Raw genomic sequence first — 57,671 nt, forward strand, 5'->3', positions numbered from 1 at the left:
GCCACGGACAAGGAAGCCAAGGCCCAGGTCGTCATGATGGACGCCGTGCTGGAGCTGCTGCGCGAAGGCAAGCCTGCGCGCCTGCTGGACGTTTCCGCCGAAGACCGCCCCATGTTCGAGGCGCTCAACCTGCTGACGTCGAAGCCGGTGCTGTATGTCTGCAACGTCGAGGAATCGGCGTCGGCCACCGGCAATGCCTTTTCGGATCGCGTCTTCGAGATGGCGAAGGCCCAAGGCGCCGGCTGCGTGACGATCTCGGCCGCGATCGAATCCGAGATCGCCCAGCTCGACGCCGCCGAACAGGCGGAGTTCCTGGAGACGCTCGGCCTGGAAGAGCCCGGCCTCGACCGCCTGATCCGCGCCGGCTACGACCTTCTCGGCCTGATCACCTATTTCACGGTCGGCCCGAAGGAAGCCCGCGCCTGGACGATCACCAAGGGCACCAAGGCGCCCCAGGCTGCCGGCGTCATCCACTCCGATTTCGAGCGCGGCTTCATCCGCGCCCAGACCATCGCCTTCGATGATTACACCCGCCTTGGCGGTGAAGCCGGCGCCAAGGAAGCGGGTCGTGCGCGCGACGAAGGCAAGGAATATGTCGTTGCCGATGGCGACGTGCTGCTGTTCCGCTTCAACACCTGAGGCACAAGGCCCCGACACGCGAAAGCCCCGGCGAACATCCCTTCGCCGGGGCTTTTTTACGTCGCGTCTTGCGGGCCATGGGGGACCGCCGAGCCGATGGCTCAGGCGGCGTCGTCGGCCTTCTGCTTTTCGGGCGCGGGCCCGGCAGCGACAATCGTCGCTTCAGCCTCGTCGACCAGGGCCTTGGTGGCCTCTTGGACGAGCCGTTCCGTCGCTTCGGTGGCCGCATCCCTCGGCATATCCTGGGGAACTTCCTTGACCGCCTCCACCAGCGCTTCCTCGACCGCCTTCATGACGGCAGCGTCCGCGAGCTTGGCGGTCTTCCGGCTGTCTGCCTTCCTGGACTCGCCGCGCTTCGGATCCGGCGTCTTTATCTCGGGAGTCTTTACGTCGGGAGCCTTCACTTCCGGCGCTTCGACCTCTCCAGCCTTGGCCGCCGGCGCCTGCACGTCGGGAACTGGCTGAGCAGGCGGCTTCGCCTCGGACGCCTTCCCATCGGGCGCCTTGATGTCGACCACCTTCTGTTCGACGGCCTTGGGCTCGCTCGCCTTGCCATCCGCAGTCTTGGCATCTGCGGCCTTGGCATCCGCCGCCTTGGCATCCGCGGCCTTGGCGTCTGGCGCCCTTGCTTCGGGAGGCTTGGGCGCGACGGCCTTCGTCTCTACGACGGAGGGCTTGACCTCGACGGTCGCAGCCTTGACGGGCTCGGGCTTGGTTTCCTCGCGTCGTCCGGACATCACCGGCGGCGCTTCCCATTTCGGAGCCGCCGCTTCCTCCAGATGCAGCCTCGCACCGGCCAGGCCCGCATCCGTCACGGCGGGAGCCGCCGTCGTCGCCGCAGCACGCGCGGCAGCTGCCGCCACGCCGTCACGCCGGGCACGGATCTCGGCCAGCCTCGCCTCTAGCGAACTGGTCTCGCTCGACTTACCCTCGGGACGCGGCTCCGCAACGCGCGCCGTCTCCGGCGCCCGCGGCGCGGGCGCCCTCGTCTCGCTCCAGCGCCCCTCGGCACGGGTCGCCACGGGCGGCGCGACCGGCTCGGGCGGCGCCGGCAGCATCTCCTCGAACGCCATCACGAACGGATCCTCGACCACGGGAGCCGGGGCCGCGACGACAGGGGCGCGCTCGGACGGCGTCGCGAGACTGTCCCGGATATCCATCAGGTTCTCGTTGACGCGGAACAGCATGACCACGGCCTCGCAGGCCACTCGCGCCGCGACGATCGCCGCCAGCGTGCCGATGATGCTGAAGGCGATGGCGAGCAGTGCGCTGACGGGGGCGAGCTGGACCAGCGCCAGGCCGTTCAGGAGGCCCGAAATGCCGAACAGCACGGCGATGGCTGCGAGCAGCCAGAACAGGAGTTCGATGACCGACGTCGCAACGAACCGATCCCATTTGAAGAGGTCAAAGAAGGAGGTCATGTCGTCATCCCAAAGAAGCACTCCGCGCGCATCGCAGCGTTCCATCCGCCGGCGAGTCGCCGCAGAGTCTCATAATTCGCGGCGCGCCGCATCTTCCCAAGCCATGAAGCCCTCATCGGCCAGCATTGTGGCGACATATTCCGCGGCGAGCTCCGACAGTTCCGGCGCGTAGGTCCGGAAACGGCTGACGACCGGGGCATACATGGCGTCCGCAATCGTCCGATGTCCGAACAGATAGGGGCCACCCAGCCCGAAGGCAGTGCGGCAATCGCGGAAGATCGCATCGATTCGTGCAATGTCCTCGGCGACGCCGGGTTCGTCGAGGCCGGCACCCGGGAAATGCTCGAACAGATCCATCGCGAGCGCCATCCGCATCGGCCGGAAACCCGAATGCATCTCGGCCGAGATGGAACGCGCCGTTGCTCGGGCGACGCGATCGGAGGGCCAGAGCCCGCGATCGGGGTAGCATTCCGCCAGGTATTCGCAGATCGCCATCGAATCCCAGACCTTGACCGGGACCTGCGTCCGCCGGTCGATCAGCAGCGGCACGAGGCCGGTCGGGCCGAGGGCCGCCGCCTCCGCCTTGCCGGCCGCGGTGCGGTGCTGCAGCACCACCTCGTCAAAGGAAGCGCCGGTCTGTCGCAGGACCAGCCAGGGCCGCATCGACCAGCTCGACCACTGCCGCGAACCGATGACTACAGTGAAATCCGGCATGTCAGTGCCCTTCGAAGGAGACAAGCGTTCGCACTGGAACGTCGAGCGCCCTGAGCTTGTCCGCGCCGCCCAGCTCCGGCAGATCGATGATGAAGCAGGCAGCCTCGACGATGGCGCCGCGCTGGCGCAGCAGCTTGACCGCGCCCTCCGCCGTGCCGCCGGTCGCGATCAGGTCGTCGACGAGGATCACCCGGTCGCCCTTGCCGACCGCGTCGACATGCATCTCCATCTCGTCCGTGCCGTATTCGAGCGCATAGGACATGCTGACCGTGTCGAAGGGCAGCTTGCCCTTCTTGCGGATCGGCACGAAGCCGGCCGAAAGCTGGTGCGCCACGGCGCCGCCGATGATGAAGCCGCGCGCTTCGATGCCGGCGACCTGGTCGATCTTGGCGCCCGCCCAGGGCTGGACCAGTTCGTCGATCGTGCGGCGAAAGGCGCGCGCATTGCCGAGCAGCGTGGTGATGTCGCGGAACTGGACGCCCGGCTTCGGATAATCCGGGATCGTGCGGATCGAGGCGGCGATGTCGTTCAGGGCAGCGGTCATGATGGCTTTCAGATTTCTGCGGATGTTGGCTAAGGCTTGCCCCAGCTTTCGGCCCGCGTCCAGTTCCAAGACGGCAAACGCTGGGGCGTTTGGCCGATAGCGGTGGGTCAGCGCGCCAGCACGCGGCCGGCGACGGCGTCGAGCCTGGCCATCAGCTCGGGATCGCGCGCATGCGGCGCCGTCATGATGGCATGCTCGAGCGCGCGATCGGATCCGATCGGGCACGGTTCATGCTCGGCCGGGAAGTCCCGCGCCAGCCGCGCCACCAGCCGCTGCGCCTTGTCGCGGTTGTCGCCGAGAACCTTGATCACCGCCTCGACGGACACCGCCGCGTGGCCGGGATGCCAGCAATCATAGTCGGTCACCATCGCGATGGTGGCGTAGGCGATCTCCGCCTCGCGGGCGAGCTTGGCCTCGGGCATGTTGGTCATGCCGATGACCGATGCGCCCCAGCTTCGATAGAGCTGCGATTCGGCGACCGAGGAGAATTGCGGTCCCTCCATGCAGACATAGGTGCCGCCGACATGATGGTCGATCGCCTCGGCCTCGGCGGCGCGGCGGATCTGCTCGACGAGTTTCGGCGCGACCGGATGGGCCATCGAGACATGCGCGACGCAGCCATTGCCGAAAAAGCTGGAGGCGCGCGCCACCGTCCGGTCGATGAACTGGTCGACGACGACGAATTCGCCGGGAAAATGCTCCTGCTTCAGCGAGCCGACGGCGGAGACGGAGACAAGATCGGTGACCCCGGCGCGCTTCAGCGCATCGATATTGGCGCGATAATCGATGCCGGATGGCGACAGACGATGGCCGCGGCCATGGCGCGGCAGGAAGACGATCTCCGTCGCGCCGATCCGGCCGAAGCGGAGCTGGTCGGAGGGCTGGCCCCAGGGGCTCTCGACCGTGCGCCATTGCGCGCCTTCGAGGCCCGGCAGATCATAGAGCCCCGACCCACCGATGATGCCGAGAACCGCCTTGGTCATGGATCCGTACCTGCCTTGTCCGTGAAGCCGCGAAGATGGCAAAGCAGCCGGACAAGCTCAAGCGGGATCGGTATTGGGGCGGTTCGGGCTCAGAACGCCCCACTCTTGGCCGGTGTTCATGCGCCCCGGCCTTGGGCCGGGGCTGCGCCGAACCAAGCGCGAAGTCGCCCTACGGCCACTTCACCACGGGCGGCATCGACGACAGGATCGAATCGATGTTGCCGCCGGTGCGCAAGCCGAAGATCGTGCCGCGATCATAGAGCAGGTTGAACTCGACATAGCGGCCGCGCCGGATCAGCTGCTCCTCGCGGTCGGCCTCGGTCCAGGGCGTCTCGAAATTGGCGCGCACGGCCGCGTCGTAAGCGGCGAGGAAGCTGATGCCGACATCCCTAGTGAAGGCGAAATCGGCGTCCCAGTCGCCGGAATTGTGGCCGTCATAGAAGATGCCGCCAATACCGCGCGGCTCGTTGCGGTGCTTCAGGAAGAAGTACTCGTCGCACCACGCCTTGTAGCGCTCGTAGTCGGCGACCGGGTGGCGCTCGCAGGCGCCGCGCATGGCGGCATGGAAGGCGACGCTGTCGGGATCTTCCTGCGTCCGCCGGCGGTCGAGCACCGGCGTCAGGTCGGCGCCGCCGCCGAACCACTGCTTGGTCGTCGCCACCATGCGCGTGTTCATGTGCACGGCCGGGACGTTGGGATTGGTCATGTGCGCGATCAGCGAGATGCCGGCCGCCCAGAAGCGCGGATCCTCCGACGCGCCCGGCATTTCCTTGGCGAATTCCGGCGCGAAGCTGCCATGCACCGTCGAGACGTGCACGCCGACCTTTTCGAACAGGCGGCCATGCATCAGCGCCATGGTGCCGCCGCCGCCCGGCGCGCCCGTGTGGTCGGTGCGCTTCCAGGGCTTGCGCTCGAACCGGCCGACTTTGTCGCCATAGAGCGCGGGCGACGCCGCGTCCTCCAGCGCCTCGAAGCCGGCGATGATGCGACCCTGCAATTCGGCGAACCAGGTGCTCGCGCGGGCCTTCTTGTCCTCGATTGCGTCAGGCAGTGCCATGTGTGTCTTCCTCAACAGCGGGGCCGCCCGGCAGGCCACCGGTCTGCCTGAGCGCCTCGCCAGTTACCATGGCGACCGTCATGGCGAGATTGATCGAGCGCAATCCCGGCCGCATCGGGACGATCAGTCGCGCCTCCGCCCGTTCGTGCACGGATGGCGGCACGCCCGCGCTCTCGCGGCCGAAGAGCAGCATGTCGTCCGGGCGGAAGGCGAAATCGGTATAGGGGATCGCGGCCCTGGTCGAGAGCAGCACCAGCCGGCTACCCTGCTCCGCCCGGAAAATCTCGAAGGAATCGAAAGAAATGTGGCGGCGCAGCGCAGCACGCTCCACATAGTCCATGCCGGCCCGCTTCAATCCGCGATCCGACAGGTCGAAGCCGGCAGGCTCTATGATGTCGACATCCACGCCCATGCAGGCAGCGAATCGCAGGATCGCCCCTGTATTGTGGGGGATGTCGGGCTGATAGAGCGCAATGCGGGGCATCTGGCCTTCATGTCCATTGGATTGACGCGGCAAGCTCGCGGCAAGGGTGATACAGGATCCGGCATGCTCCGCTACTTTGAACATCTGATCGATCCGTTTGTCCCTGAGGAAAACGATCCGCCGACCGGCCTGCTCGCCTTCTACCGCCATTTCCTCCTGGCCGTCTGGCCCTATGTCGTCGCGCTGATGGCGGCGGGGCTCGCCGTTTCGCTGGCCGAGGTCGCGATCTACTCCTATGTCGGCCGCCTGGTCGATCTGATGGCCAATGGCCAGACGGCGACCTTCCTGGCCGATCATGGCTGGCAACTGGCCGGCATGGCCGTCGTGGTCCTGTTCCTGCGGCCGCTGGTCAACGCGATCCAGACCATCCTGTCGAACCAGACGCTGCCACCGGCCCTGACCGCGCGCGTGCGCTGGCTCAACCACCTGCATGTGATCGGCCAGTCCTATTCGTTCTTCCAGAACGATTTTTCCGGCCGCATCGTCACCAAGATCGTGCAGACCGGCTCGGCGCTGACGCAGTCGATCACCCAGGTGATCGATGCGCTCTGGGTGATCTCGGTCTTCGTCGTCTCGGCCCTGTTCATCTTCGCCGATGTCAGCCTGCTGATGGCGGTGCCGCTGGCGATCTGGGTCGCGGCGCTGGCGACGCTCGCCTATTTCTTCGTGCCGAAGGTGCGCAAGCGCGCTGCCGCCGCCTCCGAGGCGCGCTCGCTTCTGACCGGCAAGCTCGCCGACATCTACGGCAACATCCAGACGGTGAAGCTGTTCGCCCGCGACGGCCGCGAGGAAGACACGGCCCGCAACGCCATCGCCGAGCAGACCGGCCGGATGCTCGACCAGAACCGGTTGCTCACCACGCTGTCGATCCTGATGCAGTTCACCAATGCCCTGCTTATCGGCGCGACCGGCGCGGCGGCGGTCGTGCTCTGGATGCGCGGATCGATCAGCGCGGGCGAGACGGCGGTGGCGCTCGGCCTCGTCATGCGGCTCACTGTCATGTCCGGACGGGTGATGATGACGCTCACCGGCCTGTTCGACAATGTCGGCACGGTCGAGGATGGCATGCGCACGATCGCCCGCCCGCATGGGCTGATCGATCAGCCCGATGCGCCGCAGCTGATCGTCAGCAAGGGCGAAATCGCCTTCGAAGACGTCGTGTTCAACTATGGCGGCAAGACGCCGGTCCTGCGCGGCGTCAACCTGGTGGTCAAGCCCGGCGAACGCATCGGCCTGGTCGGCCGTTCCGGCGCCGGCAAGACGACGATGGTGAGCCTGCTGCTGCGCCTCTATGACCTCGAGAGCGGCGCGATCCGCATCGACGGGCAGGATATCTCCACCGTCACGCAGGGCTCCCTGCGCGCCGCGATCGGCGTCGTCACGCAGGATACGGCGCTGCTCAACCGCTCGGTGCGCGACAACATCCGCTACGGCCGACCCGACGCCGACGACGCGGCGGTGCGCCTGGCGGCGCATCAAGCCTCGGCGGATGGCTTCATCGAGGGGCTGGCCGACCCGCGCGGCCGCACCGGCTATGACGCGCATGTCGGCGAACGCGGCGTCAAGCTTTCCGGCGGCCAGCGCCAGCGCATCGCCATCGCCCGCGTGCTGCTCAAGGACGCGCCGATCCTCGTGCTCGACGAGGCGACCTCGGCGCTCGATTCCGAAATCGAGTCGGTGATCCAGGAGCAGCTCGAGGGGCTGATGGCGGACAAGACGGTGATCGCCATCGCGCACCGCCTGTCGACCATCGCGGCGATGGACCGCCTCGTCGTCATGGACGAAGGCCGCATCGTCGAGACCGGCACGCATCAGGAGCTGCTGGCGGCGCAAGGCCTCTATGCCTCGCTCTGGGCCCGCCAGTCCGGCGGCTTCATCGGCGGCCTCACCCCGCACGAGATCGCGGCGGAGTAGCCGATGGGTGACAAGCCAAGCGCCTGTCACCCATCCGCAACAAGACGCCCGAAAACCCGCTCGCACCGCGAAAATGCGGGATCTGAAGTGAAATCCGCGCTAGCATCCTCTGATTGCATGAGTTGCCGCCGCATTTCGCGCGCCGCAGCGCAGATCCGGGAGGGTTGGATGGAAAATATCCTGTTGAACATCCGGCCCGCGATCTGCCCCCGTCAGGCGATGCACGCCACGCTCTGACGCTTTCCTGGCCCCACCGGCCACTCTTCCGGACTTCCCGCTCCTATCCGGTCCCGGTACGCCCAGGCTCCTCGCTTCCGCCGGAAGATGCGCCCTCTCCCGCCGGAGACGCGCGTCCGCAATCCAATTTCGAGCCGCGCGCCCGAGGCGCGGTCCAGCTTCCAAATCCTGGACATTTCCATGTTCCGCTTCTTCGAATCCCGGATCGATCCGTTCCGCAGCCATGACGACAGCATGCCGCCGGCGACGCTGGTCGGCTTCTACTGGCGCTATTGCCGCCAGATCTGGCCGTACCTGCTGATCTTGATGGCGATCGGTCTGGTGGTATCGCTGATCGAGATCGCGATGCTTCGCTATATCGGCTCGATCGTCGACCTGCTGAAATCGACCACGCCGAGCGAAATCCTGGCCGATTACGGTCCGACCTTTCTCTGGATGGGCTTCGTCATCGTCATCGCGCGGCCGCTGGCAGCGCTGGCGCACGATCTCGTCAACCAGCAGACCATCGCGCCCAACTTCACCAATCTGATCCGCTGGCAGACGCACCACTATGTCATGCGCCAGTCGATCACCTTCTTCGCCAACGACTTCGCCGGCCGCATCGCCTCGAAGATCGTGCAGACCGGCCCGGCGCTGCGCGAATCGGTGACGCAGGTGATCGACGCGCTGTGGTTCGTGACGATCTTCTCCGGCTCGGCGTTGGTGATCTTCTGGAGCGCCGACTGGCGGCTCGCGATGCCGCTGCTGCTCTGGATCATCGCCTATGTGCTGACGCTGGCCTGGTTCGTGCCGCGCATCCGCGACCGCGCGACCATCATGTCCGAGATGCGCTCGCAGCTCACCGGCCGGATCGTCGACAGCTACACCAACGTCCAGACGGTGAAGCTCTTCGCCCATCCCGAGCGCGAGGACGAATATGCCAAGGAGGCGCTGGTCGAGCACACCGCCGCCTTCAAGAACGAGACGCGGCTGATCACGGCGATGAACGCCACGGTTTCCAGCCTGAACGGCCTGCTGGTCATGGCGACCGGCACGCTGGCGGTCTGGCTTTGGTCGTTCGAGGCCATCACGCTGGGCGCCATCGCGGTGGCGGCAGGCCTCGCCATCCGCATCACCAACATGTCCGGCTGGATCATGTGGGTGGCGGTCGGCATCTTCGAGCAGATGGGCACCGTACAGGAGGGGCTGGAGACGATCGCCCGCCCCTACGACCTGCTCGACAAGCCCGATGCCAGGCCCCTCGTCGCCGACAGGGGTGAGATCCGGTTCGAGAATGTCCGCTTCCACTATGGCAAGGCCGGCGGGATCATCGAGGACCTGAGCTTCACCATCCGGCCGGGCGAGAAGGTCGGCCTGGTCGGACGGTCGGGCGCCGGCAAGTCGACCTTGGTCAACCTGCTGCTGCGCTTCTACGACGTGGAGGCCGGCCGCGTGCTGATCGACGGGCAGAACGTCTCGGACGTGACGCAGGACAGTCTCCGGCAGCAGATCGGCCTGGTAACCCAGGACACCTCGTTGCTGCATCGGTCGGTGCGCGACAACATCCTCTATGGCCGCCCCGATGCATCGGAAGAGGCGGTGCGGGAAGCGACCCGGCAGGCGCATGCCGACGGCTTCATCGAGGGGCTGAGCGATCCCAGGGGACGCCGGGGGCTCGACGCGCATGTCGGCGAGCGCGGGGTGAAGCTGTCGGGCGGCCAGCGCCAGCGCATCGCCATTGCCCGCGTGCTCCTGAAGGACGCGCCGATCCTGATCCTCGACGAGGCGACGTCCGCGCTCGATTCGGAGGTCGAGGCGGCGATCCAGGAGAGCTTCCTCCGGCTGATGGAGAACAAGACCGTGATCGCCATCGCACACCGCCTCTCCACCATCGCGGCGATGGACCGGCTGATCGTGCTCGACCAGGGCCGCATCGTCGAAACCGGCAGCCACGAGCAGCTCCTGCGCCAGAACGGCCTCTATGCCGGCCTCTGGCATCGGCAGTCGGGCGGGTTCCTGGACCTGCACGCCAACTGAGTCCCACCATTGGGCGGAGCGGGCGGCGAAGCGGCCGTCCGCCTCTTTCCACCCTATTCGGCGCGATCCCTGCGCATATCCCGTCGCCTTCCCGCGACAATGTGCGCATCGGGTGAGCGCTCTCTGGACATTCCTCGCCGTCGGTGGCTAAACAGCTTCTAATCTGACAGATGGGGACCATGCCGGTTTTCCCATCCATTTCGGCCGGGCGTTCCGGACATCGCACTGATGTGGGCCGCATACGGACGATGACGACGGCAGCGCCCGCTTCCGAGGACTATGAGGGGATCATCTTGGCTGAAAATGCTACGGCAGAACCGACCCGCCGCGACTTTCTGTATATTGCGACCGGCGCAGTAGGCGCTGTCGGTGTCGCGGCCGCCGTCTGGCCTTTCATCAATCAGATGAATCCCGACGCGTCGGCATTGGCGCTCGCTTCCACGGAAGTCGACATCGGCGCCCTGCAACCCGGCGACTCGCTGACCGTGAAGTGGCGCGGCAAGCCCGTGGTCGTGCGCAACCGCACGCAGAAGGAAATCGACGACGCCAAGGCGGCCTCGCTTTCCGACCTCAAGGATCCGGTCGCGCGCAACGCCAACCTGCAGCTCGACGCTCCGGCCACCGATGCCAACCGCGCCGCGGCCGGCAAGGAAAACTGGTTCGTCATGGTCAATGTCTGCACCCATCTGGGCTGCATTCCGCTCGGCCAGTCTGGCGAATACAATGGCTGGTTCTGCCCTTGCCATGGCTCGGTCTACGACACGGCCGGCCGCATCCGCAGCGGCCCGGCTCCGGAGAATATGGCCGTTCCGGTCTATTCCTTCCTGAGCGACACCAAGATCAAGATCGGCTGACCGGGGGAAATCGAGATCATGTCCGGACCATCTAGCTATCAGCCGCAGAACGCTTTCTTGAAGTGGTTCGAGGCGCGCCTGCCAATCGGCGGGCTCATCCATTCGTCGTTCATCGTGTTCCCCAATCCGCGGAACCTGAACTACTGGTGGACCTTCGGCGGCATCCTCGCCTTCATGCTGGTGGCGCAGATCGTCACCGGCGTCGTGCTGGTGATGCACTACACCCCCCACACCTCGCTGGCCTTCTCCTCCGTCGAAGGCATCATGCGCGACGTGAACTATGGCTGGCTGCTGCGCTACCTGCACGCCAACGGCGCGTCGATGTTCTTCATCGCCGTCTACGTCCACATCTTCCGCGGCCTCTACTACGGCTCCTACAAGGCGCCGCGCGAGGTGCTGTGGATCCTCGGCATGATCATCTTCCTGCTGATGATGGCCACCGGCTTCATGGGCTATGTGCTTCCCTGGGGACAGATGTCCTTCTGGGGCGCCACCGTGATCACCAACCTCTTCTCGGCGATCCCGATCGTCGGCGAGACCATCGTGACCTGGCTCTGGGGCGGCTTCTCCGTCGACAACCCGACGCTGAACCGGTTCTTCTCGCTGCACTATTTGCTGCCGTTCATGATCGCCGGCGTCGTCGTCCTGCACATCTGGGCGCTGCACATTCCCGGCTCGAACAACCCGACCGGCGTGTCGGTCAAGTCCAGCCAGGACACCCTGCCCTTCCATCCCTACTTCACCGTCAAGGATGCCCTCGGCCTGGTCGTCTTCCTGATCGTCTATATGTGGTTCGTGTTCTACCTGCCGAACTTCATGGGCCATCCGGACAACTACACCCCGGCCAACCCGCTGGTGACGCCTGCGCATATCGTTCCGGAATGGTACTTCCTGCCGTTCTACGCGATCCTGCGTTCGATCCCGGACAAGCTGGGCGGCGTCATCGCGATGTTCGGCGCCATCGCCGTGCTGTTCGTGGTTCCCTGGCTCGACACCTCGAAGGTCCGTTCGGCCAACTTCCGCCCGCTCTATCGCCAGTTCTTCTGGATCCTGGTGATCGTGTCGATCGGCCTGGGCTATCTCGGCTCGCGTCCAGCGGAAGGTGGATATGTCATCGCTTCGCGTATCCTGACGGTCTACTACTTCTTTCACTTCCTGGTGATCCTGCCGCTGCTCGGCCTGTTCGAGAAGCCGAAGCCTCTGCCCGCGTCGATCACCGAGTCGGTTCTCGGCAAGGGTGCGGCCAATGTCACCGCCGGTGCGCCCGCCGCGCCGCAGAGCAAGTAAGCCGCGAGAGGATCACGGATCGATCATGATGAAGACCCTTTCCGAGAAGATCGCGCGGTTTGGCCTGGCCCTGTCCCTCAGCGTCGCTTCGGCGACGCTGGTGGCCGGCCCGGTGAGCGCCGCCGAGGAAGCCGTCCACGAGACGCCGCACTACCCGTTGGTGCATCCGACCCAGGAACCCTGGAGCTTCGCCGGCGTGTTCGGCAAGTTCGATACGGCACAGTTGCAGCGCGGCTACCAGGTCTACAAGGAAGTCTGCTCCGCCTGTCACTCGATGAACCTGATGAGCTTCCGCAACCTGGGCCAGCCCGGCGGACCGCACTTCAGCGAGGCGCAGGTCAAGGCGCTTGCCGCGACCTTCCAGGTGCAGGACGGCCCGAACGACGCCGGCGACATGTTCGAGCGCCCGGCCCGTCCTTCGGACCGCTTCCCGTCGCCCTTCCCCAATCCGGAAGCGGCCGCGGCCTCGAACAACGGCAAGGCTCCGCCGGACCTGTCGCTGATGGGCAAGGCGCGCGCCGTCGAGCGTGGCTTCCCCTGGTTCGTGCTGGATATCTTCACCCAGTACCAGGAAGGCGGCCCGGACTATATCCACGGCCTGCTGACCGGCTACCGCGAGCCGCCGGAAGGCGTCACCGTCGGCCCCGGCCTGCACTACAATGTCGGCTTCGGCAGCGGCCCGGCGATTGCCATGGCCCCGCCGCTCTCGGACGGCCAGATCACCTATGCCGACGGCACGCCCGAGACCGTCGACCAGTACTCGCGCGACGTCGCGGCCTTCCTGATGTGGACGGCAGAGCCGCATCTCGACGCACGCAAGCGCATCGGCTTCCAGGTGATCATCTTCCTGATTATCTTTGCCGGCCTGCTCTACTTCGCCAAGAAGAAGATCTGGGCCAAGGTCGCCCACTAGGCGCGACCGGCAGACCTGCATTGAAAAGGGCCCCATCGGGGCCCTTTTTTTATTGCTGCTGCTGTTGCTGCTGCCGGAAGCTCGTCAGGAATGCCTTGAGGTTCTGGCGCAGCGTTTCCGCATCGGCGCGGAAATCGTCGTCGATCCACTCACGCTCCAGTTTCCTGAGCAGCAGGCCCACCAGCGGCCCGCGGTCCACGCCAAGCTCCACCACGTCACGGCCGGAGAGCGGGAACGTCGGAATCGGCCAGGACTGAGCGCCCGCGCGGCGCGCCACGAAATCATCGGGGGCGAGTTGGCCCTTGGCGGCGGCAAAGGTCAGCCCGTCGAGAAAGGCACCCTCCCCGATCGCATAGAGCGTCGCGTGATCGGCGTCGGGCGACGAGTTCACAAGGTCGGACGCGGCCGAAAGGGCCGCGCGCATCCGGTTGCGCTCGGCGTTGGAAAGCCGGAAGCGCAGCCCGATCCGGTCGACATCCTCCTGCACGCGGCCGAACAGCACGGCGAAACGCATGGCGGGGGATGGTTCTTCCCGTTCGAAATCGGGCAGATGCGCCAGGGCGATGAGGTCGCCGACACTGGCCGAAATCAGCGGCAGGATGCCGCTTTCCTGCATCAGGACCAGCGTCGGTACAGCGCCTTTCGCCACGACCAGGCGGCGCATCTCCTGGCCGACCCGCTCGGCCGAAAGCCCGGACAGGTCGTGGCGGGCGCGAATGGCTGCCGCCAGCCCTTCCGCGTCCGGCGCGCCGACGCCATAGGCGGCGTGGAAACGGAAAAAGCGCAGCGCCCGCAGCCGGTCCTCGGCGATGCGACGGTCGGCCGAGCCGATGAAGCGGATCTTTCGCGCGTCGAGGTCGGCCAGACCACCGACCGGATCATGCAGCGTCCCGTCGAGATCGACCGACAGGGCATTGATCGTGAAATCCCGCCGCTCGGCATCGGCCTGCCAGTCGCGGCCGAAGCGCACGACGGCGCGGCGGCCATCCGTCTCGATATCCTCGCGCAGCGTCGTCACCTCGACGACATGGCGATCGCCGATCACCGTCACCGTGCCATGCTCGATGCCGGTCGGCGCGACCTTGAGGCCCGCGGCCTCGGCGCGCGCGATGACCGTCTCCGGCACGGCCGTCGTGGCGACATCCACATCGGCGACGGGCAGGCGCATCAGCGTGTTGCGCACGGCGCCGCCGATGACGCGCGCTTCCTCGCCATCGGTCGACAGCAGTTCCAGCACCTGGCGCACCAGCGGCTGGGCAAGAAACGCCGCGTCCCTGCAATCCCTCTGGGTCAATCGAAGCCACCCGGAACCAGCTTGCCATCGCGGAACGCCGCCGGATGATAGGTCGTGCCGACATCGCCCCCGGAGAAATGCACAAGGCCGATCACGGCGGCCAGGACGAGCACGACGCCGGTTGCCGACAGTCGCGACAGGACCTTGTAGGACCAGTCCTCACGGGACAGCGACGAGCCGGGCGCGAACTGGCGCCAGGCCGCATAGGCTAGGAACGGCGCCAGGAAGCAGAACAGTGTAATGGCGAGAAATCGCAGCATCTATTGAAAGAGTCTCTCATAGAGACCGCGGATGATCCCGGCGGTCACTCCCCAGATATGGTGTTCGTCATACGGCATTTGATAGAGAGAATGCCGGACGCCATCAAATTCGCGACTGATCGTCTGGTGATTTTCTGGCGTCATCAGGAAAGAGAGCGGTACTTCGAAGGTCGCGTCAACCTCGGCCGGGTTCAGCACCAGATGATGTTCGGGAGCCACCCGCGCCACGATCGCGGTGATCCGGTAGCCCGTACCGGCGATATAGGGGTCCAGCCCGCCGATCGGCTCGACCAGGGCCGGGTCCAGCCCGATCTCCTCCTGCGCCTCGCGCAGCGCGGCAGCCGTCGCGTCCTGATCGGTCGGATCGATCTTGCCGCCCGGAAACGCGATCTGGCCGGGATGCTTGCGCAGTTGCATCGTCCGCCGCGTCATCAGCACGGTGGCGGTACTGCGCTCGACGATCGGAATCAGCACCGCCGCCTCCCGCCAGACGAATCCCTTCGGCGGCACGAATTCCGGGTTGATGACGATCTCGTTCGGATCCGCGACCAGCGGATGCTCGAGCGGCAGGAGCCGTTGTCGCGCCCGCTCGAAGAAGTGATCCGGCCGGAACGGATCGTCGTCGCCGAACTGCGTCAAGACGTCACCGCCGCTTCGGCGGGGCCCATGCCAAAGAAGTGCCCGCTGGAAACCACGCCGATCTCTTCGCCGCGCTGCTCGAAATACGAAGCGAGTTCATGCACCAGCGACCGCGCCAGCCGGGCTTCGAGCCCGCCTCGGACCAGGATGTAAGGAACCAGCCCGCCGCTCGCCGCATCTGCCGCGCCCCGCAGCGGATGCTCAGCATCGATGGTGACGACATCGCCGACATTGGTGCGGAGAACCAGCGTCTGTGCGGCCCCCTCGCCCTCGACAGCCAGTTCCACCGCAATGAACGGCGCATCCTCGACGGTAATAGTCAGCTTTTCGACCGGTGTGACGAGGACATAGCTGCCATCCGGCTCGCGGCGCAACACGGTGGCGAACAGCTTGACCAGCGCCTCGCGCAGGATAGGCCTTCCCTCGTGATGCCAGGCGCCATTCCGGTCGATCCGGATGTCGATCACGCCGCAATGCGCGGGATGCCAGAGATGGACCGGCGCCGGTCCGCGCAGCTTGCCCGCCCGTTCGATGAGCCCCGGGAGGGCCGAACCCGGTGCCGAAATGTCCTCGGCCTTGGTTTCGCCCTGCTTTGTCACTGACATGCTAAGTATCATCCTTCCGTGCATGGCGGCGGAGCCAGAGGCTGACGCTGCCATGCCGGTCGTGCGAAGATTGTACGCGGATCGAGTCACTCGGTCTCGTCGCGACCGTAACCGAAACTATATGGGCCGATATGAGCGCGTTCAATCAGACCTCCATCGCCGACGTCAATCCCGGTCGCACGATCGCCGAAGCCGACGCGGCCGTTGCCTCGATCAAGGCGGCCCGCGCCGCCATAGGCAAAGTGATCTACGGCCAGGAGACGGTGATCGAGCGCGTGCTGGTGACGCTGCTGGCCGGCGGCCATGGCCTGCTGGTCGGCGTGCCCGGCCTCGCCAAGACCAAGCTGGTCGAAACGCTCGGCATCGTGCTGGGCCTTGAGGAGCGCCGCGTTCAGTTCACCCCCGACCTGATGCCGTCCGACATTCTGGGGTCGGAGGTGATGGACATGGACGAGAACGGCCGCCGCTCCTTCCGCTTCCTGAAGGGACCGATTTTCGGCCAGTTACTGATGGCGGACGAGATCAACCGCGCCAGCCCGCGCACGCAATCCGCGTTGCTGCAGGCGATGCAGGAGTATCACGTCACCGTCGCCGGTCAGCGCTACGACCTGCCGAGCCCCTTCCACGTACTCGCGACGCAGAACCCGCTGGAGCAGGAAGGCACCTATCCCCTGCCCGAGGCGCAGCTGGACCGCTTCCTGCTGCAGATCGACGTGCTCTATCCCGATCGCGACGCCGAGCGGAAGATGCTGTTCGAGACCACCGGCGCCAGCGATGCCGTCGCCGAAAAGGTGACGGACGCGCAGTCGCTGAAGGCCATCCAGCAACTGGTGCGCCGCCTGCCGATCGGCGAGAGCGTCGTCGAGGCCATTCTCAATCTCGTTCGCTCGGCCCGGCCCGGCGAGATCGCCGACAGCAAGCTTTCCGGCGTCATCGCCTGGGGACCCGGCCCCCGCGCCAGCCAGGCCCTGATGCTTGCCGTCCGCGCCCGCGCCCTGATCGACGGCCGCTATGCGCCATCGGTCGACGACGTGATCGCGCTGGCCGAACCGGTGCTGCAGCACCGCATGAGCCTGAGCTTCGCGGCCCGGGCCGATGGGCTCACGGTGCGCGATGTCATCGGGACCCTCAAGTCACGAATTGGGTGACGTCTTGAGCGAAGCACGCGCTTCCGTGCAGGCAACCAGCCGTGTCGGCACAAATCTGGCGGAGGCCAAGGGCCTGGCCCTGAGGCTGCCGGACCTGCTGGTCGAGGCACGCCGGGTTGCGACCACAGTTCTCGCGGGCTGGCATGGGCGCCGCCGCGCCGGTCCTGGCGAAACCTTCTGGCAATTTCGTCCCTTCGTGGCAGGCGAGGCACCCGGCCGCATCGACTGGCGCCGCTCGGCCCGCGACGATCACTTCTATATCCGCGAGCGCGAATGGGAGGCGGCGCATACCATATGGCTCGCCGCCGACCTGTCGCGCTCGATGGATTTCCGGTCGCGGCTGGCGCTTGCCTCCAAGCGCGACCGCGCCGTCGTGCTGCTGCTGGCGCTGGGTGACCTGCTCGCCGCGGCCGGGGAGCGCATCGGCCTGCTTGGCCTGAGCGATCCCATCCTGTCGCGCAACGCGGCCGAGCGGCTGGCGGAGACGCTCGCCCATTTCGACACCGACCAGCCGGCCCTTCCCGCCGCCCTGCGGCTGAGCCGCTTTGCCGATCTCGTCGTCATCGGCGATTTTCTCGATCCACTCGACGAGATCGAGGCACGCCTGGCCGAATATGCCCGCCATGGCGCCACCGTTCATCTGGTCGAGATCCGCGATCCGGTCGAGGAGACCTTCCCCTATGCCGGCCGCACCGAGTTCCGCGATCCCGAAAGCGGCGCGCTCTACACGATCGGCCGCGCCGAGCAGATCGCCGAGGACTATCGCAAGCGCCTCGTCGCCCGCCGCGAGACGCTGGCCGCGACCTGCCGGCGCCTGGGCTGGACCTATCTGACCCACCGCACCGACCACCCGGCGACCGAGCCGCTGCTGGCGCTGCACGCCCGGCTCTCCGCCCGCACCACGCAGGGAGATCGGGCATGATCGCCGGGCTCCCCCTCGCCTTCGGCGCACCGCTGGTGCTGGCGGCGCTTGTACTGCTGCCGGCGATCTGGTGGCTGCTGAAGCTGACCCCGCCCAAGCCCCGGCTGGAGAGCTTTCCGCCGACGCGAATCCTTGCCGAGATCGCCCGGCGCGACGAACAGCCGGCGCGCAGTCCCTGGTGGCTGACGGCGCTGCGGCTGCTGCTGGCCGGGCTCGTCATCCTCGCGCTCGCCGCGCCGATCTGGCGGCCGACCGGCGAAAGTGCGCCCGGCTCGGGACCGCTGCTGGTGGTCATCGACAATGACTGGGCCTCCGCTCGCGATTGGGAGACGCGGATCGATACCGCCCGCCGCATCGTGCAACTGGCCGAGAGCGCCGGCCGGCCGGTCGGCCTGATCGCCACGGCGGAACCTGCCAACCAGGAATTCGCACCCACCGATGGCGCGGCGATTCGCACGCGCCTCGATGCGTTGGCGCCGCGCCCCTATCCGACCAACCGGGCGGCTATCGCCGCTGCATTGCGATCGACGGCCAACGCGACCGGGTTCGGCGGTGTCGCCTGGCTTTCCAACGGCCTTGGTGGCCAGGACGCGGAGGATTTCGGCCGCTTTCTGGAAAGCTCGATCCAGGCGCCGGTGACGGTCTATGGCAGTGATGGCAAGGCTCTGCTCGGGCTCGCGGCGCCCGTCGCCACCGCCGACGCCTTGACCCTTTCCGCGATCCGCGGCGATGGCGCGGCCGCTTCCGGCGGCACGCTGGTCGCCCGCGACATGCGCGGTCGCTCGGTCGGCGAAGCGCCCTTCGCGTTCAAGCCCGGCGAACTGCGCACCGACGCCGTTTTCAACCTGCCGACCGAATTGCGCAATGAGATCGTCCGCGTCGAGATCGCCGGCCAGCATACGGCCGGCGCCGTGCAGCTTCTGGACGACCGCTTCAAGCGTCGCCGCATCGGCCTGATTTCCGGCGCGTCAAGCGACAATGCCCAGCCGCTGCTCTCGCCGCTCTACTACATCACCCGCGCCGTGCAGCCTTTCGCCGATGTCATCGAGCCGCGCGATGCCAATGCGGCACTCGCCGTGCCGCAGATGATCGAGGCCGGCGCTGCCGTGATCGCCATGGCGGATATCGGGACGCTGACGCCCGACGTCGAGGACAAGCTCGCCAGTTGGGTCGAGGCCGGCGGCACGCTGCTGCGCTTCGCCGGGCCGCGCCTCGCGGCGGCGAGCGCCGATACCGACACGCTGATCCCCGTGCGCCTGCGCGAGGGCGGGCGCGTGCTCGGCGGCAGCCTCTCCTGGTCGTCGCCGCAGCCGCTCGCCTCCTTCGCCGCCACCAGCCCCTTCGCGGGCCTCGCGATCGCGAGGGATATCGAGGTTCGCCGGCAGGTTCTGGCCGAGCCGGACGCCAACCTGCCCGCCCGCACCTGGGCAGCGCTTGCCGACGGCACGCCGCTGGTCACCGCCGCGCCGCTCGGCAAGGGATGGCTGGTGCTGTTCCATGTCACCGCCGACGCCAGCTGGTCAAACCTGCCGCTTTCCGGCACGTTCGTGGAGATGCTGCGCCGGATTTCGGCCTTCGCCTCGGTGCCGCTGATGCAGGATAGCGCCGCCAAGACGGTCGAGGGCGCAGCCGGCGCGACGCTGCCGCCTTACAGGCTGCTGGACGGCTTCGGCCATTTCATATCCAGCGATCCGATGGCGCGGCCGCTGCCGGCCTCCGGCGCGCCGGTCGCCACCAGCGCCGAACATCCGCCCGGCCTCTATGGCAGCGAGGACGGCTTCCGCGCCATCAACGTGCTGGCGCCCGACGCTACCTTGCCGCCCTTCGACGCCAGCGCCATGAGCCGGGCCGAGCTCCGGCCCTACCCGACGACGGCGCCGATCGACCTTTCGCCCTGGCTGCTGCTCGCCGCGCTGGTCTGTCTGATTGCCGACGCGCTCGCCGTGCTCTGGATGAACGGGGGCCTACGGATGCGCCGTCACGCGACCGCGTCTGTTATCCTCATGTTAACCCTGATGCACGGTTTTGCGCCCCCGCCGGCCCATGCCGATGCGGCGAGCGACCAGTTCGCCATGGACGCCGTCAACACGTCGCGGCTCGCTTATGTCCGGACCGGCAACAGCGAGATCGACGACATGAGCGAAGCCGGCCTGGCAGGCCTGGCGCGCGCCCTCAGTGCCCGCACGGCGATGGAGCCGGACAATCCGCTCGGCGTCGATGTCGAGAAGGACGAGCTGAGCTTCTTCCCGCTGCTCTATTGGCCGATCGATCCGTCGTCGCCCATGCCCTCCTCGCAGACCCTGGCCAAGATCGACGCCTATATGAAACAGGGCGGCTCGATCCTGTTCGACACGCGCGACGAACTGGAACGGGCGCCCGGCTCCACCGGCTTCGGCGGCACCCCGGCGGCCGAGCGGCTGCGCGCCATGCTGTCCGGCCTCGACATCCCGCCGCTCGAGCCGGTGCCCGGCAACCACGTGCTCACCAAGGCCTTCTACCTGCTCGAGGACTTTCCCGGCCGCTATAGCGGCGGACCGCTCTGGGTCGAGGCGTCGCCGCCGGAGGACGACGCCACCGCCGCCCAGCGTCCGGCCCGGCCGGGTGACGGCGTCTCGTCGATCCTGATCACCGAGAACGACATGGCCGCCGCCTGGGCGACCGACCCGGACGGCCGCTACCTCGTGCCGACCGTGCCGCCGGACCCGCGCCAGCGCGAACTCGCCTATCGCACCGGCATCAACATCGTCATGTACACCCTGACCGGCAACTACAAGGCCGACCAGGTCCATGTGCCGGCGCTTCTGGAGAGGCTAGGCCAGTGAATTGGTCCCTGACCTTCGCGCCGCTGATCCCGCTGCCCTGGCTGGTCGCGGTGGCCGTGCTCGGCCTTCTCGCGGTGGCGCCGCTGCTGCTGCGCCGCCTTCGCGGCGGCTGGCTGCGCCTGCTGGCGCTGGTGGCGCTGATCGCCGCCCTTTCCGGGCCGGTGCTGCTCGCCGAGGACCGGCAGCCTCTGCCGACCGTGGTGGCGCTCGTCGTCGACAAGAGCGCCAGCCAGGATCTCGATGGCCGCGCCGGCATGACGGCCGACGCCCGCGCCGCGCTGGAAAAGCGCTTCGGCGAATTGGGCAGCATCGATCTGCGGGTCGTCGAGGCCGGCGGCAAGACCGGCGGGGCGCCGGTCGACGGCACGGAGCTGTTTACCGCCGTGCAGGCCGCGCTGGCCGATGTCGCGCCGGAACGGCTGGGCGCCGTCGTCATGCTGACCGACGGCGAAGTGCATGACGTGCCGACGCCGCCAGGCTCGCCCTTCGCCGGCGCGCCGCTGCATGCGCTGATCTCCGGCCATGACGACGAGCGCGACCGCCAGATGGTGATCCGCTCGGCGCCGCGCTTTTCGATCGTCGGCGAGAACCAGACGATCGAATACAGCGTGATCGACCAGGGCGCGCCAACCAACGAGCCGGTCCGCGTCACCATCAGCCTGGACGGCGAGCCGCTCGCCACGGAAACCGTGACGCCGGGCGCGCTGAACCGCTTTCCGATCCGCATCGCTCATGCCGGGCAGAACATCTACGAATTCGAGGCCGCCCCGCTCGAGGGCGAACTGACGCCCGTCAACAACCGCGCCGCCGCCGTCATCGATGGCATCCGCGAGAATCTGCGCGTGCTGCTGGTCTCCGGCGAACCGCATGCCGGCGAACGGATCTGGCGCAACCTGCTGAAATCCGACGCCTCGGTCGATCTCGTCCACTTCACCATTCTTCGCCCGCCGGAAAAGCAGGACGGCACGCCGATCAACGAGCTTTCGCTGATCGCCTTCCCGACGCGCGAGCTGTTTTCGGTCAAGATCGACCAGTTCGACCTGATCATCTTCGACCGCTACGCCCAGCGCGGCGTGCTGCCGACCATCTATTTCGACAACATCGCCCGCTATGTCCGCGAGGGCGGCGCGCTGCTGGTCGCCTCCGGGCCGGATTACGCCTCGGATGACAGCCTCTGGAGCACGCCCCTGGCCGACGTGCTGCCGGCAGCCCCCACCGGCCGCGTCATCGAAAAGCCCTTCAGCCCGCGCGTGACAGATCTCGGCCAACGCCATCCCGTGACGCGCGGCCTCGAAGGCGCCAATGCCGAGCCGCCGCGCTGGAGCCGCTGGTTCCGCCAAGTCGAGGTCGACAGGCCGAATGGCGAGACCATCATGAAGGGTGCCGACGACGATCCGCTGCTGGTGCTCGACCGCGAGGGCAAGGGCCGCGTGGCGCTGATGCTCTCCGACCAGGTCTGGCTGTGGGCGCGCGGCTTCGAGGGCGGCGGCCCGCATGTCGACCTGCTGCGCCGGCTGGCGCACTGGCTGATGAAGGAACCCGACCTCGAGGAAGAGGCGCTGCGCGCCACGGCACGCGGCGCGACGCTCCTCGTCGACCGCCAGACCATGCAGGAAACGATCGGCCCGGTCACCGTCATCGCGCCTTCCGGCACGCGCCGGACGCTGACCCTCGCCCCGCAGGCGCCTGGGCGCTTCCACGCCGAGATGGCAGCCGACGAGATCGGCCTCTGGCGCGTCGAGGACGGCGAATATCGCGCCTTCGCGCATGTCGGCCCCGCTAATCCGCGCGAATTCACCGACGTGCTGTCGACCTTCGAAAAGCTTCAGCCCGTGGTCGACGCGACCGGTGGACACATCGCCCGCATGGTCACGGACGGCAAGGCGGACCTGCCGCGCATCGTGCCGATGCGCCCCGGCCGCTCCATGTCGGGCCGCGACTGGATGGGCGTGCGGATGACGGAGGCGTCGGTGTTGAAGGGCGTCGACCGCTGGCCGCTCTTCTCCGGCTTCCTCGGCCTCGCCGCCCTGCTCGGCGTCATGGCCGCGACCTGGTATCGCGAGGGGCGGTAGGGCGGGAAGCGACGCGGCTTCTTTCACTCCTCCCAGGATGCCGCCCCCGCCCCCGACATCCTGATGGGCCCGAAGTGCCGTCTCGAAGGACGCACGGCGGACATGCAGGTGGCCACAGAAGGAGTTGCACGGCGATCGTGCGTCCTTCGAGACGGTTTTCTGCGAAAGCCCTCAGGATGATGAGGATGGGCGCTTGGCAAAATGCTGACTCCCGCCCACCCGATATGGACAAGGGGCGACGTCCACGCTCGCCGTCATCCTGGGCTTGACCCAGGATCCATTCAGCCGTGGCATAGGGAGGTTCGCACGGCCGCCCTCACGGCTGTATGGATCCCCGCCTTCGCGGGGATGATGCCGGAGCTGGAGACAACCTGAGCAGCTCTAAGCCGCGCGTTCCGCGGCGCCGCCGAGGCCTTCGAGGGCGGTGTCGGTGAGCGGGCAGACGAGGACGCGGGCCGGGTCGGCCGGGGCCGGAAGGGTGATCTGGTAGGGCTTCAGCCGGACGAATCCGAACGGGCCGTAATAGGGCTCGTCGCCGACCAGCAGGATCACGGCATGGCCGGCCTCCCTGGCGGCCGCGATCGCGGTGCGCATCAGCGACTTGCCGGCGCCCCTGCCCTTCCACTCCGGCACGACGACGAGTGGCCCGAGCAGGATGGCGGGCTTGCCGCCAATGCGGATCGGGGTCAGCCGCACCGAGCCGATCAGCCGCTCCCCGGACCTGGCGACGAAGGAAAGCTCGGGATCATGCGGAACGCCCTCGCGCAGCAGCGAAGCGGCGCGCACGAACCTGCCGGGCCCAAACGAGATCTCGTGCAGCGCTTCGATGGCCGCATCGTCGGCAGGCTGCTCGGCCAGGACGGTAAAGGAGTCGATCTTCATGAATGGCGTCTCGTCGGAAGGGCATGGCGCAGTCCAACGGAGGCCACCGATCAGGTGCGGCGGGCCCCGGGGACAAGCGATCGAACGGCGTCACGTGACAGGAGGTCACGGCCGTCGGTTCGTCGTCGCAGCAGGATAAGGCTCGGAGTCATGCTTGGTTCCGGGTCGCACGCCAAGGCGCAATACCATGCGGGCACGGCCTCGGCAATCACCAATGCGGCACGACCGGCGCGCCCCCGGCGATCTCGGCCAGCCGGCGGCGGGTCGCCGGAGTCGTCGCTTCCGGCAGGGCCTGCGGGGAGAAAAAGCCCGCCTCGGCGATTTCGCGATTGGGATAGTCCGGCGGGCTGGGTCGGCGGATGCTGCGCGAGACGAAAACCAGCACATGGTCGCGCCGCCGCTTCGGATTGACGTAGATGGCGAAGAGCGTCGGCACGCCGTCCACCTCGAGGCCGCCCTCCTCGCGCAGTTCGCGCAGCAGCGCGTCCTGCACGGTCTCGCCGCGCTCGACGCCGCCGCCGGGCAGGTACCAGCCCGGCATGTAGCTGTGGCGGACGAGGAAGATGCGTCCCTCCTCATCGAAACAGGCGCCCCGCACCCCGAGCGTCATGCCGCGCAGGACCGGCGCGACGAAGGTTCCAAGGCGAGCGAGAACGGAATACATGCGGATTTCGATCCAGACTGGCGAACGACGGACGATGCCGGTCCAGCATGGCAGGCCATGGGCGGCGTGTCTGCCTTGTTGCCGCTTCGCCGGGCTCCGCCCGTCTGCGTCGTTCCGAGCACTGCGAAGCAAAGATCCGCGATCCGCGCGGCCGGGTTCGCGTAGACGCGACAGGAGCACCGCGCCGGGGCCCGGCCGGGGAGAGCGGGTTCGGGAAATTGCCCAGCCAGGTGACGGCGGCCGGGCGCGTGCGGCGGATCGCAACTGGACGCTGGGGCCGCGCTTCGCTAAGCCCAGAGGATGTTCCTTCTCGCTCACCTCTCCGATCCGCATCTCGGCCCCCTGCCCCGTCCGCGCACGATGGAGCTCGCCTCGAAGCGGGTGATCGGTTACTTCAACTGGCAGCGCAACCGCGTCCGTTCGCTGGGTGGCCATGTGCTGGCTGGCCTGGTCGAAGACATGCTGGCGCAGAACCCCGATCACATCGCCGTCACCGGCGACCTGGTCAACATCGCGCTGCCGACCGAGATCATCGCGGCGGGCGAATGGCTGCAGGCGGTCGGAGCGCCGCACGACGTCTCGTTCGTGCCGGGCAATCACGATGCCTATGTGCCGGGAGCGCTCGCCAAGGCGCTCGCGCTATGGGCGCCCTTTGCGACCGGCGACGAGGGACTGGCGCTCGGCCGCGTGATCTTTCCCTATCTGCGCAGGCGTGGCCCTGCCGCGATCATCGGCGTCTCAAGCGCCCGCGCTTCGGCGCCCTTCATGGCAACGGGCCATGTCGAGGCCCACGCGCTGCCGATGCTGCGCGACATGCTGATCCGTGCCAAGGGAGAAGGCCTCTACCGCGTCGTGCTGATCCATCATCCGCCGTTCAAGAAGGCGACGAACTGGCACAAGCGGCTGGTCGGCGCCGGACGGATCCGCGCCATCATCAAGGAAGTCGGCGCCGAGCTGATCCTGCACGGGCATACCCATATCGACAGCTTCGAGAGCATCGAAGGTCCGCAGGGACCCGTGCCGGTGATCGGCGTGCCGTCGGCGGCCAACGCGCCGGGCGGCCACAAGCCCGCCGGCCGCTATAACCTGTTCGGCATCGATGGCGAGCCCGGCAACTGGCGCTGCTCGCTGGTCGAGCGCGGCTATGGCGCCCCCGGCTCCGGGATCGAAATCATCCGCGAACGCAGCGTCCTCTAGCCTCCGGCCCGCATGCCTTCCTGCCGACGTTCACTCGCCGCCGAGGGTCGAACCCGGCATTCTAGAAGAACAGGCGGGCGATGAACACTGAGCATCCGCCGGTTGCAGCCGACGGACTGGAACGGTAATCCTTTCCATCGAAGGATGACGAGCCGCCGCGCTCGGAATTGGGGGCTGGCGTCTGATGAAATCACTGTCCTGCGCTCGCTTGGCACCGCTTGCCGCGATCGCATTGGCTGGCTGCTCGGATAACCGAGCACCGGCCATTCCGCTTTTCGGCGCCTATTTCCCGGCCTGGCTCGCCTGCGCCACCATCGGCATTCTCGGCGCGGTGGCGATCCGCGTCGCCTTCGTGCTGATCGGACTGGACGACCGGCTGCCGCTGCGGCTCCTGGTCTATGTCTGTCTCGCGGCCGGAATTTCCTTCGCCGCTTCCCTCGCCTTTTTCGGACGCTGACGATGAGCAAGCCCGGTTTCCTCGGCAAGGCGCTCGGCGGCGTCGTGGCCCTCGTCATCATCGCCGGCGCCGGCGCGCTTGGCTGGAAATACCTGCGCCAGGGCGAGCTGAACCCGACCTCGGACGACGCCGTCGTCCAGGCCAATCTGGTCAACATCTCCTCGACCGTTCCCGGCCGGATCATCGAGATCGCGGTCAAGAACGACGGCCGGGTGAAGCGCGGCGACCTTCTGTTCGCGATCGATCCGGTCCCCTATCGCCTTGCCGTCGAACAGACCAAGGCCGACCTGATGATCGCCGAGGCCGCGCTGGCCGCGCAGCAGCGCACCATCCGCGCCGAGACCTCCAATGCCGCGGTGGCGAGCGAGCAGATCTCCCGCGCGCGCGTCAATCTCGACCTCGCGACCCAGACGCTGCAGCGCCTGACCGCGCTTCGCCCCAAGGGCTACGTCACCGCCCAGCAGGTGGATGATGCGGCGACCGCCAAGCGCGACGCCACGATCAGCCTGAACCAGGCCCTGGCGCAGCGCGAGGCGGCGGATGCGCTGGTCAGCACGCTGGACGGCGCCGAGGCGCTGGTTTCCGCCCGCCGCGCGGCGCTGGCGCTGGCCGAGCGGAACCTCGCCGATACGCAGGTGCGCGCGCCGCATGACGGTCTCGTCGCCGGCCTCGCCGTGTCGACGGGCCAGTTCGTCATTACCGGCCAGTCGGTCTTCACCCTGATCGACACCGAGCAATGGTTCGTCACCGCCGCCTTCCGCGAGACGGAGCTGCGGCAATTGCAGGAGGGCGCCTGCGCCACGGCCTATGTGATGGCCAACCGTTCGGTGCCGCTGCGCGGCCGCGTGGTCGGCATCGGCTGGGGCGTCAGCTCGGAGGAAGTGCTGCTGTTTCCGCGCAGCCTGCCCTATGTGCCGAAGACGCTGAACTGGGTGCGCATCTCGCAGCGCTTCCCGGTCCGCATCCTGCTCGACAATCCGCCGCAGGAACTGATGCGCGTCGGCGCTTCGGCGATCGCCACCATCCATAGCGAAGACCGCTGCTGAGGCCATGTCGCTCCGGATGCACCAGCTTGTCGCCGACCTGAAGCCCTTCGAGGGCCGGTTCGGCATGACCTGGCGCGTCGCGCTGCTCTGCGCGCTCGTGGCCGCCGTCGCCATGATCTACAAGATTCCGGAGCCGGCGATCGGCTGCTACCTGATCGTCTATCTGATGAAGCAGGACGCCTCGACCAACATCGTGCTGGCGATCGGCGCCACCATCCTGGTCACGGTGTTCGTCGCGCTCGTCTTCCTGCTGACGCGCTGGACGATCGAGGTGCCGTTCCTGCGCCTGGCCGTGATGGCGCTCGCTTCCTTCGCCTTCGTCTATCTCGGCTCGGTCAGCAAGCTCGGGCCGCTCGGCTCCGACATGGCGCTGGTGATCACCTTCGCGCTGACGCTGGTGAGCGCCGCGCCGCTCGGCGAGGTCGTGACGCGCGGCCTGCTCTATGCCTGGCAGATGGTGACGATGCCGATGGCGCTGATGCTCTGCTTCAACCTGGTGCTGGGCTGGAAGCCCTCCACCCTGTTGCGGACCACGGTGCGCGAGCGGATCGAGGCGGCGGCCGACCATCTTCGCCGCAACGACGCCGAAAGCCTTGCGCGGGTGCAGGAATTGCTGCGCGAAGGCAATGCCGAGCACGACCAGCGCGCCCTGCTGACGCGCATCCTGCATTACGTGCCGGCGCGGGTCACCAACATGCTGGCGCAGGCGATCGAGCAGAGCTACGCGCTGCTGCTGGCGGTCTCGGCATTGCCGGATACGGTGACGGACGAGGAACGCGGCCAGCTCGCCGCGCAGTGCGAGCGCGTCGCCGCGGCTCTCAAGGCCGAAGCCGCGATCCCCCCGCCCGACGCGCCGCCGCCATCCGGCGACCCGGCGCTGCAGGAGGCCTGGGCGATGCTGCGCGACATGGCGGATCCCGAACCCGCCTGGCCGGTCATGGCGCAGGAACCGTTCTTCGCCGCCGACGCGCTCAGCAATCCGGCGCACCAGCGTTTCGCGCTGAAGACGACGCTGGCCGCGATGATCGCCTACATCGTCTATGCCGGCATCGCCTGGCAGGGCATCCATACCGCCATGATCACCTGTTTCGTCGCCTCGCTCGGCACCACCGGCGAGACGGTGCACAAGCTGACCCTGCGCATCGTCGGCTGCCTGATCGGCGCCGCCATGGGCATGGGCGCCATCCTGTTCGTCATCCCCAGCCTGACCAGCGTCGGCGGGCTGATGGGGCTGGTCTTCGTGGCGATGCTGCCGGCCGCCTGGGTATCGTCGGGCAGCGAGCGGATCTCCTATGGCGGCGTGCAGATCGGCCTCGCCTTCCTGCTCACCGTGCTGCAGGGCTTCGAGCCGAGCCTCGACATGGATTCGGCGCGCGACCGCATCGTCGGCATCCTGCTCGGCAATGTGCTCGTCTACCTGATCTTCACGCGGATCTGGCCGGTCGGCGTGGTCACGGGCGTGCGCAGCGGGCTCTCCAACGCGCTCGCCGCCCTGTCGCGCCTGGCCGCCCTGCCGCGCGACAACCGCCGCGCCCTCGTCGATCAGGCGGCGGCGGCCACCGTCGACCTGCGGCAGGCCTCCGAGCAGCTCGCCATGGCGCATTACGAGCCCGCGTCGCTGCGCCCGAGCCCGGCCGAAATGCGCCGCTTCCAGACCATGATCGCCGAGGCGGAGCACCTGCCGGCGAGCCTGCTGCTGGCGCCCGGGCCCGACCCGGACGAGGCGGCGCGGCTGGCGCGGTTGGCGAAGGCAGTCGCCACGGCGACGCCGCCGGACGGATTGGACGGCCAACAAACGCTGGACGCGCCCGCCGCCCCGCGTGCTACGGCTGCGGAACGCATTTCCCGAATCGAGACGGCACTGGTGACCGAGGCATGATGGCGATCCCCTCCCGACCGCATCGACCCGCCCGCGCAAGCTTCGGCCTTATCCTGGCCACCGGCCTGCTCGCCTTGCTGACGGGCTGCGCGCAATATGCCGAGCAACTGGCGCCCGCCTCGCCGGACGAGCCCTATCAGCAGGGCCGCAAGACGACGGTCAGCCTGCTGCCGCAGCCGCCTTCCGCGCCCTCGACCTCGCGCGATTTCGGCGTGCGCGGCAATCCCGAGCTGACCGCCCTGCCCGCCGCGCCGGAAGTGCGGCCCGGCAAGGTGTACCAGCTGCCCGACCTGATCGACCTCGCCGCACGCCACAACCCGGCCACGCGGGTGGCGTGGGAACAGGCGCGACAGGCGGCGCTGGCCGTCGGCATCGCCGAATCGACCTTCCTGCCGACCATCTCGGCCAATGTCATCGGCGGCAGCCAGCAGATCACCACGCCGATTGACGTCCTCGGCGAGCGCAAGGATATCGAGACCAATGTCAGCGGCGCGACCGCGGCCGTGGCGCTGCAATGGCTGGTGTTCGACTTCGGCCAGCGCAAGGCCGCCGCCACCGTCGCCAAGCACGTGCTGGAAGCGGCGAACGTCACCTTCAACGGCGCCCACCAGCTGCTGATCTTTAACGTCACCCGCACCTATTACCAGTATGGCGCGGCCCAGACGCGCACCGAGGTCGCCGGCCAGTCCCTCCGCAACAGCCGCGCCATTCTCGACGCCGCCGTGGCGCGCGAAAAGAAGGGCCTCGGCACCACCGTCGAGGTCGCGCAGGCCCGCCAGCAGGTGGCGCAGTCCGAATTGCGCCAGGTCGTCGCGTCGGGCCAGCAGCGCGACGCCTACCAGGCGCTGCTCGCCGCGATGAGCGTGTCGCCCACCCTCGACATCAAGATCGCCAATTCCGGCCGCCGCCGCCTGCCGGCCCCGTCCGACGTCTCGACCGACGAGATGATCCGCGAGGCGCTGGCGCGCCGGCCGGACGTGCTGGCGAGCTATGCCAACATGAAGGCCGGCGAGGCGGGCATCAGCGTCGCCAATGCCGACTTCCTGCCGAAGGTGTTCCTTTCCGGCGTCGCCGGCCAGGGCACCAGCGGCTTCAACACCGCCGGCCTGCCGACCATCGGCCAGCAGGGCTCGGGCGCCGGCGTCCTCGTCGGCGCCACCATGCCGATCTATGATGGCGGCCTGCGCGCCGCCAATCTGAAGGCGGCGGAATCGCGCGCCGCCGTGGCGCGCGCCACCTTCGCCAAGACGCAGGAAGAGGCCGTCCGCGAGATGGTGGTGGCATCCAACACGCTGCGCTCGGCGCTCGCCTCCTATCGCGCGGCCAGCAAGCTGACCGATGCGGCCACCATCACCTACGACGCGGCGCTCGACGCCTATCGCAACGGCCTGGGCACGGTGACGGCCGCGACCGTCGCCGACAGCGGCCTGCTCGACGCCCGCCAGGCGCGGGCCGACGCGCACGCCGCCTCGCTGGTCGCCGCCGCCAATCTGGCCTTCGTGCTGGGCGCCATGACGTCGCCGCGCGCAGCCGAGACCTTGTCGTACCGGTAGACGCAGCGCAAGAAGCCGGCCCCTCACCCTGCCCTCTCCCGCGAGCGGGCGAGGGTTTCGGCCGGCAATCGTCATCGACGGTGAGCGCGTCGAGGACAGCGCGCGGTCGAGCCCCCGCTCCCGCGCGGCAGAGGGCTGGGGTGAGGGACGACCTGAACCCTTACCGCGCCAGCAGGACGATCAGGATTCCGCCGATCGTCAGCAGCGTGTTCGACACGGCGCAGCTGACCGTGAAGCCGAGCGCCGGGGTCTGGCTCTTGGCGCGCGCCGTCAGCATGCCGAGCGATGCGGTCGAGGCGCGCGCGCCGGCGACGCAGCCCAGCAGGATCGCGTCGTCGAAACGGAAGACATACCGGCCGATATAGAGGGCGAGGATGAGCGGCACGCTCGTCACCACCATGCCCCACAGGAACAAGCTGAAGCCCAGTTCCTGCACGCCGGCGACGAAACTCGGTCCGGAAGACAGGCCGACGACGGCGATGAACATGTTGAGGCCCAGCGCATTCATCAGCCAGTTGGCGGCCGGCGGAACCCGGCCGAAGGTTGGATGCACCGAGCGCAGCCAGCCAAGCGCGATGCCCGCCAGCAGCACGCCGCCGGAGGACGACAGCGTGACCGGCACGGAGCCCAGCCGCAGCACGATCGAGCCGAGGATCGCGCCGATGACGATCGCCGCCGCGACCAGGGCGACGTCGGTTTCCTCCGTGGCGCGGTCGGCGCGCCCGAAAGCCGCCAGCAGCCGCGAGATATCCTGCGGCCGGCCGACCACGTTGACGACATCGCCCCGATGCAGCGTGGTTGCCGGCAGCACCGGAATATCGACGCCAGTGGCGCCGCGACGGATGCGGCGCAGGAAAATGCCGCGCGTGCTGGGCAGCTCGGCCAGCTCGGCCAGCGTCCTGCCGTCCACCTTGCGGTTGGTGATCAGCATTTCCGTGCCCTCGACGGGCACATTGAGAAGTTCGGCGTCCTCGACCTCGACAAGCGCGGGACCGGCGATCTGCATCAGCACCGCGCGACTGCCGGCGACCGCGACCACGTCGCCGACCTGCAGCGTCATGTCCGCCGTAGCATCGACGATCTGGGCATCGCGCCGGATCCGTTCGATGAACAGTTGCGCCGGACCATGCCCCGCCTCGATCTCGACCGCGCTCTTGCCGGCCCAGTCGGAGCCCTCGCCGATCCGATAGGCGCGCGCGATATGCTGGTGCCAGGCCCGCAGGCCGTGGCCGGACAGCCCATGTCCGCCCATCTTCCGCTCATAGGCCCGGCAGGCAGCCACCAGGTCGATGCCGAGCAGCCTGGGTCCCACGACGCTGATGATCATGGTCGCGCCGATGGTGCCGAATATGTAGGTCATGGCGAAGGCCGTCGGCACCGCATTGACGAGCCTGGTGGTCTCGCCGGCGGCAAGGCCGAGCTGTTCGATCGCGTCGACCGACAATGCCAGCGCCGACGAGATGGTTGATGCGCCGGCAAACAATCCGGCGGTCGAGCCAATGTCGTAGCCGGCGATCCGGCCCGCGACCCACGCCGTGCCCAGGCAGAGCGCGCAGACGAGGATCGAGAACAGCGCCTGCGGCAGGCCGTTCTTGGCAATGCCTTGCACGAATTGCGGGCCCACGCCATAGCCGATGGCGAACAGGAACAGCAGGAAGAAGATGGCCCGCACGTCACTGGAGACGGTGATACCGAGTTGCCCGACGACGAGCGCGGTCAGCAGCGTTCCCGTCACCGCGCCCAGACCGACGCCCTTGAAGGACAGCTTTCCGATATAGGCGCCGATGGAGAGACACAGGAACACGGCGATCTCGGGGTTCGCTCGCAGCGTGTCGACCAACCATTTCCACATGTCATTCAATCTCGGCTCTTGGCCGCGGGCAAGGAAAAGCCGGCCTGCGGGCTGGATGGGGCGGTGGTCGTCCCGGACGACCGATTCTCGCGCAAGACACCGCCGAAGCGGCGCGACGGCGACAGGCGATCAACTTGCCGCCGCCTCGTCGCAAGGCTAGCAGCTCATCGCCGGACCATGACAATGGAATGAGGGGGGCATGAACTCGCGCCGGCCTCTCGTCGCAGGCCGGATGGATGCCATCCCGGAGAGAGGAAAGCGGGCGACGGATCAAATCCGGGCTTGCAACTCGTACTTGCCGCGCGCCGGACATATTGCAGCAACGGCGCTCGATATCATTTCAAGCAAGCGAAAAATGCGAGCCCGGTAATCTTCTATTCAGAAGTTTTACCTCCCGAACTATTTATACTTCAGATTTTGAACCAACATGTAAAATATCATGGCAACTTCCGGTTGGCAACCGATCGATCAGTCTGTTGAGATATCCCAAGCGCGATCGCTATAGTCGCAAATCGGCAGATCTACGACATGGTCTTGTGGCGTGACCTGCCCTCGGATAGCTTCGATGTAGACGATGCAGCGGAAAGCTTTGGCAAGAGGATCGCCTGCATACGTTGGAATTTCGGGGAGGAGCTCAGCGAATTGCCCTTCGGGCGAGACGGAAAGCCCGGGAAGGAGAGCGATTGGGAGTGTTTCGCTCCAATGGCAGACCTCTTGGACAATCTCCACGAAATCGTTCGGCCGCCATCGACTTTCACAAAGCTGGACCGATATGCCAAAGCATAGATCGATGTCAGCCAGTGTAGATCAGCTTCAACAAGTTCGGAGACGACGATGCATTTGACACCGCGGGAGTTTGACAAACTTATCATCCACACGATGGCGGATGTCGCGCTCAAGCGTAAGGCCAAGGGCCTGAAGCTCAACCATCCCGAGACGGTCGCCGTGCTCTGCCAGTACGTGCTGGAAGGCGCGCGCGAAGGCAAGTCGGTGGAAGAAGTCATGGATGGTGCCCGCCATGTCCTCACGGTCAATGACGTGATGGACGAAGTCCCCGCCATGCTCGGCATGATCCAGGTGGAGGCCGTGTTCACCGACGGCAGCCGCCTCGTCAGCTTGCACAGCCCAATCGTCTGACCGGCTCCGGGCCGACTAAACGTTTCAGGAGGTTGCCTTGGCCAATAAATCGACACCCGCGCCCGCCAGCGCATCGAAGCCCGCGGCTGCGGCTGCGACCAAACCGGCTCCCACGGCACCGGGGGGCTACGTCGTCGCTCCCGGCTTCATCGAGCTCAATCCGGGTCGCCCGAGGACCACGGTGACGGTGCGCAATACCGGCGACCGCCCGGTGCAGATCGGCTCGCATTTCCATTTCTTCGAGGTAAACCGCTATCTCGAATTCGACCGCGCCGCCGCCTTCGGCCAGCGCCTCGACATCCCCGCGAACACCGCCGTCCGCTTCGAGCCGGGTGACGAGAAGGACGTGACGCTGGTCCCCTATGGCGGCAAGCAGTTCGTCTACGGATTCAACAACCTGGTTGACGGCTGGACCGGCGACGGCCCGACGCCCGATTACCGGCCCAACAAGAAGCATTCGATCGCGAAGGCCGAGGAACTCGGCTTCAAGTCCCGGGCGCAGCAGACCAAGCCCGCGAAGTGATCCCTCGTCCTTCCCATCCAGTTTCCAAAGGTACGGCGTCATGACCAAGATGTCCCGTCAGCAATACGCTGATCTCTACGGTCCCACCGTCGGTGACAAGATCCGGCTCGGCAACACGGACCTCTATGTTGAAATCGAACAGGATCTGCGCGCCGTCTACGGCGACGAGCTTCAATATGGCGGCGGCAAGACGCTGCGCGACGGCATGGGTTCGGAGAACCAGCTGACGCAGGAAGCCGGCTGCCTCGATCTCGTCATCACCAACGTCACGGTGCTCGAGCCGACGCTCGGCGTGGTGAAGGCGGATGTCGGCATTCGCAATGGCCGCATCGTCGGCCTCGGCAAGGCCGGCAACCCCTCGACCATGGACGGCGTCACGCCGGGCCTGGTCACCGGCGCCTCGACCGACGCGATTTCCGGCGAACACCTGATCCTGACCGCCGGCGGCATGGACACCCACGTCCATTACATCTCGCCGCAGCAGGTCTATGCCGCGCTTTCGAACGGCATCACCACGATCTGGGGCGGTGGCATCGGCCCCGTCGACGGCAGCAACGGCGTCACGACCACCAATGGTCCGTGGAACCTGGAGATGATGCTGCGCTCGATCGAGGGGCTGCCGATCAATGTCGGCCTGCTCGGCAAGGGCAACTCGACGGGCAAGGGCCCGATGATCGAGCAGCTGCATGGCGGCGCCGCCGGCTTCAAGGTGCATGAGGACTACGGCGCGACGCCGTCGGCGATCCGTGCCTGCCTTTCGGTCGCCGACGAGTATGACGTCTCGGTCGCCGTCCATACCGACACGCTGAACGAATCCGGCTATGTCGAGGACACGATCGCCGCCTTCGACGGCCGCACGATCCACACTTTCCACAGCGAGGGCGCCGGCGGCGGCCATGCGCCGGACCTGCTCAAGGTCGTCGGCCAGGGCAACGTGCTGCCGAGCTCGACCAACCCGACCCTGCCATGCGGCAAGAACTCGGTCGCCGAGCTCTTCGACATGATCATGGTCTGCCACAACCTCAATCCGAAGATCCCTTCCGACGTCGCCTTCGCCGAGAGCCGCGTGCGCTCGGAGACGATCGTCGCGGAGAGCGTGCTGCACGACCTCGGCGCCATCTCGATGATCGGCTCGGATTCGCAGGCCATGGGCCGCATCGGCGAGAACTTCCTGCGCGCCCTGCAGACCGCAGACGCCATGAAGAAGGCTCGCGGCCAGCTGGAGGAGGATGCGTCCGACAACGACAATTTCCGCGTCCTGCGCTACCTCGCCAAGGTCACGATCAATCCCTGCCTGACCGCGGGCCTTGCGCACGAGATCGGCTCGATCGCGCCGGGCAAGTTCGCCGACCTTGTGCTGTGGGAGCCGGCCTTCTTCGGCGCCAAGCCGAAGATGGTGCTGAAGGGCGGCTTCGTCGCCTGGGCCAATATGGGCGACCCGAACGCATCGCTGCCGACGCCGCAGCCGATGTATTATCGCCCGATGTTCGGCGCCTTCGGCAGCGCGATGCCGAAGAGCTCGATCACCTTCGTCTCGCAGGCCGCCTATGACGACAAGATCGGCGAGAAGCTCGGCCTGCAGCGCATGATCAGCCCGGTTGCCGGCACGCGCACGCTCGGCAAGCAGCACATGGTCCGCAACGACTATCTGCCGAACATCGACGTCAATCCGGAGACCTTCGCGGTCACCATCGACGGCAAGCATGTGACGGTCGAGCCGCCGACGAGCATTTCGCTCAACCAGCTCTATTTCTTCAGTTGATCGCCTGCATTCCCATGCAGCAGAGGCACGCATGATACTTATCGAAAGCACGCTTGGTAACGTTCGGGATCCGGAATGGGCCAAGTCCCTCGACGGGGCGACCATCGACTGGCTCGAACTGGACCAGTGGGAGGCCCAGAAGAGCCGGCTGCGCAAGGCGACGCTCGGCGATGTCGAGCTGGCCCTCTCGCTCGATCGCAACTCGCACCTGCACGATGGCGACGTCCTGATCTGGGACGAAGCCAAGCGGGCGGCCATCGTCGCCCGCATCACCCTGCGCGAGGTGATGATCATCGACCTGCAGGAAGTCGTCGGCGAGCAGGTCGAGAAGATGGTGCAGACCCTGTTCGAACTCGGCCATGCGCTGGGCAACCAGCATTGGCCGGCCGTCGTCAAGGGAACCAAGGTCTACGTGCCGCTCACCGTCGACAAGAAGGTGATGAACTCGGTGATGAAGACGCACGCCCTGCCAGGCGTGCGTCACGAGTTCATGCCCGGCTCCGAGGTGATCCCCTATCTGGCGCCGCATGAATCGCGCCGCCTGTTCGGGGGCGCCAGCGACACGCCGCATTCGCATCACAACGCCTCGAAGGACGCCCATGGTCATGGACATTCGCATGGCCACGGTCATTCCCATGACCACGATCATGACCACTGAGGGAGGCGGGTCCGACAGGTCCCTGTCGGAACTGCTCTATCTGCTGCAATTCGCCGACTCCGCCCTGCCGGTCGGTGGTTTCTCGTTCTCGAACGGGCTGGAAACCGCCATTCAGCAGGGTATCGTCGACGGCCCGGCGACGCTGCGCACCTACACGGAAACATCGATGTGGCAGGCTGCCACCAGCGATGGCGTGGCGGTGCTCTGCGCCCACCGGGCGGTCGAGGCCGGCGATGTCGACGAGCTGATGCGGATCGACCGGCTGACCTACCAGCGCAAGCTGAACGAGGAAACGCGCCTGATGACGGTTCGCATGGGCAAGAAGCTCTGCGAGTTGTCGGCGGGCATGATCGAGGAACCGCTCCCGCGCGACTGGTTCCAGAAGATCAGGAGCGGGGAGACGCCCGGTACCCATCCGGTCAGCCTCGCCATCACCCTCGGCACGCTGAAGGCCAACCGGCGCGACGCGTTCGGCGTCCATCAGTATGGCGTGGCCAACGGCGTGCTCAGCGCCGCGCTGCGCCTGATGCGGATTTCGTTCGTCGATACGCAGAAGATCCTTCTGGACGTCACGGCCCGGGTGGATACCGCCTATGAGAGGGTCGCGGATGCGACCATCGACGAAATGGCGAGCTTCTCGCCGATCATCGACATTCTCGCGGCGGTCCACGTCAAGGGCCACGTCCGCATGTTCATGAACTAACAAGGTAGCTGGATAGCACTATGAAAAAGATCCCCCGCATCGGCATTGGTGGACCCGTCGGCTCCGGCAAGACCGCCATCATCGAGGCGATCACGCCTGTGCTCGTGAAGCTCGGCTATCGCATCCTGGTGATCACAAACGACGTCGTCACCACCGAAGACGCCAAGCATGTGCAGCGCACGCTGCGCGGCATCCTGCTGGAAGAGCGCATCATCGGCGTCGAGACCGGCGGCTGCCCGCATACCGCCGTGCGCGAAGACCCGAGCATGAACCTCGCCGCCGTCGAGGAGATGGAAGCGAAGTTCCCCGATTCCGACCTCGTGCTGATCGAGAGCGGCGGCGACAACCTGACGCTCACCTTCAGCCCGGCCCTGGTCGACTTCTTCATCTACGTGATCGACGTCGCCGCCGGCGACAAGATCCCGCGCAAGAACGGCCCCGGCGTCAGCCATTCCGACATCCTGGTCATCAACAAGACCGATCTGGCCCCCTATGTCGGCGCCAGCCTGAAGGTCATGGACGATGACTCCCGCATGATGCGCGGCAAGAAGCCTTTCGTCTTCACCAACTGCAAGACGAATGAAGGCATCGAGGAGCTGACCGACCTGATCCGCCAGAACCTGCTGTTCGAAACCACCGAAAAAGCAGGCGCGTGATGTTCAGCGGCGCCCGGGAACTGGGGGCTTATCAGGATGAGCCCCCTCAGCTGCCGAGCGGCTCCTTCGGCAAGAACGCGATGTTGCGGCTCGGTTTCGAACCGGGTCCGCATCGCAGTCTCTTGCGCACCCTGCACCGCCGTGCGCCCCTGATCGTCCAGCAGGCGCTCTACTGGGACGAGGAGATGCCGGGCCTGCCCTGCGTCTCCATCATCTCCAATGCCGGCGGTATCCTGCAGGGGGACCGCAACGTCGTCGAGATCGACATGGCGGCCGGCTCGCAGGCGCATGTCACGACCCAGTCGGCGACCCGCATCCACGAGATGGACGCCAACTATGCCAGCCAGACCCAGGAACTGACCCTGGCGGCTGGCTCCTACCTGGAATACATCGCGCGCCCGATCATTCCGGCGAGGAACTCGCGCTTCATCCAGGCAACCAAGGTTTCGATCGATCCGACGGCGACGCTGATCTACTCGGAGATCCTGATGCCGGGCCGCAAGCATTACGGCGACGGCGAGATCTTCCAGTACAAGCTGTTCTCGTCGACGGTCGAAGCGGCGCGGCCCGACGGCACGGCGCTGTTCGCGGAGAAGTTCGTGATCGAGCCCGACGTCAGCGAACTCTCGCGCATGGGCGTGATGGGCGGCTTCCATGTCTTCGGCAACGTCATCGTGCTGACGCCGAAGGAGAACGCCGACGCCCTGTTCGACCGGGTCACGCCGGCCTTCGACGCGGACAACGAGATCGCCTATGGCGCCAGCCGCCTGCCGAACGATGCCGGCATCATCTTCAAGGTGCTGGCGATGGAATCGGCGCCGGTGATGGCCAAGATCCGCGAGTTCTGGTCCGAAGCGCGCGAGATCGCCGCCGGCCACAGGGTGCCCGAGAACTTTCTCTGGGCCTGAGGCCCGACCGGAAGGTCGCGGCACCACCGCAATCGACCCGCCGGCGCCTGGCCGGCGGCGGCAACCAATTTGGGACGGTCACGTCGCCGAGGGGCGACCAACGACAAGGGGGACACGATGTCGGATGCGCTCTCTGCCTGGACAGGCTTCACGCAAAGGAATGCGCTCGCGCGCTTCCTGGACATCAACCTGCGCGGTGCCGGCCAGGTCATCTTCCAGAACAATCCCCTCACCGGCCTGTTCTTCCTCGTCGCCATCCTCTGGGGCGCGATCGCCAGCGGCCAGATCGACATCGCCATTGGCGCGGTCGTGGCCCTGGTCGTGGCGACCGTCACCGCCATGCTGCTGAATGTGGACCAGACGTCGCTCGAACAGGGAATGTTCGGCTTCAACGGCGTGCTGGTGGGCGTCGCGGTGCCGACCCTGCTCGCCGATGGAGCGGCGATGTGGTTCATCCTTCTCGTTGGCGCGGCGGTCTCGACCGTCGTGATGCTCGCCGTGTCCAAGGTGATGAAGACTTGGGAAGCGCCGGCGCTCACCTTCCCGTTCGTGCTGACCTCCTGGTTCCTGGTGCTCGGCGCGTATTCCTTCGGGCATCTGCCGATCGCCTCGATGGGCCCGGCGGCCCTGCCGCATGCGCAGGACATGGCTGGCGCGGATTCGGCGCTGAATGTCACGGAGTTGCTGCTGGCTTGGCTCAAGGGCCCGGCGCAGGTCTTCCTGATCAACAATCCGGTCAGCGGCGTGCTCGTGCTGCTCGGCCTGCTTGTCTCGTCCGCCTGGGCGGCAGGCCTCGCGGCGATTGGCGCGGCGGTGGCGCTGGCCGTTTCGCTGGCGCTCGGCGCCAGCCTCGCCGCCGTGACGGCCGGCCTCTACGGCTTCAGCCCCGTCCTGACGGCGGTCGGCCTCGGCTGCGTCTTCTATGCGCCCTCCCCGCGCGTTCTCGGCTTCGCGCTGCTCGGCACCGTCTTCACCGTGCTGGTCCAGGGCGCCATGAATGCCGGTGTCGCGCCGCTCGGCATCCCGACCTTCACCGCCCCGTTCGTCTTCGTCACCTGGCTGTTCCTGCTGCCCAAGGCCGACCTGAAGCCGCATCCGCATGGCCTCATGCAGGGCGGGCTGTTCAAGAAGACGCCCTGACGGGAGCCCCGCGCTCCCGCCATCCGCCAAGACGAACCGTCTTGGCGATGCCTCTGCCTGTTCCGGGGAAAATCATGACGATCGCGCTGTATGTTCTGGCCTTTCTTGTGGGCGCCATCCTGCTCGCCCTCTATTTCCGCTCGATCGTCGTCGTCGCGCTGCTGAACTCGAAAACGAACGACTTCGTCGAGCGCAATGCCCGGCGGAGCGCGGTCGCCATCATCCAGCGCTTCATCGGCCGGAGCATCGGCTATACCGAGATCCAGCGGCGCCAGGCCTGGATCATGCCGCTCTTCGTGCTGCTCGCGGTGGTGACGTGGTTCCTGCTGGTGCAGATCGCGTTCACCGGCATTCTCTGGGGCCTGCGCATCGAGCCGGATTTCTGGCGGGCGCTGAGCGCCAGCGGTTCGGCGCTCAGCACGCTCGGCTATCTCACGCCCTCGACGCTGGTCGGCGAATACCTTGCCGTCTTCCAGGCTGCGATCGGCCTCGCCGTCGTGATGCTGCTCTTCACCTTCGTTCCCGGCTACCAGGCCGCGATCCAGACCCGCGAGCGAAGGGTCGGCTGGTTCTATGCCCGTACCGAGGACGAAGCCAGCAGCGAACGCTATCTGGGCTGGCTCCTCGAAGAGAAGGACGACGGCAGCATCGGCGAGGGCTGGGAGGACTGGGAGAACTGGTTCCGCGGCATCCGCGAAACCCATACGCTGTCGCCGATCCTTTCCTATGTCCCGTCGATCTATCCCGGCACAAGCTGGATCGCCACATCGCTCAGCGTGCTCGATACCGCAACGGCGCTGGCGGCCTGCCTCGGCCGCCAGGCGCCGGCGGAAGCCCGGCTCTGCCGTCGGGAGGGCGCCACCACGATGCGTCTCCTGGCCGCCGCACTCGACGTCGGCGCGCCGCGCCGCCCGAACGACCGCGCCGCCAACACCAACCGCTTCGACAGGCTCTACGACGCGCTCGTCACCGCCGGATTGCCAGTGATCCACGATCGGGCCGAATGCCGCCGCAGCTATCTTGCCATGCGGGTGGAATACGCCCCGTTCATCCATCAGATCGCCCTGGCAACCCTGACGCCGACCTCGGTGCTCGACGTCACCGGGCCGTTCCTCGGCACGGCTTCCGCACCGAACGAGCCGATCCACAGCGCGATCTAGGCACCTGGCGCCCCCTGCGCCCCTCTCCTGGAAGGGAACACCGAGCCCTCTCCCTGCCCGCTCCGGAAGCGGACGGGGCGGACCGGCGCGCTTCCGGAATCGCCCAGGTCGCTCCTGGGCGACGGCGCATCTCGCCTTCGTGGACGGAGCAAGGCGCGGATCCTGCCCTTGCCCCTTACTGTGCCGGCTGCATCAGCTGCGACAGCCGCGCCAGTTCGAAATCGACCTCCTGAAAGGCCGCATCCGCGTCCGGGCTCGTTGCCGCGAGCGCATCCGGCGCCTCGGTGCCACCAACCGCGGAGCCGGTTCGCAAGCCCTCGAGCCTGGCGAGGCGGCGCTCGACACTGGCGGGGTCGAGCGTGACGGCGCCCGAAAGACGGAGTTGCGCCAATCCGGTGATGCGGTCGCACAGGCGCTCTGCCTCGACGACCGCCGGGAACCATGCGGCGGCCTCGCGGCTGGCGGGCGGCGGTTCGGCGATGGCGCGCTGCAGGCCGGCGCGCACATTGGACAGGCTTCGATAGGCGGCCGTCATCGCGCTGAACAGCTTTCCAGGCGCGGCCGCCTTGTCGGCGGCATCGGTGGCGCAGGCGGCCCGCAAATAGACCTCCGACGCCGCCACCGCGCGATCAAAGGACTGGCGGATCTCCGGGACGGGATCGCGCGGCCAGATCAGATAGCCGAACACGACGGCGATGCCGGAACCAATCAGCGTGTCGACAAGCCGTTGCGCGCCGAAATCGACCGTCCCCTGCGCGGTCATGTCGATCAGGATCAGGATCAGCGGCGTCATGAAGGCGCATTGCATGGCATAGCCGCGTTGCCCCGCACCCGGCAGGACCAATCCAAGCGCCGCCATGCAGGCGAACAGCCAGATCCCCTTCGGGATGAGGGTGAGAATGGCCACACCGATGAACACGCCGATGATCGTGCCGATCGAACGCTGCATCGCGCGGACGAAGACGGATCCGAAGTCGGGCTTCAGCACGATCACCACGCAGAGCGGGATCCAATAGGATCGGACTCCGCCGAGATAGCTCTGCGCCGCGAAGGCGATGGCAAGGCAAAGGGCCAGCCGCAGCGCCGAGATGACGACGTCGCGGCCCGGCGCGAGGCGGCCGATCCGGTCGAGCCACCAGCGCCGCTCCAGCAAGGACGGCGAAGGCATGGGATGGGGACGCGACGCACCGGCGGCCGCCTGGGTCCGGGGCGCCTCGCCCGGCCAGATCTCGTCGCACAGGCGGCCGACATAGCGCATCAGCAGCGGCGCGTCCGGCGCGACTTCCGCGCCCGCGGGCCGCGCTCCGCTCTTGGCCACGGCGTGGGCGATCTGCTCGAGCCGATGCCCGGCCGCGTGCAGGGTCTCGACCGAATTGCCGCCGGCAACCAGGGTGGAAAAAATCAGGCTCGCCGTCGACAGGATCGCGGCGCGGCGGTTGCTGTCCGGCGTGCTGCCTTCATTGCCGAGCCGCGTTTCGAGCAGGCCGGAATAGGCCTTGAGCATCGCGTCGGTGACATGGCGGCGCTGCCGCTCGAATGGAGTGTCGAGCGCGGCTGCCACCTGGGCCGGCGGGGGATCGGCATCGATCCGCGCCAGATGCGACAGCGACCGTAGCAATTGCGCCAGCGTCGTCCGTTCCGGCAGATGGCGGTCGAACGCCGCCTCGATCCCCAGCAACAGCGCGGCAAAGGCGGCGCCACCGGCAAACAGCAGCGTCGGCAACCAGATCGATGCCGGAGGATGGCCGGCGCCCGCGATCACCGCCAGCATCAGCATCTGCATGGCCGCCTTCGAGAAGACCGCGCCATAGCCGCTGATCAGGCCGGAAAGAATGCCGACCAGGATCAGCATGACCAGGGTCAGCAGCCCGTGCCCCGACACCAGCGACCCCAGCACGAAGCCGGACATGGCGATCGGGACGATGATCAGGAAGTTATGGAGACGGACCGAATAGGGATCGGACTGGACCTTGATCGAATTCAGCAACGCGCCGAGCGCGACCAGGATGGCGGATTCCGTCTGGCCGGTGATCAGCCCGACCACCATCGGCACCGTCACCGCGATGGCCAGGCGGATCGACTGGCGCCACGGCCAGGCCGCCTTCGGATTGAGCCGCGTCAGGTTCACGAGCCATTCGGCAGGCCTGTAATGCATTCGCTGTACCATTGTCGCACCGGCCATCGCCGGGGCCGCAACCGGAGGCTTTGGCGATTCACCAGCCTAATCTTATAGTTGGTAAAGCCGGGCAGGGAAACGGCAGCGATCCGCCGGACCTCGGATGTCACCGCGCGCCGTCAGCCGCCGACATGCACCCAGGCATAGGCGAGAAGCGCCACGACGCCGACAAGGATCCCGGCCAGAAAGGCCGCGACGATCCACCCCGTCGGCGCAGCCGCCATGGCAGGCGCAATGACCTCCGGCGCCTCGACCGCTGGTTCGCGGCCGAGCCGGCGCCGGTCCCGGCGCGGCGTCTCCGCCTGCGCGGCGGCGCGCCGCAACAGCCAGTCGCCCTCCAGCGCGCGGTCGCGCTCGATGATCCGCTCGGCGACGTAGTGCATGACACAGTCGGCCATGTCATCGAGATCGGCGGTCTCGAGAATGACGGTGCGGCCGAGCCGCGTGTCCTTCAGGAAGCGATAGGTTCGACGGTCGCGCGCCATAGAGACGAAGGAGGTCATGTCGATCCAGAAGCGCGGCTGACTGCCGGTATCGATCTGCGCCACGAACTGGTCGTCGCCCTCGGGAACCTCCGCGAAGACGCCGCGCAATTCATCGGCCAGCAGGTCGAGCCTGGCCCGTTCGGCGTCCCTCAGTTCCACCACCACGTCGGCGCGCTCCGCCTCCGCCAGCCGGACCTTGCGGATCGCATCGGCGAGATGGCGGACATTGGAAGGCGAACCCTGCCTGCCGCTGGCGTCGGTCATCCCCTGGCTCCGAAGTGATGCGATCTCATGCCGCCACCCTAGCAAATCCGCAGCAACGCCGCATCCCCCGGATCGAGCATGGGCCCGGGCGCGCGGAACCCTGTGACGCCACATCCCGGAAAAGCACGACAAAGGCTTGAGATCGCCTGAATTCTGACGATTATCGCGCCCGGGTCGGGACGGATACGGAGACATGATGATGCGATTCGCCTGGATCGCCGGTGCGATGCTCGCGGCAACTGCCGCGCTTCCCGCCAGCGCCGACGTGATCTATCCGCGCGGGCTGGTGAAGGCCCCGGAGACGCTCGACCCGCAGAAGGCCGCGACCTTCAACGAGACTCCCATCCTCTACGATTTGTTCGAGGGTCTGGTCGCGCTCGATGGCGAGGGCAAGACCGTCCCCGGCGCCGCCGAGAGCTGGACGATCTCGCCCGACGGCCTCGTCTACACCTTCCGGCTGCGCGACGGCGCGCGCTGGTCGAATGGCGACGTGGTCAAGGCCGCCGATTTCGTCGCCTCGTTCCGCCGCCTGTTCGCGCCCGAGACGGGCGCGACCGAGACGGGGCCGTTGCTCGTCATCAAGAACGCCGCCGCCATCCAGCAGGGCAGCGCCAAGGCCGACACGCTGGGCGTCGCGGCGCCGGATGCCAAGACGCTGGAGATCACGCTGGAACGGCCGGTGCCGACCTTCCTCGGCCGCTTGGCCCTTCCGGTGGCTCTGCCCGTCAACGTCACGTCGATCCGCAAGCTCGGCGCCGATTTCGGCACCACGGGCAAGATCGTTTCGAACGGCGCCTATCGCCTGGCCGCGATCGACAAGAAGGACGGCTATATCCTCGTCAAGAACCCGCGCTTCCGCGATGCCAAGGCGATGCCGATCGACAGTGTCGTCTACAAGGCGTTCGACGATGTCGCCGGCTGCGTCGAGGCCTATCGCGCCAAGGCGGTGCTTTCCTGCCCCGACGTTCCGACCGAGAACCTCGCCGAACTGAAAGGGGAATTCGGCGGCGCGCTGCGGCTCGCGCCCTTCCCCGGCACCTATTATTTCGCGATCAACACCACCAAGAAGCCGTTCGACAAGGTGGAGGTGCGCCGGGCCCTGTCGCTCGCCATCGACCGCGAGGCGCTCGCCAGCGCCGTCTGGTCGGGCGGCATGGTGCCGGCCGACACGCTGGTCCCTCCCGCCCTTTCCGCCTCGCCGGCCGCAACGCCCCAGCCGATCGAGACCCGCCGCGCCGAAGCCCGCAAGCTGCTCGAGGCTGCCGGTTTCGGCGAACTCGCCGCCGTGGCGCCAGCACCCGAGGATGCCGGCAAGCCAATCGCCGCGGCAGACGCGGCCCCTGCGAACGCCCCGGGCGAAAAGCCCATGGAGAACAAGCCCCTGGCCGACAAACCGGCCGAAAGCACCGCTTCGGGGACGAAGGACGCCGCCAATCCCGACGTGACCTATTCGATCACCGCCAAGCCGAGCGTCATCATGCCGGGTGATGCGGCGCCGGTTGCCGAAACGCCGGCTGACGAGAAGGCACCAGCCGACAAGCCGGCGGCGCAGTCGGCTGCGCCTGCGGCTCCCGATGCCAGGTCTTCGGTTCCTGCTGCCAAGGAAGAAAAAGCAGCGGGGGACACCGGCCCCAGCCCGCTGCGCCTGACCATCCGCGTCGGCACCGGCCTTGGCCATGAGGAGACGGCGCGTATCGTCGCCGACCAGTGGAAGAAGATCGGGGTCGAGGCGACGATCGTCACCGAGGCCAACCCGGCGCATTTCGCGCGGCTGCGCGATGGCGGGGATTTCGATGTCGCGCGAACCGGCTGGATCGCCGACGAGGCCGATCCGATCGACCTGCTGACGGTGCTGCGCAGCGACAATGTCCGCTTCAACTATCCGCGCTACACCAACCGCGATTTTGACAAGCTGCTGGACCAGGCGGCCGTCGACATGGACCGGGAGCGTCGCCAGCAGGAACTCGGCGCGGCAGCGGCCTTGCTTGCCGCCGACGCGCCGATCATTCCCTTGCTTGGCTACGTCTCGCTATCGCTGGTGTCGCCGACACTGACAGGCTGGAGCGACAACATGCTCAACGTCCACCCGACCCGCTTCCTCGCGGTCAATTAGAGCGTTTTCGAGCGAAGTGCGTACCGGTTCGCGTGAAGAAAACGCGATCCGACAAGGAGTGAGCCTTTCCCCGTTTCAGCGAAACGGGGAAAGGCTCTAGCGTCGGCGCAACCGGCTTAGCGACAGGCGACGTAGTGGCGGCGGCCGTAATTGTCGCGCCAGTAGCAACGACCGGTCGCGTCCGCGATGATCGCGCCGGTCACCGCGCCAACACCGGCGCCGATCGCCGCTGCGCCGACGCTGCCGCCGGCAATGCCGCCGACCGCTGCGCCCGTGAGGCCGCCGACGACGGCGCCGTCACCAGTGCGGGAGCCGGTCGTGCAGCCGGCAAGGACGGCGCCGGTCAGGGCGAGAGCGATCACCAGGGAACTTTTCTTCATGTCGACCTCCTCTGGACGCCGCCGGGGGGCACGTCCTGAATGCATGATTGCCAAATTGTAATGCAGGAGGTCCGCGATGGGTTCCGAGGCGACGCGTCCGGCCATCTCGCCGGCGCGCCAAAGGGCCCGGAGCCGAGGCAAAAAAAAAGAAACGGCCGGAACCAGGTTCCGGCCGTTTTTAGGTCGGCAGCCGCACCCTCCCCGATCGGGTCGGACGGCCGCGCGATCTGGCGAGGCAGGAGACGGCCGATGCGCAGCGCGCCGCGGTCCGCCTCATGCCCCGGGAAGCGATTAGCGGCAGGACGTGTAGTGACGACGGCCGTAACGGTCCTTCCAGTAGCAGCGACCGGTCGCATCGGCGATGATCGCGCCGGTGACCGCACCGACGCCAGCGCCGATGGCTGCCGCGCCGACGCTGCCGCCAGCGATGCCGCCAATGGCTGCACCGGCGAGGCCGCCGACAACGGCACCGTCACCAGCGCGCGAACCGGTGGTGCAGCCAGCTGCCACTGCGCCGAGGGCAACGAGCATAACGAGCGTAGAAGCCTTCTTCATCAATCTCTCCTGTCGATGTGAACCCCCGAGGGAGGCCGTCCGAGCGGACCCGTCCGGCTCCCCCGCATTGGCGCTCGATCCAGACCCCGGCATTCGCGAGAATCGCCGGAGACCGACATCAAAGCCATGCACCCGCGCCCCTTGAAGGGTCAGTCAGGCTTGAAGTCAAGCTAGCTGTTCTCCAGAGCACAGAGAAGCGGCAAGTCGAATCGGAACCACCACTTCTAATTCCGTTGTCAACAGAAGTATAATAGTCACACGATGCCGCTGGAGCTTCCGCCGGAAGACGGCCGCTCGGCTGTAACCTTGGCGCGGTAGCCGGCCGCGCGATACACGCCGACCGGGTCGATCGCGCCGCCCTTGGCGAGCCGCGCCTTGGCGAGGATCGGGCCGACATCGGTGGTGAAGGCGCGCTTCAGCGACTGGTTCGCCATCAGCACGTCGTTCGACTCCTGATAGCCCGCGAGTACAGGCCGGTCGACCAGCAGCGCCTGCGTATAGGCGCGCAGGATCTCGATCGCGCTGGTCATCAGGCTCTCGATCGGGTCGGTCACATTGTGCGACTGGTCGATCATGTAGGCGGGCGTGAAGCCCTTGGCCTTGCGATATTCGGCATCGACCAGCTCGTTGAAGACGAGGAAGAGCTGGAACGGGTTGATCGACCCGGCATCGAGGTCGTCGTCGCCATATTTCGAATCGTTGAAGTGGAAGCCGGCCAGCTTCTCGAACTGGATCAGCCGGGCCACGATCATCTCGATGTTGACGTTGGGCGCATGGTGGCCGAGGTCGACGAGGCAGAAAGCCTTGGGGCCGAGTTCCTGCGCGATCATGTAGTTGGTGCCCCAGTCCTGCACCACGGTCGAGTAGAAGGCGGGCTCGTAGAGCTTGTGCTCGGTGAAGACGCGCCAGTCATCCGGCAGCGCCGCATAGACCGACTTCATCGCGCCGAGATAGCGCTCGAACGCGCCGGTGAAATTCGACTGGCCGGGGAAGTTGGAGCCGTCGCCGATCCACACCGTCAGCGCCTTGGAGCCGAGCGCCTTGCCGATCTCGATCGTCTCGATGTTGTGCTCGATCGCCTGCTGGCGAACGGCCGCATCGGTGTGCGACAGCGAGCCGAACTTGTAGGAATGCTTCTGGTCCTTGGCGTCGGAGAAGGTGTTGGAGTTCATCGCGTCGAAGCCGAGGCCGAGCGAATCCGCCTTGGCCTTCAGTTCCCTGACGTCGGCCTTGTCCCAGGGGTTGTGCAGCGAGACGTTCGGTGTCGCCCGCGTCAGCTGGTTGATGACGGCGCAATCGTCGAGCTTCTCGAAGATGCCGCGCGGCTCGCCGGGGCCGGCGAAGCGGGCGAAGCGGGTGCCGCCGGTGCCGACGCCCCAGGAGGGCACGGCGACGGTGAAGGCGGCGACCTTGCGGGTGATGACGTCGATGTCGATGCCGCGCCGGTCGAGCTGCTCGCCGAGCGAGGCATAGTCATTGGCGAGCGCGGCTTCCTCGGCCTTGTTCTTTTCGGCCAGAAGATCGGAAGAGATCGGAAGATCGGTCATGTGGCGGGTCCTCCCCAAGCCTATGTTCATGGAACGGCCCGGCTGCCGAAGCCGCCTGGGACCGTTCGAGAATTCTCTAGGCCGAGCCGGGTGGCGTGGTCGTCGAGAACCGGAGCGGAGCGGACTTTGGGTCCGTGAGCACCGGAAGCGCAGAAGACCGCGTCAGACGGCCGGCCTAGTAGAATTGGCGGACGGTCTCAGCGCGTGAACGAAATCACGTTGCCCGCATCCACATTGATGATGTTGCCGGTCGACTTGTTGGACAGGTCGGCGGCGAGGAAATAGGCGGCCTCGGCGATGTCTTCCGGGAACACGCTGCGCTTCAGGAGCGAGCGGTTGCGGTAGAACTCCTCGAGATCATCCTCGCCGATCTTGTTGGATTCGGCGCGCTGCTGGCGCCACTCGCCCTGCCAGATCTTCGATCCGCGCAGCACCGCATCCGGGTTGATCGTGTTGACGCGGATGCCGAACGGCGCGCCTTCCAGCGCCAGGCAGCGGGCGAGATGGATCTCGGCCGCCTTGGCGGTGCAATAGGCGGAAGCGCCGGCCGAGGCCGCGAGGCCGTTCTTCGAGGCGATGAAGACGATCGAGCCGCCGAGCTTCTGCGTCTTCATGATCCGGTAGGCGGCGCGCGAGACGAGGAAGTAGCCGGTCGCCAGGATCGCGATGTTCTTGTCCCAGGTCTCCAGCGTCGTCTCCTCGAAGGGCGCCGCCGACGAGATGCCGGCGTTGGAGACCAGGATGTCGATGCCGCCAAATTCGATCAGCGTATCGTGGAACGCCTTCTCGACGGCCGCTTCGCTGGTGACGTTGGCGATGACGCCGCGGATGTTGTCCTTGCCGAACTTGGCGCCAAGGCCGGAGACGGTCGTGTCGAGCGCGTTCTGGTCGATGTCGGCGATCATGACGACCGCGCCTTCCTGCAGGTAGCGGACGGCGGTGGCCGACCCGATGCCGCCGGCGCCGCCGGTGATGAAGGCGATGCGGCCGGCGAGCGACTTCGGCTTCGGCATGCGCTGCAGCTTGGCTTCCTCGAGCAGCCAGTACTCGATATCGAAGGCTTCCTGCTCGTCGAGACCGACATAGGTCGAGACCGTCGAGGCGCCGCGCATCACGTTGATGGCGTTGACGTAGAACTCGCCGGCAATGCGGGCGGTCGCCTTGTCGCGGGCAAAGGTGATCATGCCGACGCCGGGGATCAGATAGACGACGGCGTTGGGGTCGCGCATCGCCGGGCTGTTGGCATGCTTGCAGCGCTCGTAATAGGCGGCGTAATCGGCGCGATAGGCGTCGAGCGCGCCATCCAGGCCGGCGAGCACCGCGTCCAGATTGTCCTTGGCCGGATCGTAGTCGACGACCAGCGGACGGATCTTGGTGCGCAGGAAATGATCGGGGCAGGACGTGCCGAGGGCCGCCAATGCGCGAAGCTGAGCGGAATTGACGAATTCGAGCACGGCCGGCTGGTCGTCGAAATGACCGATCTTGGATTCCGTCTTGCCGATCCGGCCGCGGATCTGCGGCATCAGCGCGGCCGCCACGGCGCGGCGCTTGTCGGCGTCGAGCGACGGCGAGACGGCGCCGCCGAAGATCGGCTTGCCTTCCGTCTCCTTGGCGAACCACTCGATCGCCTTGTTGATGATCTCGAGCGTCAGCTCATAGGCGTCCTTGGAGGTGTTGGCCCAGGTGAACAGGCCGTGGCTCTCGAGCACGACGCCCTTGGCGTTGGGGTTCTCGTTGGCGAACTTGGACAGCCACAGGCCGAGCTCGAAGCCGGGGCGCTTCCAGGGCAGCCAGCCGATGGCGTCGCCATAGATCTGCTGCGTCAGCTCCCTGGAGTTCTGCGACGCGGCGATGGCGATGATCGCGTCCGGATGCATGTGGTCGACATGCTTGTAGGGCACGTAGGCGTGCAGCGCCGTGTCGATCGAGGCGGCGCGCGGGTTCAGGTTGAACGTGCAGTGCGGCAGCAGGCCGACCATCTCGTCCTCATGCTCGAGGCCGCGATAGATGCCCTTCAGTGCTTCCAGCTTGTCCTGATAGAGGGTCGCGAAACCGTCGAGCTTCATCGAGCCGACATCGCCGCCCGAGCCCTTGACCCAGAGCACCGTGACGTCCTCGCCGGAGAGCGGGTCCTTCTCGGTGACCTTGGCCGAGGTGTTTCCGCCGCCGAAATTGGTGATCCGCTTGTCGGAACCGAGCAGGTTCGAGCGATACAGCAGAAGCTCGGACTCGCTGAGGCCGGCGGCCTTGGCGTCATCCCAGCGATTGTCGAGGCGGTGCGAGGAGGCGGGTGAGGTCATGATCAAAGCTGCTCTTGATCGGTCGCCGCCGCGCAGATGCGAGCGCATTCGGATCGGCGAACCATCCACGGGGGACGTCGCTCGGCCTTTCGAGCCGAGGACCACGCAATTGCGGATCATGATCTGTCAGCCACTTCGGGCTTTGTCAATCAAAAGCGGTCAGATATGGGCCATACCGCAGCGCAATATGACCGATAATGATCCTTTTGCGCCGCATCATTATCGATGATGATCGTTTTTGATTGACAATCATCGGAAAGCTTGGAAAATCCGGGCCAGTCGGAGGGTTGCATGCACGAAATCGAGCGTCACAGGATCATCCTCGGCGAGGTGGCCGAGCGCCCCGTCGTCACGGTGGCGCAGCTCGTCGGCCTCACCGGCGCCTCCGAGGCCACGATCCGTCGCGACATCACCGCGCTCAACGATGTCGGCCAGCTGCGCAAGGTGCGCGGCGGCGCCGAGCGGCGGCATGGCGAGAACGGCATCGGCAGCCTGATGACGCCGGCCTTCGAGGAAACCCGGCTGCAGAACCTCGCCGCCAAGCGGGCGATCGCACGGGCCGCCGCCGCCTTGGTCGAGGACGGCGAATCCATCATCGTCAATGGCGGCACCACCACCTATTGCCTCGGCCCCTATATCGCCGAGCGCAAGCTGCGCGTGCTGACCAATTCGCTCGATCTCGCGCTCTACCTGATCGCCAATGGCGATTGCCAGGTCGTGCTGCCGGGCGGCGACGTCCATCGCGAGCAGCGCATGGTCGTCAGCCCCTATACCAGCGACACCGTCATCGAGCATTTCTATGCCGGGAAATATTTCCTCGGCGCCCATGCCATCCGCCGCCAGGGCCTGATCGAGGGCGATCCCGTGCTGATCAAGGCCGAACAGAAGATGCTGAAGCAGGCCGAGCAGGTGATCGCGCTGGTCGACGGCTCCAAGTTCCAGCCGCGCGGCAGCCTGATCCTCTGTCCGCTGACGCAGCTCGACCGCGTCATCACCGACAGTTCCGCCCCGCAGGAAGCCTGCGACATGCTGCGGGACGCCGGCGTCATCGTCGACGTCGTGGAGGTTCCGCCGGAAAGCTGATGCCCGCAAGTCCCGCCAATCCCGGCCAATAAGAATCGGCGCAAAGCCGAACATTCAAGGGAAACGCCACGTTATGCAGCCGATCCTCGCACTCGACGGGGTCTCGAAGTCGTTCGCCGGCGTTCACGCGCTGAAGAACGTCTCCTTCGATGTCCGACCGGGCGAAGTGCATGCGCTCATGGGAGAGAACGGCGCGGGAAAGTCGACGCTGATCAAGGTCATGGCCGGCGTCCATGCCCCCGACAGCGGCGAAATCCGCGTCAATGGCGAGGTCGTGCGCTTCGCCTCGCCGCGCGAGGCCCGCGCCGCCGGCATCGCGACGGTCTACCAGGAACTCCTGCTCTTTCCCGAGCTCTCCGTCGCCGAAAACATCTTCCTCGGCCACGCGCCGCGCACCACGATGAACGCCCTCGACTGGCCGAAGATGCGCAATGAGGCGCGCCGGCTGCTCGACGACCTCGACAGCCACGACCTCGACGTCGATGCCCGCGTCGGCAGCCTCTCGGTCGCCAACCGCCAGCGCGTCGAGATCGCCAAGGCGCTGTCGCAGGATGCGCGCGTGCTGATCATGGACGAGCCGACGGCAGCGCTAGCCGACGCCGATGCGCGCCGGCTGATGGATGTCGTGCGCCGCCTGCGCGATCGCGGCGTCGCCATCGTCTATGTCTCGCACCGCATGCCGGAGATCTTCGCGCTGGCCACCCGCGTCTCGGTGCTGCGCGACGGCGCCTATGTCGGCACCAGCGATATCGGCGACATCACCGAGGCCGAGCTGGTCTCGATGATGGTCGGCCGCCCCGTCGACCAGTTGTTCCCCAAGGCCAATACCGAGATCGGCGCGACCGTTCTGGAGCTGCGCAATGTCGGCTATCGCGACGAAATCGAGAACATTTCGCTGACGCTGCGCGCCGGCGAGATCGTCGGCATTGCCGGGCTGATCGGATCGGGCCGCACCGAGCTGGCGCTGACCATGTTCGGCATCACGCCGGCGACGTCGGGCGAGATCCTGCTCGACGGCAAGCCGATCGCCATCACCAGCCCGAAACAGGCGCGCGACCTCGGCATCGCCTATGTGCCGGAAGATCGCGGCCTGCAGGGTCTTATCAAGTCGCAGACCATCCGCGAAAACCTGTCGCTGTCGCTGCTCGACCGGATCTCGACGGCCAGCATCATCAACCGCGCCAAGGAATCGAGCCTGGCGCGCGAGTTGATCAAGCGCTTCGGCATCCGCGCCCGCGGCCCGGAACAGCGGGTCCGCCAGCTCTCCGGCGGCAACCAGCAGAAGGTCGTGCTGGCGAAATGGGTGGCGACCGAACCGCGCGTGCTGATCATGGACGAGCCGACGCGAGGCATCGACGTCGGCGCCAAGGCGGAGATCCACGCGCTGATGAGCCGGCTCGCCGGCCAGGGCCTGGCCGTCCTGATGATCTCCAGTGAGCTGCCCGAGGTTCTCGGCATGAGCGACCGCGTGCTGGTCATGAACAATGGCCGCATCGTCGCCGAATTCGCCCGCGCGCATGCGACGCCCGACAGCGTCGGCGCCGCCATGATGCAGACCCAGACGCTGGCGGAGGTGGCGTGATGTCCTTGTCCGCACCCGCCGCCGCCCGTCCCGCCCCGCCGATGCGCCTGCTGAAGCGCGTCGCCGCCTATGGCCAGGAGTTCATCCTGCTCGGCGCCATCGCGGCGCTGTTCATCATCGTCGGCATCATCAGCCCGCGCTTCTTCGGCGCCAACAACATCTCCAACATCTTCGCCGGCAACGCCTACATCGCGGTCGCTGCGATCGGCATGTCGCTGGTCATCATCTCCGGCCATATCGACGTTGCCGTCGGCTCGCTGATCGGCGTGCTGGCGACGATTTCGGGCCTGCTGGCGGTCAACGGCTATCCGATCTGGCTGGCCTGGCTGGCTCCGGTCGTCATCGGCATGATCGTCAATGCCGGCGTCGGATCGCTGGTCGCCTATCTCCGCATCCCGTCCATCGTCGTGACGCTCGGCATGCTGTCGATCCTCAAGGGCGGCCTGATCAGCGTCACCTCCGGCGCCTGGATCACCAACCTGCCCGAGGATTACCTGATCGCGCAGTTCCGCCTGCTCGGCGTGCCCTCGCCCGTCTGGTTCATGGTGATCCTGACGGCGCTGGTCGCCGTCTGGATGCGCTATTCCAGCTTCGGCCGGACGATCTACGCGATCGGCGGCAATGTGGAGGCCGCGCGCGTCGCCGGGATCCAGGTCGAGCGCTCGACGGTGATCGTCTTCGCCATCCACGGCGCCTTCGCCGGCATCGCGGCCGTGCTGTTCGCCACCCAGCTGCAGGTGATCCAGTCGACCGTGCCGCCCAATCTGGAACTGACCGTGATCACCGCCTCCGTCGTCGGTGGCGTCTCGATCCTCGGCGGCACCGGCACGGTGATCGGCTCGACGCTGGCCGCCATCCTGTTCGCCGCGATCGCCTCCTCGCTCATCTTCCTCAACGTCTCCGCCTATTGGCTGCGCTCGGTGCAGGGTCTGCTGATCCTCATCACCGTGCTTGCCGACATGGCGCGTCGACGCCGGCTCCGGTGACGCTCCGATGACCGCAACCCTTCGCTCCCTGCTTCGGCACGAAACGATCCTCGCCATCCTCCTGGTCATCGTGCTCGCCGCGCTGGCGACCCAGTCGGATCGCTTCTTCACCACCGCCAACCTGCTCAACCAGGGCCGGCTGATGACCGAGGTCGGGCTAGTCGCGCTGGCGATGACCTTCGTCATCGTCACCGGCGGCATCGATCTCTCGGTCGGTTCGATCCTGGGCCTGACCGCGATCCTGCTCGGCGTGTTCTGGCACAATCTTGGCCTGCCGCTGCCGGCAGCCATGGTACTGGCGGTGCTCGCCGGCGGCATTGGCGGCCTGATCAACGGGCTGATCATCACCCGCTTCAAGGTGCCGCCGCTGATCGCGACTCTGGCGACGCTCGCGCTCTATCGCGGCCTTGCCGAGGGCATCAGCCAGGCCCGCTCCGTGCGCGGCTATCCCGAGTGGTTCTTCGTGCTTGGCCAGGGCGAAGTCTGGGGCGTGCCGACGCAGCTCTGGATCCTCGGCGTGCTCGTCGTCATTGCCGCCGTCGTCCTCGGCCTCACCACCTTCGGCCGCGCCACCTACGCGACCGGCGCCAACGAGACCGGCGCGCGCTTCTCCGGCATCGGCGTCGATCGCACCAAGATGCTGATCTACACCGCCTCCGGTCTTGTTGCCGGCGTGGCCGGCGTCATCTTCGTCTCGCGCGTTTCGACGACGCGTTCCGACATGGGCACCGGCCTCGAACTCGACGTCATCACGGCCGTGGTTCTCGGCGGCACGTCGATCTTCGGCGGACGCGGCACCATCATCGGCACCGTTCTCGGCCTCATCCTGATGCAGGCGCTGAAGAACGGTCTCGCTTTGTCCGGGGTCAAGGGCGACGGCACCATCGTCGTCATCGGCCTCGTACTCATCCTCGCGATCGTCGCGAGCAACATCTTCAGCCGCGAAGGCGACGGCTGAGTCTGCAGGGGATGGAAGGGTCTCGCCAAAACAACAAAGGCCCGGAAGTCATTTTGGAGGAGAAGAGCAATGTTGAAGAGAACCGTAGCCCTGGCACTTGGACTGAGCCTGGGCGTGAGCAGCGCGGTCCTCGCCGCGACCTGGACCGGCGGCGACGACCTGCCGACCAACCCGCTCGCCTGCGACGGCACGGCGGCGGCGCCCGTCGCCAAGCCCTATGATGGCGGCGAAGTCACCAACCAGCCCGATCGCAAGGGCAAGCCGATCAAGGTCGTCGACGTGCCGAAGCTGATCGGCATCGGCTATTTCAATGCCACCTCGAAGGGCATTGCCGAAGCCGCCAAGGAACTGGGCAATGTCGACGTCAAGACCGACGGCCCGACCCAGGCGAACATCGACCAGCAGATCTCGTTCATCGACAACTACATCACCTCCGGCGTCGACGGCATCCTGTTCGCCGCCAACGATCCGGTCGCGATCGCGCCGGTGCTGAAGAAGGCGCTGGCCGCCGGCATCAACGTCGTCGGCTATGACGCCAATTCCGAGCCGAATGCGCGCCAGTGGTTCGTCAACCAGGCCGAATTCAACGGCATCGCCAAGTCGCTCGTCGACAACATGGCGAAGGAAATCGGCGAGGACGGCTCGTTCGCCATCGTCACCTCGACCTTCACCACGCCGAACCAGGCGCGCTGGATCTCCGAGATGGCCGCCTATCAGGAAAAGTGCCATCCCAAGATGAAGTGGCTGGAGACGGTCGAAGCGCAGGAAGACAACGTCCTGTCCTTCAATCAGGCCACGACGCTGATCAACAAGCATGGCTCGGACCTCAAGGGCATCTTCGGCATGACCTCGGTCGCGACCCCGGCATCCGCCGAGGCCGTCACCCAGGCCGGCCAGTGCGGCAAGGTCGCCGTCATCGGCCTCGCCACGCCGAACGCGATGAAGCCCTATGTCGACAAGGATTGCGTCAAGTCGGTCGTGCTCTGGAACCCCGTCGACCTCGGCTATGCGGCGATGTACACGCTGCGCGCCGCCGCCGATGGCGACCTGAAGCCCGGCGCGACCTCGGTCAAGGCCGGCAAGCTCGGCGACCTCCAGGTGATCAACGGCTCCGAGATCCTGCTCGGCGCGCCCTACACCTTCACCAAGGAAAACATCAACGACTTCGACTTCTAGTCGAATCGTCGCGGACGCGAGGCAGGGGCAGCCCTGCCTCGCGCTGTTTTTGAGGATGGTCTGCCGTTACTTCACCTCTCACCGAGGAAGAGGTCGACGGCCCTAGGCCGGCGGGTGAGGGTTTGGAGTCCCATCCGGAGAATTCCCCAGACCCTCCCCCGGAGCTTCGCTCCGACCTCTCCCTCAGGGAGAGGCGAAGTCGGATCTCAAAATCCGTTCTCGAGGGTCCGTTCGCAAAAAATACCCATCCGGAGCCGGAACTTGACCACCCATACCGACGACGCCGAATTCGCCGCCCTGCGCCGGGCCTCCGCCATGCTGGGGCGCGATCCGCTGCGCACGCAGGCGGCCGGCGGCAATACCTCGCTGAAGCGCGATGGCGTGCTCTGGGTCAAGGCGTCCGGCACCTGGCTCGCGGAAGCCGAGGAACGCGAGATCTTCCTGCCCGTCTCGCTGCCGCCGCTGCTCGACGCCGTCCACGCGAATGACGAGCGCGCTGCCAAGGCGACGGATTTCGTCGTCGCGGACGCCAATCCGCAGGGACTGCGTCCCTCGGTCGAAACCTCGGTCCATGCCGTGCTGCCGCAGGCCGTGGTGCTGCACATCCATTGCGTCGAGACGGTCGCGCAGGTCGCCCGCGCCGAGGCGCGCGACGCCATCGCCGCCCGGCTGGACGGGCTCGACGGCATCCTCTGGTCCTATGTGCCCTATGTGAAGCCCGGCCTGCCGCTGGCGCGCGAGATCGAAGCCGTCTCGCCGGCCGGCACCAATGTCGTGCTGCTCGGCAATCATGGCCTGATCGTCGCCGCCGAGACGGTCGCCGGGGCGGTCGCCCTGATCGAGCGCGTCAGCGCGGCGCTGGCGGCGCCCGTTCGCTCCGCGCCGGCCGCCGATATCGGCGCCCTGGAGGCGCTGGCCGGGGGTTCGCCCTATCGCCTGCCGACCGACCCGGCGGCGCATGCCACCGCAACCGATCCCGCCCGCCTGGCCATCGCCGCGCGCGGCACGCTCTATCCCGATCACGTCGTGTTCCTCGGCAGCGGCACCGCCGTGCTGGCAGAAGG

The 57,671-nt window shown here is 66.9% G+C and carries 50 protein-coding genes (2 of these 50 only partly in view); 31 read left to right on the top strand and 19 right to left on the bottom strand.

The features are described from left to right. On the top strand, positions 1-639 hold the 3' portion of the coding sequence (ychF, locus tag OSH10_RS01835) for a redox-regulated ATPase YchF (protein ID WP_266329769.1). 456 nt of this gene lie to the left of the window's left edge; 639 of the gene's 1,095 nt are visible here — the last part of the coding sequence; the start codon falls outside the window, past its left edge; the stop codon is at positions 637-639. Between the two features lie 101 nt (positions 640-740). Here ychF and OSH10_RS01840 read toward each other — a convergent pair whose 3' ends face one another. The 6 genes from OSH10_RS01840 to OSH10_RS01865 form a co-directional block, all read right to left on the bottom strand. Further along, positions 741-2,060, bottom strand: a complete 1,320-nt coding sequence (locus tag OSH10_RS01840; protein WP_266329772.1) for a DUF4282 domain-containing protein — start codon at positions 2,058-2,060, stop codon at positions 741-743. 69 nt (positions 2,061-2,129) lie between these two features. Next, entirely contained in the window at positions 2,130-2,774 is a 645-nt protein-coding gene (locus tag OSH10_RS01845; RefSeq protein ID WP_266329773.1) for a glutathione S-transferase, read from the bottom strand. A gap of 1 nt (position 2,775) precedes the next feature. After that, positions 2,776-3,318, bottom strand: a complete 543-nt coding sequence (locus OSH10_RS01850; RefSeq protein ID WP_266329774.1) for an adenine phosphoribosyltransferase — start codon at positions 3,316-3,318, stop codon at positions 2,776-2,778. 107 nt (positions 3,319-3,425) lie between these two features. After that, positions 3,426-4,301, bottom strand: coding sequence for an S-methyl-5'-thioadenosine phosphorylase (locus tag OSH10_RS01855; RefSeq protein ID WP_266329775.1), 876 nt, complete (start codon positions 4,299-4,301; stop codon positions 3,426-3,428). A 169-nt stretch (positions 4,302-4,470) separates the two neighbouring features. Then, entirely contained in the window at positions 4,471-5,358 is an 888-nt protein-coding gene (gene hemF / locus OSH10_RS01860) for an oxygen-dependent coproporphyrinogen oxidase (protein ID WP_266329776.1), read from the bottom strand. After that, positions 5,345-5,842 (bottom strand): tRNA (cytidine(34)-2'-O)-methyltransferase, encoded by a 498-nt coding sequence (locus OSH10_RS01865; RefSeq protein ID WP_266329777.1) that lies wholly within the window; start codon positions 5,840-5,842, stop codon positions 5,345-5,347. Before OSH10_RS01865 ends, hemF begins: the two co-directional genes overlap by 14 nt. Positions 5,843-5,905: 63 nt before the next feature. On the opposite strand from OSH10_RS01865, the gene OSH10_RS01870 reads away from it, so the two are divergent. The 5 genes from OSH10_RS01870 to OSH10_RS01890 all read left to right on the top strand — a co-directional run bounded on the left by OSH10_RS01870 (position 5,906) and on the right by OSH10_RS01890 (position 13,063). After that, on the top strand, positions 5,906-7,756 hold the full coding sequence (locus OSH10_RS01870; RefSeq protein WP_266329778.1) for an ABC transporter ATP-binding protein: 1,851 nt from the start codon (positions 5,906-5,908) through the stop codon (positions 7,754-7,756). A gap of 417 nt (positions 7,757-8,173) precedes the next feature. Then, entirely contained in the window at positions 8,174-10,009 is a 1,836-nt protein-coding gene (locus OSH10_RS01875; RefSeq protein ID WP_266329779.1) for an ABC transporter ATP-binding protein, read from the top strand. Between the two features lie 293 nt (positions 10,010-10,302). Continuing rightward, positions 10,303-10,863, top strand: coding sequence for a ubiquinol-cytochrome c reductase iron-sulfur subunit (gene petA, locus OSH10_RS01880; RefSeq protein ID WP_266329780.1), 561 nt, complete (start codon positions 10,303-10,305; stop codon positions 10,861-10,863). Positions 10,864-10,881: 18 nt separating this feature from the next. Continuing rightward, positions 10,882-12,150, top strand: coding sequence for a cytochrome b (locus OSH10_RS01885; RefSeq protein ID WP_266329781.1), 1,269 nt, complete (start codon positions 10,882-10,884; stop codon positions 12,148-12,150). A gap of 28 nt (positions 12,151-12,178) precedes the next feature. Continuing rightward, complete coding sequence (locus OSH10_RS01890) at positions 12,179-13,063, top strand: cytochrome c1 (RefSeq protein WP_407660665.1); 885 nt, start codon at positions 12,179-12,181, stop codon at positions 13,061-13,063. Between the two features lie 49 nt (positions 13,064-13,112). On the opposite strand, the gene OSH10_RS01895 is transcribed toward OSH10_RS01890, so the two are convergent. Genes OSH10_RS01895 through OSH10_RS01910 form a run of 4 tightly spaced genes read right to left on the bottom strand, consistent with a single transcriptional unit; the run spans position 13,113 to position 15,861 of the window. After that, complete coding sequence (locus OSH10_RS01895; RefSeq protein WP_266329783.1) at positions 13,113-14,357, bottom strand: CCA tRNA nucleotidyltransferase; 1,245 nt, start codon at positions 14,355-14,357, stop codon at positions 13,113-13,115. After that, positions 14,354-14,617 (bottom strand): DUF6111 family protein, encoded by a 264-nt coding sequence (locus OSH10_RS01900; RefSeq protein WP_266329784.1) that lies wholly within the window; start codon positions 14,615-14,617, stop codon positions 14,354-14,356. The genes OSH10_RS01895 and OSH10_RS01900 overlap by 4 nt, the downstream gene beginning before the upstream one ends. Continuing rightward, a complete protein-coding gene (locus OSH10_RS01905) occupies positions 14,618-15,256 on the bottom strand; it encodes a CoA pyrophosphatase (protein WP_266329785.1) in 639 nt (212 codons plus the stop codon). Then, the gene (locus OSH10_RS01910; RefSeq protein WP_266329786.1) at positions 15,253-15,861 is read right to left on the bottom strand and encodes a DUF1285 domain-containing protein; all 609 of its coding nucleotides are present in this window, start codon (positions 15,859-15,861) and stop codon (positions 15,253-15,255) included. The genes OSH10_RS01905 and OSH10_RS01910 overlap by 4 nt, the downstream gene beginning before the upstream one ends. Before the next feature lie 131 nt (positions 15,862-15,992). On the opposite strand from OSH10_RS01910, the gene OSH10_RS01915 reads away from it, so the two are divergent. Genes OSH10_RS01915 through OSH10_RS01930 form a run of 4 tightly spaced genes read left to right on the top strand, consistent with a single transcriptional unit; the run spans position 15,993 to position 22,825 of the window. After that, positions 15,993-17,009, top strand: coding sequence for an AAA family ATPase (locus tag OSH10_RS01915; RefSeq protein ID WP_266329787.1), 1,017 nt, complete (start codon positions 15,993-15,995; stop codon positions 17,007-17,009). Between the two features lie 4 nt (positions 17,010-17,013). Beyond that, the gene (locus OSH10_RS01920; protein ID WP_266329788.1) at positions 17,014-17,931 is read left to right on the top strand and encodes a DUF58 domain-containing protein; all 918 of its coding nucleotides are present in this window, start codon (positions 17,014-17,016) and stop codon (positions 17,929-17,931) included. Continuing rightward, complete coding sequence (locus OSH10_RS01925; protein WP_266329789.1) at positions 17,928-20,753, top strand: DUF4159 domain-containing protein; 2,826 nt, start codon at positions 17,928-17,930, stop codon at positions 20,751-20,753. The genes OSH10_RS01920 and OSH10_RS01925 overlap by 4 nt, the downstream gene beginning before the upstream one ends. After that, positions 20,750-22,825, top strand: a complete 2,076-nt coding sequence (locus tag OSH10_RS01930; protein ID WP_266329790.1) for a hypothetical protein — start codon at positions 20,750-20,752, stop codon at positions 22,823-22,825. Before OSH10_RS01925 ends, OSH10_RS01930 begins: the two co-directional genes overlap by 4 nt. Positions 22,826-23,206: 381 nt before the next feature. On the opposite strand, the gene OSH10_RS01935 is transcribed toward OSH10_RS01930, so the two are convergent. Further along, entirely contained in the window at positions 23,207-23,707 is a 501-nt protein-coding gene (locus OSH10_RS01935) for a GNAT family N-acetyltransferase (RefSeq protein ID WP_266329791.1), read from the bottom strand. A gap of 208 nt (positions 23,708-23,915) precedes the next feature. Next, on the bottom strand, positions 23,916-24,371 hold the full coding sequence (locus OSH10_RS01940; protein ID WP_266329792.1) for an NUDIX domain-containing protein: 456 nt from the start codon (positions 24,369-24,371) through the stop codon (positions 23,916-23,918). Positions 24,372-24,671: 300 nt separating this feature from the next. On the opposite strand from OSH10_RS01940, the gene OSH10_RS01945 reads away from it, so the two are divergent. The 5 genes from OSH10_RS01945 to OSH10_RS01965 all read left to right on the top strand — a co-directional run bounded on the left by OSH10_RS01945 (position 24,672) and on the right by OSH10_RS01965 (position 30,503). Then, complete coding sequence (locus tag OSH10_RS01945; protein WP_266329794.1) at positions 24,672-25,568, top strand: metallophosphoesterase family protein; 897 nt, start codon at positions 24,672-24,674, stop codon at positions 25,566-25,568. A 184-nt stretch (positions 25,569-25,752) separates the two neighbouring features. Then, positions 25,753-26,025: a YtcA family lipoprotein gene (locus OSH10_RS01950; RefSeq protein WP_266329796.1), complete on the top strand. Its 273-nt coding sequence runs from the start codon at positions 25,753-25,755 to the stop codon at positions 26,023-26,025. 2 nt (positions 26,026-26,027) lie between these two features. Further along, on the top strand, positions 26,028-27,071 hold the full coding sequence (gene mdtN, locus OSH10_RS01955) for a multidrug transporter subunit MdtN (protein ID WP_266329797.1): 1,044 nt from the start codon (positions 26,028-26,030) through the stop codon (positions 27,069-27,071). A gap of 4 nt (positions 27,072-27,075) precedes the next feature. Then, on the top strand, positions 27,076-28,950 hold the full coding sequence (locus tag OSH10_RS01960) for an FUSC family protein (protein ID WP_266329798.1): 1,875 nt from the start codon (positions 27,076-27,078) through the stop codon (positions 28,948-28,950). Further along, on the top strand, positions 28,947-30,503 hold the full coding sequence (locus tag OSH10_RS01965) for a TolC family protein (RefSeq protein ID WP_266329799.1): 1,557 nt from the start codon (positions 28,947-28,949) through the stop codon (positions 30,501-30,503). The genes OSH10_RS01960 and OSH10_RS01965 overlap by 4 nt, the downstream gene beginning before the upstream one ends. A gap of 160 nt (positions 30,504-30,663) precedes the next feature. On the opposite strand, the gene aspT is transcribed toward OSH10_RS01965, so the two are convergent. Beyond that, positions 30,664-32,355, bottom strand: a complete 1,692-nt coding sequence (gene aspT / locus OSH10_RS01970) for an aspartate-alanine antiporter (RefSeq protein WP_266329801.1) — start codon at positions 32,353-32,355, stop codon at positions 30,664-30,666. A gap of 834 nt (positions 32,356-33,189) precedes the next feature. Between aspT and OSH10_RS01975 the strand changes: the two genes are divergently transcribed. The 9 genes from OSH10_RS01975 (at position 33,190) to OSH10_RS02015 (ending at position 41,002) form a co-directional block, all read left to right on the top strand. After that, positions 33,190-33,492 (top strand): urease subunit gamma, encoded by a 303-nt coding sequence (locus OSH10_RS01975; protein ID WP_266329803.1) that lies wholly within the window; start codon positions 33,190-33,192, stop codon positions 33,490-33,492. A 37-nt stretch (positions 33,493-33,529) separates the two neighbouring features. Next, entirely contained in the window at positions 33,530-34,015 is a 486-nt protein-coding gene (locus tag OSH10_RS01980; RefSeq protein WP_266329804.1) for an urease subunit beta, read from the top strand. A 40-nt stretch (positions 34,016-34,055) separates the two neighbouring features. Further along, complete coding sequence (locus tag OSH10_RS01985; protein ID WP_266329805.1) at positions 34,056-35,777, top strand: urease subunit alpha; 1,722 nt, start codon at positions 34,056-34,058, stop codon at positions 35,775-35,777. 31 nt (positions 35,778-35,808) lie between these two features. Next, a complete protein-coding gene (ureE, locus tag OSH10_RS01990) occupies positions 35,809-36,435 on the top strand; it encodes an urease accessory protein UreE (protein WP_266329806.1) in 627 nt (208 codons plus the stop codon). Further along, complete coding sequence (locus OSH10_RS01995; protein WP_407660666.1) at positions 36,407-37,138, top strand: urease accessory protein UreF; 732 nt, start codon at positions 36,407-36,409, stop codon at positions 37,136-37,138. Before ureE ends, OSH10_RS01995 begins: the two co-directional genes overlap by 29 nt. A 20-nt stretch (positions 37,139-37,158) precedes the next feature. After that, a complete protein-coding gene (gene ureG / locus OSH10_RS02000; protein ID WP_266329807.1) occupies positions 37,159-37,794 on the top strand; it encodes an urease accessory protein UreG in 636 nt (211 codons plus the stop codon). Beyond that, the gene (locus OSH10_RS02005; RefSeq protein WP_266329809.1) at positions 37,794-38,702 is read left to right on the top strand and encodes an urease accessory protein UreD; all 909 of its coding nucleotides are present in this window, start codon (positions 37,794-37,796) and stop codon (positions 38,700-38,702) included. The genes ureG and OSH10_RS02005 overlap by 1 nt, the downstream gene beginning before the upstream one ends. Positions 38,703-38,819: 117 nt before the next feature. Next, a complete protein-coding gene (yut, locus tag OSH10_RS02010; RefSeq protein WP_266329810.1) occupies positions 38,820-39,842 on the top strand; it encodes an urea transporter in 1,023 nt (340 codons plus the stop codon). Positions 39,843-39,916: 74 nt separating this feature from the next. Beyond that, positions 39,917-41,002: a hypothetical protein gene (locus OSH10_RS02015; RefSeq protein ID WP_266329811.1), complete on the top strand. Its 1,086-nt coding sequence runs from the start codon at positions 39,917-39,919 to the stop codon at positions 41,000-41,002. A gap of 175 nt (positions 41,003-41,177) precedes the next feature. Here OSH10_RS02015 and OSH10_RS02020 read toward each other — a convergent pair whose 3' ends face one another. Continuing rightward, positions 41,178-43,157, bottom strand: a complete 1,980-nt coding sequence (locus OSH10_RS02020) for an FUSC family protein (protein ID WP_266329812.1) — start codon at positions 43,155-43,157, stop codon at positions 41,178-41,180. A gap of 140 nt (positions 43,158-43,297) precedes the next feature. Next, positions 43,298-43,927 carry a hypothetical protein gene (locus tag OSH10_RS02025; RefSeq protein ID WP_266329813.1) on the bottom strand — a complete coding sequence of 210 codons (630 nt, stop codon included), beginning with the start codon at positions 43,925-43,927 and terminating at the stop codon, positions 43,298-43,300. Between the two features lie 193 nt (positions 43,928-44,120). On the opposite strand from OSH10_RS02025, the gene OSH10_RS02030 reads away from it, so the two are divergent. Beyond that, the gene (locus OSH10_RS02030; RefSeq protein WP_266329814.1) at positions 44,121-46,040 is read left to right on the top strand and encodes an ABC transporter substrate-binding protein; all 1,920 of its coding nucleotides are present in this window, start codon (positions 44,121-44,123) and stop codon (positions 46,038-46,040) included. Between the two features lie 116 nt (positions 46,041-46,156). On the opposite strand, the gene OSH10_RS02035 is transcribed toward OSH10_RS02030, so the two are convergent. From OSH10_RS02035 to OSH10_RS02050, 4 genes are all read right to left on the bottom strand, one after another. Next, positions 46,157-46,420: a glycine zipper domain-containing protein gene (locus tag OSH10_RS02035; RefSeq protein WP_266329815.1), complete on the bottom strand. Its 264-nt coding sequence runs from the start codon at positions 46,418-46,420 to the stop codon at positions 46,157-46,159. A gap of 291 nt (positions 46,421-46,711) precedes the next feature. Then, positions 46,712-46,975 (bottom strand): glycine zipper domain-containing protein, encoded by a 264-nt coding sequence (locus OSH10_RS02040; protein ID WP_266329816.1) that lies wholly within the window; start codon positions 46,973-46,975, stop codon positions 46,712-46,714. Positions 46,976-47,229: 254 nt separating this feature from the next. Continuing rightward, positions 47,230-48,522 (bottom strand): L-rhamnose catabolism isomerase, encoded by a 1,293-nt coding sequence (gene rhaI, locus OSH10_RS02045; protein ID WP_266329817.1) that lies wholly within the window; start codon positions 48,520-48,522, stop codon positions 47,230-47,232. Positions 48,523-48,719: 197 nt separating this feature from the next. Then, on the bottom strand, positions 48,720-50,822 hold the full coding sequence (locus tag OSH10_RS02050) for a bifunctional rhamnulose-1-phosphate aldolase/short-chain dehydrogenase (RefSeq protein WP_266329818.1): 2,103 nt from the start codon (positions 50,820-50,822) through the stop codon (positions 48,720-48,722). A gap of 291 nt (positions 50,823-51,113) precedes the next feature. Between OSH10_RS02050 and OSH10_RS02055 the strand changes: the two genes are divergently transcribed. The 6 genes from OSH10_RS02055 to OSH10_RS02080 form a co-directional block, all read left to right on the top strand. Next, entirely contained in the window at positions 51,114-51,905 is a 792-nt protein-coding gene (locus OSH10_RS02055; protein WP_266329819.1) for a DeoR/GlpR family DNA-binding transcription regulator, read from the top strand. 73 nt (positions 51,906-51,978) lie between these two features. Beyond that, positions 51,979-53,487 (top strand): sugar ABC transporter ATP-binding protein, encoded by a 1,509-nt coding sequence (locus OSH10_RS02060; protein WP_266329820.1) that lies wholly within the window; start codon positions 51,979-51,981, stop codon positions 53,485-53,487. Beyond that, on the top strand, positions 53,487-54,473 hold the full coding sequence (locus OSH10_RS02065; RefSeq protein WP_266329821.1) for an ABC transporter permease: 987 nt from the start codon (positions 53,487-53,489) through the stop codon (positions 54,471-54,473). Before OSH10_RS02060 ends, OSH10_RS02065 begins: the two co-directional genes overlap by 1 nt. Before the next feature lie 7 nt (positions 54,474-54,480). Then, entirely contained in the window at positions 54,481-55,431 is a 951-nt protein-coding gene (locus tag OSH10_RS02070) for an ABC transporter permease (RefSeq protein ID WP_266329822.1), read from the top strand. Between the two features lie 69 nt (positions 55,432-55,500). Then, entirely contained in the window at positions 55,501-56,607 is a 1,107-nt protein-coding gene (locus tag OSH10_RS02075) for an autoinducer 2 ABC transporter substrate-binding protein (protein WP_266329824.1), read from the top strand. A 261-nt stretch (positions 56,608-56,868) separates the two neighbouring features. Then, on the top strand, positions 56,869-57,671 hold the 5' portion of the coding sequence (locus tag OSH10_RS02080) for a class II aldolase/adducin family protein (RefSeq protein ID WP_266329825.1). Its footprint extends 253 nt past the window's final position; the window shows 803 of its 1,056 coding nt (coding positions 1-803); it begins with the start codon at positions 56,869-56,871; its stop codon lies beyond the right edge, outside the window.

Origin of the sequence: Kaistia defluvii (genome assembly GCF_026343955.1) — a bacterium.
In the GTDB taxonomy this organism is placed as follows: domain Bacteria; phylum Pseudomonadota; class Alphaproteobacteria; order Rhizobiales; family Kaistiaceae; genus Kaistia; species Kaistia defluvii.

Bases quoted from the DNA above. Each gene is read 5' to 3' on its own strand.
- OSH10_RS01840 (WP_266329772.1), bottom strand. From the start codon at position 2,060: ATGACCTCCTTCTTTGACCTCTTCAAATGGGATCGGTTCGTTGCGACG.
- OSH10_RS01845 (WP_266329773.1), bottom strand. From the start codon at position 2,774: ATGCCGGATTTCACTGTAGTCATCGGTTCGCGGCAGTGGTCGAGCTGG.
- OSH10_RS01850 (WP_266329774.1), bottom strand. From the start codon at position 3,318: ATGACCGCTGCCCTGAACGACATCGCCGCCTCGATCCGCACGATCCCG.
- OSH10_RS01855 (WP_266329775.1), bottom strand. From the start codon at position 4,301: ATGACCAAGGCGGTTCTCGGCATCATCGGTGGGTCGGGGCTCTATGAT.
- hemF (WP_266329776.1), bottom strand. From the start codon at position 5,358: ATGGCACTGCCTGACGCAATCGAGGACAAGAAGGCCCGCGCGAGCACC.
- OSH10_RS01865 (WP_266329777.1), bottom strand. From the start codon at position 5,842: ATGCCCCGCATTGCGCTCTATCAGCCCGACATCCCCCACAATACAGGG.
- OSH10_RS01870 (WP_266329778.1), top strand. From the start codon at position 5,906: ATGCTCCGCTACTTTGAACATCTGATCGATCCGTTTGTCCCTGAGGAA.
- OSH10_RS01875 (WP_266329779.1), top strand. From the start codon at position 8,174: ATGTTCCGCTTCTTCGAATCCCGGATCGATCCGTTCCGCAGCCATGAC.
- OSH10_RS01885 (WP_266329781.1), top strand. From the start codon at position 10,882: ATGTCCGGACCATCTAGCTATCAGCCGCAGAACGCTTTCTTGAAGTGG.
- OSH10_RS01890 (WP_407660665.1), top strand. From the start codon at position 12,179: ATGAAGACCCTTTCCGAGAAGATCGCGCGGTTTGGCCTGGCCCTGTCC.
- OSH10_RS01900 (WP_266329784.1), bottom strand. From the start codon at position 14,617: ATGCTGCGATTTCTCGCCATTACACTGTTCTGCTTCCTGGCGCCGTTC.
- OSH10_RS01910 (WP_266329786.1), bottom strand. From the start codon at position 15,861: ATGTCAGTGACAAAGCAGGGCGAAACCAAGGCCGAGGACATTTCGGCA.
- OSH10_RS01915 (WP_266329787.1), top strand. From the start codon at position 15,993: ATGAGCGCGTTCAATCAGACCTCCATCGCCGACGTCAATCCCGGTCGC.
- OSH10_RS01925 (WP_266329789.1), top strand. From the start codon at position 17,928: ATGATCGCCGGGCTCCCCCTCGCCTTCGGCGCACCGCTGGTGCTGGCG.
- OSH10_RS01935 (WP_266329791.1), bottom strand. From the start codon at position 23,707: ATGAAGATCGACTCCTTTACCGTCCTGGCCGAGCAGCCTGCCGACGAT.
- OSH10_RS01940 (WP_266329792.1), bottom strand. From the start codon at position 24,371: ATGTATTCCGTTCTCGCTCGCCTTGGAACCTTCGTCGCGCCGGTCCTG.
- OSH10_RS01945 (WP_266329794.1), top strand. From the start codon at position 24,672: ATGTTCCTTCTCGCTCACCTCTCCGATCCGCATCTCGGCCCCCTGCCC.
- OSH10_RS01950 (WP_266329796.1), top strand. From the start codon at position 25,753: ATGAAATCACTGTCCTGCGCTCGCTTGGCACCGCTTGCCGCGATCGCA.
- mdtN (WP_266329797.1), top strand. From the start codon at position 26,028: ATGAGCAAGCCCGGTTTCCTCGGCAAGGCGCTCGGCGGCGTCGTGGCC.
- OSH10_RS01960 (WP_266329798.1), top strand. From the start codon at position 27,076: ATGTCGCTCCGGATGCACCAGCTTGTCGCCGACCTGAAGCCCTTCGAG.
- OSH10_RS01965 (WP_266329799.1), top strand. From the start codon at position 28,947: ATGATGGCGATCCCCTCCCGACCGCATCGACCCGCCCGCGCAAGCTTC.
- aspT (WP_266329801.1), bottom strand. From the start codon at position 32,355: ATGTGGAAATGGTTGGTCGACACGCTGCGAGCGAACCCCGAGATCGCC.
- OSH10_RS01975 (WP_266329803.1), top strand. From the start codon at position 33,190: ATGCATTTGACACCGCGGGAGTTTGACAAACTTATCATCCACACGATG.
- OSH10_RS01985 (WP_266329805.1), top strand. From the start codon at position 34,056: ATGACCAAGATGTCCCGTCAGCAATACGCTGATCTCTACGGTCCCACC.
- ureE (WP_266329806.1), top strand. From the start codon at position 35,809: ATGATACTTATCGAAAGCACGCTTGGTAACGTTCGGGATCCGGAATGG.
- ureG (WP_266329807.1), top strand. From the start codon at position 37,159: ATGAAAAAGATCCCCCGCATCGGCATTGGTGGACCCGTCGGCTCCGGC.
- OSH10_RS02005 (WP_266329809.1), top strand. From the start codon at position 37,794: ATGTTCAGCGGCGCCCGGGAACTGGGGGCTTATCAGGATGAGCCCCCT.
- yut (WP_266329810.1), top strand. From the start codon at position 38,820: ATGTCGGATGCGCTCTCTGCCTGGACAGGCTTCACGCAAAGGAATGCG.
- OSH10_RS02015 (WP_266329811.1), top strand. From the start codon at position 39,917: ATGACGATCGCGCTGTATGTTCTGGCCTTTCTTGTGGGCGCCATCCTG.
- OSH10_RS02020 (WP_266329812.1), bottom strand. From the start codon at position 43,157: ATGCATTACAGGCCTGCCGAATGGCTCGTGAACCTGACGCGGCTCAAT.
- OSH10_RS02025 (WP_266329813.1), bottom strand. From the start codon at position 43,927: ATGACCGACGCCAGCGGCAGGCAGGGTTCGCCTTCCAATGTCCGCCAT.
- OSH10_RS02030 (WP_266329814.1), top strand. From the start codon at position 44,121: ATGATGATGCGATTCGCCTGGATCGCCGGTGCGATGCTCGCGGCAACT.
- OSH10_RS02035 (WP_266329815.1), bottom strand. From the start codon at position 46,420: ATGAAGAAAAGTTCCCTGGTGATCGCTCTCGCCCTGACCGGCGCCGTC.
- OSH10_RS02040 (WP_266329816.1), bottom strand. From the start codon at position 46,975: ATGAAGAAGGCTTCTACGCTCGTTATGCTCGTTGCCCTCGGCGCAGTG.
- rhaI (WP_266329817.1), bottom strand. From the start codon at position 48,522: ATGACCGATCTTCCGATCTCTTCCGATCTTCTGGCCGAAAAGAACAAG.
- OSH10_RS02050 (WP_266329818.1), bottom strand. From the start codon at position 50,822: ATGACCTCACCCGCCTCCTCGCACCGCCTCGACAATCGCTGGGATGAC.
- OSH10_RS02055 (WP_266329819.1), top strand. From the start codon at position 51,114: ATGCACGAAATCGAGCGTCACAGGATCATCCTCGGCGAGGTGGCCGAG.
- OSH10_RS02060 (WP_266329820.1), top strand. From the start codon at position 51,979: ATGCAGCCGATCCTCGCACTCGACGGGGTCTCGAAGTCGTTCGCCGGC.
- OSH10_RS02065 (WP_266329821.1), top strand. From the start codon at position 53,487: ATGTCCTTGTCCGCACCCGCCGCCGCCCGTCCCGCCCCGCCGATGCGC.
- OSH10_RS02070 (WP_266329822.1), top strand. From the start codon at position 54,481: ATGACCGCAACCCTTCGCTCCCTGCTTCGGCACGAAACGATCCTCGCC.
- OSH10_RS02075 (WP_266329824.1), top strand. From the start codon at position 55,501: ATGTTGAAGAGAACCGTAGCCCTGGCACTTGGACTGAGCCTGGGCGTG.